This is a genomic window from Kitasatospora sp. NPDC001660 (assembly GCF_053596725.1).
The window spans coordinates 1-57671 of record NZ_JBSFGU010000020.1 but is presented as its reverse complement, the minus strand read 5'-3'; the positions used below and the strand labels follow the sequence as shown (position 1 = coordinate 57671).

The 57671-nt window shown below is 73.0% G+C and carries 47 protein-coding genes, 1 rRNA gene, 2 pseudogenes and 2 riboswitches (1 of these 52 running past the window's edge); of the genes and pseudogenes, 20 read left to right on the top strand and 30 right to left on the bottom strand.

Annotated features, from left to right (window positions below; all coding sequences use genetic code 11):
- A protein-coding gene (locus ACWCXH_RS22030) for a helix-turn-helix domain-containing protein (protein ID WP_449803132.1) crosses the window boundary here: on the bottom strand, positions 1–531 show its 5' portion. Its footprint begins 90 nt before the window's first position; the window shows 531 of its 621 coding nt (coding positions 1–531); it begins with the start codon at positions 529–531; its stop codon lies beyond the left edge, outside the window.
- Between the two features lie 101 nt (positions 532–632).
- Positions 633–1388: a hypothetical protein gene (locus ACWCXH_RS22025; protein WP_449803131.1), complete on the bottom strand. Its 756-nt coding sequence runs from the start codon at positions 1386–1388 to the stop codon at positions 633–635.
- A gap of 230 nt (positions 1389–1618) precedes the next feature.
- On the opposite strand from ACWCXH_RS22025, the gene polX reads away from it, so the two are divergent.
- A complete protein-coding gene (polX, locus tag ACWCXH_RS22020; protein ID WP_449803130.1) occupies positions 1619–3391 on the top strand; it encodes a DNA polymerase/3'-5' exonuclease PolX in 1773 nt (590 codons plus the stop codon).
- Positions 3392–3629: 238 nt separating this feature from the next.
- On the opposite strand, the gene ACWCXH_RS22015 is transcribed toward polX, so the two are convergent.
- Positions 3630–4502: a carbohydrate kinase family protein gene (locus tag ACWCXH_RS22015; protein WP_449803129.1), complete on the bottom strand. Its 873-nt coding sequence runs from the start codon at positions 4500–4502 to the stop codon at positions 3630–3632.
- A 3-nt stretch (positions 4503–4505) separates the two neighbouring features.
- Positions 4506–5450, bottom strand: coding sequence for a pseudouridine-5'-phosphate glycosidase (locus ACWCXH_RS22010; RefSeq protein ID WP_449803128.1), 945 nt, complete (start codon positions 5448–5450; stop codon positions 4506–4508).
- 113 nt (positions 5451–5563) lie between these two features.
- Here ACWCXH_RS22010 and ACWCXH_RS22005 point away from each other — a divergent pair, with 113 nt between their 5' ends.
- Both ACWCXH_RS22005 and ACWCXH_RS22000 read left to right on the top strand, forming a co-directional pair.
- Entirely contained in the window at positions 5564–6466 is a 903-nt protein-coding gene (locus ACWCXH_RS22005) for a LysR family transcriptional regulator (RefSeq protein WP_449803127.1), read from the top strand.
- 171 nt (positions 6467–6637) lie between these two features.
- Positions 6638–8305: a peptide-N4-asparagine amidase gene (locus ACWCXH_RS22000; protein WP_449803126.1), complete on the top strand. Its 1668-nt coding sequence runs from the start codon at positions 6638–6640 to the stop codon at positions 8303–8305.
- Positions 8306–8745: 440 nt separating this feature from the next.
- Here the strand turns inward: ACWCXH_RS22000 and ACWCXH_RS21995 are convergent, their stop codons facing one another.
- Positions 8746–10017 (bottom strand): MFS transporter, encoded by a 1272-nt coding sequence (locus ACWCXH_RS21995; RefSeq protein ID WP_449803125.1) that lies wholly within the window; start codon positions 10015–10017, stop codon positions 8746–8748.
- 11 nt (positions 10018–10028) lie between these two features.
- Entirely contained in the window at positions 10029–11300 is a 1272-nt protein-coding gene (locus tag ACWCXH_RS21990; RefSeq protein ID WP_449803124.1) for an aminotransferase class V-fold PLP-dependent enzyme, read from the bottom strand.
- On the opposite strand from ACWCXH_RS21990, the gene ACWCXH_RS21985 reads away from it, so the two are divergent.
- From ACWCXH_RS21985 to ACWCXH_RS21975, 3 genes are all read left to right on the top strand, one after another.
- Positions 11299–12729, top strand: a complete 1431-nt coding sequence (locus tag ACWCXH_RS21985) for an aminotransferase-like domain-containing protein (RefSeq protein WP_449803123.1) — start codon at positions 11299–11301, stop codon at positions 12727–12729. The two genes, ACWCXH_RS21990 and ACWCXH_RS21985, sit on opposite strands and share 2 nt — an antisense overlap.
- A 322-nt stretch (positions 12730–13051) precedes the next feature.
- Positions 13052–13597, top strand: coding sequence for a hypothetical protein (locus ACWCXH_RS21980; RefSeq protein ID WP_449803122.1), 546 nt, complete (start codon positions 13052–13054; stop codon positions 13595–13597).
- Positions 13598–13746: 149 nt separating this feature from the next.
- Complete coding sequence (locus ACWCXH_RS21975; RefSeq protein ID WP_449803121.1) at positions 13747–14487, top strand: (2Fe-2S)-binding protein; 741 nt, start codon at positions 13747–13749, stop codon at positions 14485–14487.
- A gap of 50 nt (positions 14488–14537) precedes the next feature.
- On the opposite strand, the gene ACWCXH_RS21970 is transcribed toward ACWCXH_RS21975, so the two are convergent.
- Both ACWCXH_RS21970 and ACWCXH_RS21965 read right to left on the bottom strand, forming a co-directional pair.
- Positions 14538–15602 (bottom strand): hypothetical protein, encoded by a 1065-nt coding sequence (locus ACWCXH_RS21970; RefSeq protein ID WP_449803120.1) that lies wholly within the window; start codon positions 15600–15602, stop codon positions 14538–14540.
- Between the two features lie 140 nt (positions 15603–15742).
- Positions 15743–17326, bottom strand: a complete 1584-nt coding sequence (locus ACWCXH_RS21965; RefSeq protein WP_449803119.1) for an alpha-amylase family glycosyl hydrolase — start codon at positions 17324–17326, stop codon at positions 15743–15745.
- Positions 17327–17721: 395 nt separating this feature from the next.
- Here ACWCXH_RS21965 and ACWCXH_RS21960 point away from each other — a divergent pair, with 395 nt between their 5' ends.
- Complete coding sequence (locus ACWCXH_RS21960; RefSeq protein WP_449803118.1) at positions 17722–19173, top strand: sensor histidine kinase; 1452 nt, start codon at positions 17722–17724, stop codon at positions 19171–19173.
- 214 nt (positions 19174–19387) lie between these two features.
- Here the strand turns inward: ACWCXH_RS21960 and ACWCXH_RS21955 are convergent, their stop codons facing one another.
- Positions 19388–19996 (bottom strand): M23 family metallopeptidase, encoded by a 609-nt coding sequence (locus tag ACWCXH_RS21955; RefSeq protein WP_449803117.1) that lies wholly within the window; start codon positions 19994–19996, stop codon positions 19388–19390.
- A gap of 2 nt (positions 19997–19998) precedes the next feature.
- Positions 19999–20135, bottom strand: a riboswitch (cyclic di-AMP (ydaO/yuaA leader).
- Between the two features lie 354 nt (positions 20136–20489).
- Between ACWCXH_RS21955 and ACWCXH_RS21950 the strand changes: the two genes are divergently transcribed.
- A complete protein-coding gene (locus tag ACWCXH_RS21950) occupies positions 20490–22001 on the top strand; it encodes an MFS transporter (protein ID WP_449803116.1) in 1512 nt (503 codons plus the stop codon).
- Between the two features lie 46 nt (positions 22002–22047).
- Here the strand turns inward: ACWCXH_RS21950 and purB are convergent, their stop codons facing one another.
- Positions 22048–23487, bottom strand: a complete 1440-nt coding sequence (purB, locus tag ACWCXH_RS21945) for an adenylosuccinate lyase (RefSeq protein ID WP_449803115.1) — start codon at positions 23485–23487, stop codon at positions 22048–22050.
- 109 nt (positions 23488–23596) lie between these two features.
- Between purB and ACWCXH_RS21940 the strand changes: the two genes are divergently transcribed.
- Entirely contained in the window at positions 23597–25804 is a 2208-nt protein-coding gene (locus tag ACWCXH_RS21940) for a HelD family protein (RefSeq protein WP_449803114.1), read from the top strand.
- Between the two features lie 20 nt (positions 25805–25824).
- Here the strand turns inward: ACWCXH_RS21940 and ACWCXH_RS21935 are convergent, their stop codons facing one another.
- The 3 genes from ACWCXH_RS21935 to ACWCXH_RS21925 all read right to left on the bottom strand — a co-directional run bounded on the left by ACWCXH_RS21935 (position 25825) and on the right by ACWCXH_RS21925 (position 27562).
- Entirely contained in the window at positions 25825–26280 is a 456-nt protein-coding gene (locus ACWCXH_RS21935) for a MarR family winged helix-turn-helix transcriptional regulator (protein ID WP_449803113.1), read from the bottom strand.
- A gap of 113 nt (positions 26281–26393) precedes the next feature.
- A complete protein-coding gene (locus ACWCXH_RS21930) occupies positions 26394–26810 on the bottom strand; it encodes a DUF3037 domain-containing protein (protein WP_449803112.1) in 417 nt (138 codons plus the stop codon).
- Complete coding sequence (locus ACWCXH_RS21925; protein WP_449803111.1) at positions 26807–27562, bottom strand: HipA family kinase; 756 nt, start codon at positions 27560–27562, stop codon at positions 26807–26809. Before ACWCXH_RS21925 ends, ACWCXH_RS21930 begins: the two co-directional genes overlap by 4 nt.
- A gap of 228 nt (positions 27563–27790) precedes the next feature.
- Here ACWCXH_RS21925 and ACWCXH_RS21920 point away from each other — a divergent pair, with 228 nt between their 5' ends.
- Positions 27791–29149, top strand: a complete 1359-nt coding sequence (locus ACWCXH_RS21920) for an NAD(P)/FAD-dependent oxidoreductase (protein WP_449803110.1) — start codon at positions 27791–27793, stop codon at positions 29147–29149.
- A gap of 55 nt (positions 29150–29204) precedes the next feature.
- Here ACWCXH_RS21920 and ACWCXH_RS21915 read toward each other — a convergent pair whose 3' ends face one another.
- Both ACWCXH_RS21915 and ACWCXH_RS21910 read right to left on the bottom strand, forming a co-directional pair.
- Entirely contained in the window at positions 29205–29339 is a 135-nt protein-coding gene (locus tag ACWCXH_RS21915) for a hypothetical protein (RefSeq protein ID WP_449803109.1), read from the bottom strand.
- 326 nt (positions 29340–29665) lie between these two features.
- A complete protein-coding gene (locus ACWCXH_RS21910) occupies positions 29666–31003 on the bottom strand; it encodes an aminotransferase class I/II-fold pyridoxal phosphate-dependent enzyme (protein ID WP_449803108.1) in 1338 nt (445 codons plus the stop codon).
- Positions 31004–31038: 35 nt separating this feature from the next.
- Here ACWCXH_RS21910 and ACWCXH_RS21905 point away from each other — a divergent pair, with 35 nt between their 5' ends.
- The 5 genes and pseudogenes from ACWCXH_RS21905 to ACWCXH_RS21885 all read left to right on the top strand — a co-directional run.
- Positions 31039–31725 (top strand): pyridoxamine 5'-phosphate oxidase family protein, encoded by a 687-nt coding sequence (locus ACWCXH_RS21905; protein ID WP_449803107.1) that lies wholly within the window; start codon positions 31039–31041, stop codon positions 31723–31725.
- Positions 31726–31741: 16 nt separating this feature from the next.
- Complete coding sequence (locus tag ACWCXH_RS21900) at positions 31742–32365, top strand: FMN-binding negative transcriptional regulator (RefSeq protein ID WP_449803106.1); 624 nt, start codon at positions 31742–31744, stop codon at positions 32363–32365.
- 203 nt (positions 32366–32568) lie between these two features.
- Complete coding sequence (locus ACWCXH_RS21895; RefSeq protein WP_449803105.1) at positions 32569–33981, top strand: sugar porter family MFS transporter; 1413 nt, start codon at positions 32569–32571, stop codon at positions 33979–33981.
- Between the two features lie 84 nt (positions 33982–34065).
- Positions 34066–34767, top strand: a complete 702-nt coding sequence (locus ACWCXH_RS21890; RefSeq protein WP_449803104.1) for a dienelactone hydrolase family protein — start codon at positions 34066–34068, stop codon at positions 34765–34767.
- Between the two features lie 24 nt (positions 34768–34791).
- Positions 34792–35334 (top strand): annotated as a pseudogene (locus ACWCXH_RS21885) (HAD domain-containing protein); the annotation flags it as partial.
- 67 nt (positions 35335–35401) lie between these two features.
- On the opposite strand, the gene ACWCXH_RS21880 reads toward ACWCXH_RS21885, so the two are convergent.
- Positions 35402–36190 (bottom strand): CPBP family intramembrane glutamic endopeptidase, encoded by a 789-nt coding sequence (locus tag ACWCXH_RS21880; RefSeq protein ID WP_449803103.1) that lies wholly within the window; start codon positions 36188–36190, stop codon positions 35402–35404.
- A gap of 110 nt (positions 36191–36300) precedes the next feature.
- Positions 36301–37806, bottom strand: coding sequence for a glutamate--cysteine ligase (locus ACWCXH_RS21875; RefSeq protein WP_449803102.1), 1506 nt, complete (start codon positions 37804–37806; stop codon positions 36301–36303).
- A gap of 367 nt (positions 37807–38173) precedes the next feature.
- Between ACWCXH_RS21875 and ACWCXH_RS21870 the strand changes: the two genes are divergently transcribed.
- Together ACWCXH_RS21870 and ACWCXH_RS21865 are read left to right on the top strand one after the other, a co-directional pair.
- Positions 38174–38746, top strand: coding sequence for a hypothetical protein (locus tag ACWCXH_RS21870; protein WP_449803101.1), 573 nt, complete (start codon positions 38174–38176; stop codon positions 38744–38746).
- A gap of 349 nt (positions 38747–39095) precedes the next feature.
- Positions 39096–39287 (top strand): DUF5999 family protein, encoded by a 192-nt coding sequence (locus ACWCXH_RS21865; RefSeq protein ID WP_449803100.1) that lies wholly within the window; start codon positions 39096–39098, stop codon positions 39285–39287.
- Positions 39288–39478: 191 nt separating this feature from the next.
- Here the strand turns inward: ACWCXH_RS21865 and gcvP are convergent, their stop codons facing one another.
- Entirely contained in the window at positions 39479–42379 is a 2901-nt protein-coding gene (gcvP, locus tag ACWCXH_RS21860) for an aminomethyl-transferring glycine dehydrogenase (RefSeq protein WP_449803099.1), read from the bottom strand.
- A 240-nt stretch (positions 42380–42619) separates the two neighbouring features.
- Positions 42620–42723: riboswitch (glycine riboswitch) on the bottom strand.
- 221 nt (positions 42724–42944) lie between these two features.
- Here gcvP and ACWCXH_RS21855 point away from each other — a divergent pair.
- The 3 genes and pseudogenes from ACWCXH_RS21855 to ACWCXH_RS21845 form a co-directional block, all read left to right on the top strand.
- Positions 42945–43316 (top strand): annotated as a pseudogene (locus ACWCXH_RS21855) (PRC-barrel domain-containing protein); the annotation flags it as partial.
- A gap of 24 nt (positions 43317–43340) precedes the next feature.
- Positions 43341–44042 carry a YsnF/AvaK domain-containing protein gene (locus tag ACWCXH_RS21850; protein ID WP_449803214.1) on the top strand — a complete coding sequence of 234 codons (702 nt, stop codon included), beginning with the start codon at positions 43341–43343 and terminating at the stop codon, positions 44040–44042.
- A gap of 177 nt (positions 44043–44219) precedes the next feature.
- Positions 44220–45716, top strand: coding sequence for an MFS transporter (locus ACWCXH_RS21845; RefSeq protein ID WP_449803098.1), 1497 nt, complete (start codon positions 44220–44222; stop codon positions 45714–45716).
- Between the two features lie 151 nt (positions 45717–45867).
- On the opposite strand, the gene ACWCXH_RS21840 is transcribed toward ACWCXH_RS21845, so the two are convergent.
- The 12 genes from ACWCXH_RS21840 to rrf form a co-directional block, all read right to left on the bottom strand.
- Entirely contained in the window at positions 45868–47280 is a 1413-nt protein-coding gene (locus ACWCXH_RS21840; RefSeq protein WP_449803097.1) for a DNA polymerase IV, read from the bottom strand.
- A gap of 87 nt (positions 47281–47367) precedes the next feature.
- Positions 47368–48084, bottom strand: coding sequence for a SanA/YdcF family protein (locus ACWCXH_RS21835; RefSeq protein WP_449803213.1), 717 nt, complete (start codon positions 48082–48084; stop codon positions 47368–47370).
- Between the two features lie 99 nt (positions 48085–48183).
- The gene (locus ACWCXH_RS21830; RefSeq protein ID WP_449803096.1) at positions 48184–48828 is read right to left on the bottom strand and encodes a MerR family transcriptional regulator; all 645 of its coding nucleotides are present in this window, start codon (positions 48826–48828) and stop codon (positions 48184–48186) included.
- Between the two features lie 224 nt (positions 48829–49052).
- Positions 49053–49529 (bottom strand): bifunctional nuclease family protein, encoded by a 477-nt coding sequence (locus ACWCXH_RS21825; RefSeq protein ID WP_449803095.1) that lies wholly within the window; start codon positions 49527–49529, stop codon positions 49053–49055.
- Positions 49530–49602: 73 nt separating this feature from the next.
- A complete protein-coding gene (ftsR, locus tag ACWCXH_RS21820; RefSeq protein ID WP_449803212.1) occupies positions 49603–50301 on the bottom strand; it encodes a transcriptional regulator FtsR in 699 nt (232 codons plus the stop codon).
- A gap of 173 nt (positions 50302–50474) precedes the next feature.
- Complete coding sequence (locus ACWCXH_RS21815; RefSeq protein WP_449803094.1) at positions 50475–51017, bottom strand: FHA domain-containing protein; 543 nt, start codon at positions 51015–51017, stop codon at positions 50475–50477.
- A gap of 559 nt (positions 51018–51576) precedes the next feature.
- Entirely contained in the window at positions 51577–52662 is a 1086-nt protein-coding gene (locus tag ACWCXH_RS21810) for a DUF881 domain-containing protein (protein WP_449803093.1), read from the bottom strand.
- 31 nt (positions 52663–52693) lie between these two features.
- Complete coding sequence (locus tag ACWCXH_RS21805) at positions 52694–53026, bottom strand: small basic family protein (protein ID WP_266273207.1); 333 nt, start codon at positions 53024–53026, stop codon at positions 52694–52696.
- Positions 53023–54081, bottom strand: a complete 1059-nt coding sequence (locus tag ACWCXH_RS21800) for a DUF881 domain-containing protein (protein ID WP_449803092.1) — start codon at positions 54079–54081, stop codon at positions 53023–53025. Before ACWCXH_RS21800 ends, ACWCXH_RS21805 begins: the two co-directional genes overlap by 4 nt.
- Positions 54082–54247: 166 nt before the next feature.
- Positions 54248–56743, bottom strand: coding sequence for a sugar phosphate nucleotidyltransferase (locus ACWCXH_RS21795; RefSeq protein ID WP_449803091.1), 2496 nt, complete (start codon positions 56741–56743; stop codon positions 54248–54250).
- A 124-nt stretch (positions 56744–56867) separates the two neighbouring features.
- Complete coding sequence (locus tag ACWCXH_RS21790; RefSeq protein ID WP_449803090.1) at positions 56868–57488, bottom strand: CDP-alcohol phosphatidyltransferase family protein; 621 nt, start codon at positions 57486–57488, stop codon at positions 56868–56870.
- 96 nt (positions 57489–57584) lie between these two features.
- Positions 57585–57671 (bottom strand): 5S ribosomal RNA (gene rrf, locus ACWCXH_RS21785); the annotation flags it as partial.

Here is a 57671-nt window from a genome sequence, read left to right as displayed (position 1 = left end):
GGGCCCCTCGGCGTCCAGCCGCCGGTAGCGCGTGACCACGGCGGCCAGGTCGTCGGCCAGTTGCTCGGCCTCCGCCGGCGTGAGCCTCAGCACCATGTCGCTGAGGTCGGCCGCCTTGCGCCACTCGCGCGGCATCGTCTCGAAGGCGTTGAGCGCGCGTTGGGCGGTCAGCGTGTGGGCGGCGAGGACGGAGCGCAGGTACGACACGACCGTCTCCGGCTCCTCGTCGGCCTGGTCGTCCCCCGTCCAGACCGTGAGCGTGTGCACCGAACGCCACCACCGCTCGCGGGCGTTGCCGCGCTCCGGATCCTCCTCGACGAAGCCCGCGGCGGCGAGCTGGCGCAGGTGGTAGCTCGTGGCCCCCGAGTTCAGCCCCAGCTGTGCGGCGAGCCTGGTCGCCGTGGACGGGCCCTGCTTGCGCAGCAGCCCGACCAGCTGCATGCGCACGGGGTGGGCCATCGCGCGCATGCCCTTGGCGGTGAGTACGGCGTGCGGGTCGTCACTGTGCATCCAGCCACGGTCATCGGTCATGACTGGAGCGTAGGACCGCAAATACTTCTTTGCAAAGAGTTTTTTGCGAAGGAGTCTTTGCGGTTGGCTCGAAGCGCGAAGCCCGGCCGCGGCCGACCGTGTCAGTCGCGGGCCACCGCCAGGATCAGCACCACCGTCAGCCCGCCCCCGGGCGTCGCCTCCACCGCCACCCGTCCACCCGACGAGAGCACCAGGTCCTGCAACGCGGGGCCGACCGGCCCGTCGGCCCGGACGCCCGCGAGCAGCCACTCGCGCGCCTGCGGGAGCTCGTACGCCCCGCGGTCCGCCACCCGGATCTCCACCCGCCCACGCGGCCGCCCGTGCCCACCGGCGCCCGCGCCGACCCCCGCCGCCAGTCCCCCGAGCCCCGGCATCGCCGGGGCGCCCACCACGTCAGCCCGCACCAGCACCCGCGCGCCCAACGGGCTGCGCCGGATCGCGTGGTCGACCAGCCCGCCGAGCACCGCCTCCAGACGCCGGGCGTCCCCGGCCACCACCGGCAGGCCGAGCGGGAGTCGGACCGTCAAGGCCTCCGCCCGGCCACCGCCGTGAACCACCCGGCGCACCACCTCGGCGACCTGGACGTGTCGCGCCCGCGGCTCGCACCCGGCCTGCCGGTCCGTCCAGCGCAGGCGCGCCAGCTCCGGCCGCGACAGCATCCGCGGCGCGGCCATCGCCTCCGGGCGGGACGTTCCGGCGGTGCCGTCGCCGCCCCCGGCGCCCCGCCCCGAGCCGGCCCGCCCAGGTCCGCCCGGCCGCCCGAAGCCGGCCGAACGCCCGGAACCGTCCGCGCCGCCGAAGGCACCGAGCACCCGGGCCCCCGACGCGACGTAGCCCCAGAGCTTCCCGCGTGTCATCGCCCTGCCCCTCGCACATCACCGGCGGCCGTCGTCAACACCGCGGCCGGCCGGAGCGGGCCGCTTCCCGGGCCCTGCCGCCCAGCCTGCGCCTCCTCCACCCGGGTGACAATCCGGCCAGGGGGCGCGAATAGGGCGCATTCCCCCGCCGAGTGGCCGGTCGCGCACCCCCCGACCGGCGGGGATGCCGCAGAACGGCAGCGCCGGGGCACCCGCCCTAGACTGGCCCCATGCCCCGGCTCAACGACCAGGTGCAGGAGCTGCTCCAGGAGTACGCCGACCTGATCAACATCACCGGCGGGGACGCCTTCCGGGCCCGCGCCTACGAGAAGGCGGCGCGCGCGGTGGGCGGTCACCCCGAGGACGTCGCCGGGCTGGACGCCAAGGGCCTCCAGCAGATCCCCGGCGTCGGCAAGTCCACCGCCGAGAAGGTCGCCGAGTACCTCGCCACCGGGCGGATCGGCGCACTCGAAACCCTGCGCGCCAAAATCCCGTCCGGCGTACGGGAGATGATGGCTGTGCCCAGCGTCGGGCCGAAGCGCGCCCTCGCCCTCCACCGCGACCTCGGGATCGCCTCCGTCGACGAGCTCGCCGAGGCGATCCGCGGCGACAAGCTCAGCGGGGTGGCGGGCTTCGGCGAGCGCAGCGGCGAGAAGATCCTGCACGGCATCGAGCTGATGCGGCAGTCCGGCGGCCGCACCCTGCTCGACACCGCGACCGAGCTCGCCGAGCAGATCGTGGCCGCGATCTCCGCCGTACCCGGCTGCACCCGGTGCGCGTACGCGGGTTCGCTGCGCCGGATGCGCGAGACGGTCGGCGACATCGACGTCCTCGCGGCCGCCTCCGACTCCGCGCCCCTGATGGCCGCGCTCACCGAACTCCCCTACGTGGCCGAGGTGATGGTGAGCGGACCGACCAAGACGTCGGTGCTCACCACCGGGGGCGTGCAGGTGGACCTGCGGGTCGTCCCGGAGGAGGACTGGGGTGCCGCGCTCGTCTACTTCACCGGATCGAAGGCGCACAACATCAAGCTGCGCACGATGGCCGTCCGGGCCGGCCTGAAGCTCTCCGAGTACGGCCTGTTCGAGGTGGAGGACACCAAGGCGGACGGCGCCGAAGCAGAGGGCACCAAAGCGGACGGCGGCGCCAAGGTGGTCTCGGCGACCGAGGAGGAGGTGTACGCGGCGCTCGGCCTGCCCTGGATCGCGCCGCCGCTGCGCGAGGACCGGGGCGAGATCGAGGCGGCGCTGCGCGGCGAACTCCCGGACCTGGTCCAGGAGTCGGACCTGCGCGGCGACCTCCACTCGCACACCGACCTGACCGACGGCCTGGCCACGCTGGAGGAGATGATCGACACCGCCGCCGCCCGCGGCTACTCCTACTACGCCGTCACCGACCACGCGCCCGACCTCGTCATGCAGCGGATGACCGACGAGAAGATGCTCGCCCAGCGCGAGCAGCTGCACCGACTCGCCGACCGTCACAAGAAGCTGCGCCTGCTGCACGGCACCGAGCTGAACATCGGCCCGGACGGTGGCGTCGACTGGCCGCCCGAGTTCCTGGCCGGCTTCGACGTCTGCGTGGCCTCGGTGCACTCGCACTTCACCCTCGACCGCGCCGCCCAGACCCGCCGTCTGATCCGCGCCTGCGAGAACCCGTACGTGCACGTCATCGGCCATCTCACCACCCGCCGGATCGGGCGGCGCGGCCCGATCGAGGTCGACCTCGACGCGGTGTTCGAGGCCGCTGCGCGCACCGGCACCGCGATCGAGATCAACAGCTCCCCGCAGCGTCTCGACCTGCGCGACGAGGACGTCCTGCGGGCGAAGAAGCACGGCGTCCGCTTCAGCATCGACAGCGACGCCCACGCCACCCCGCACCTGGCCTACCCGCGGTTCGGCGTCGGCACGGCGCAGCGCGCGTGGCTCACCGCCGAGGACGTCGTCAACACCTGGACGTGGCAACGCCTGAAGCGCTTCCTCCGCAAGGACGCGCTGCGCTGAGAACTGTTCCTGATCAGTGGGCAGGAGGGGGCCTCGGACCCACCTCCCGGCACTGCGCGCATCCCGAACGGTTGTGGGTGCGCCGGTCGCCCACGCTCTCGCGGTCCCCGTTCGGGCGCGCAGCTCGTGGCTACGGTCCGTGACGGGACGGCAGGTTTCCTCACGCCCCCGGTCGCCCGTTCCAGCCTGGACGGTCCGGCCCCGGGCGGCCCTGCCGCAGCAGGGCCGCCCAAGGACGTCAGCCGAACGACGCCCCCGGCGAGGCGAGGACGCGCGCCGCGCTGCTGTGCCCCAGCCCGGCCGCCAGGTGCAGGTCGCCCGTGTCCAGGAACCCGGCGAGGAACCCCGCCGCGAAGGCGTCCCCCGCACCGGTCAGGTCGCGCACGTCGGCCACCGGCGGCACCGGCACCGTCAGCAGCGACTCGCCCGGCACGTCGACGGTGGTCGCCTCGGCGCCCGACTTGGTGACGACCGTGGTGACGGCGAGGCGGGCCCGCTCCGGCCCGGGCCTCCCGTCCACCAGCAGCCCGAGGAACTCGGACTCGGAGCGGTTGGCGAACACGAAGGTCGGCGCCAACTCGGCCACCAGGCCCAGGAACCGCTTGCGTCCGAACTGCTCCAACATCCCCGTCGACGAGGCGTCCACCGAGGTTGTGCCGCCCGCCTGCCGCACCCGGACGAGCGCGTCGACGGCGCTGCGGCCGACCGGCTCGCCGTCGAAGGAGTAGGCGGGCACGTGCAGGTGGGTCAGGCCGGCCAGCCACTCGTCCGGTACGCGGTCCAGCAGCTTGGCGGCGCCCCGGTCGGGCAGCATGGTGCGCTCGCCGTCCCGGTCGATGAGCACCACGATGCTGCCGGTCCGGCTGCGCCGCTCGATCCGGACGTCCACGCCGTGGCCGGTCAGTTCGGCGACGACGCCGTCGCCGACCGGATCGTCCCCGACGCAGCCGATGAAGCGGGCCGGGACCTGCCCGGCCGCGAAGCACGCGACGTTGGCCGCGCTGCCGCCGCGCCGGCGGAACACCCGGGCGGCGGAGTCGGTGCCGTGGCGCAGCGGGCCGTCGACCCAGACGACGATGTCCTCGACGAGGTCGCCGAGCACCCCCAGCACGGTCTACTCCCCCTTGGACGCGGCGGCGAGCGCGGTCGCGATCTCGCCCCCGAGGCGGACGTTGCCGCGGTAGACCTCGACGTTGACCTCCAGACTGCGGCCCCGGGTGTCGCGCTGGATGAAGTCGAGCAGGAACGGCGTCGAGGCGTTGCCGGTGACGCCCTGCCGGTCGGCCTCGGCCCAGGCGCGGGCGAGGATGCCGTCCAGTTCCTCCGGCGGGAGCTGCTTGGCGGGGTCGACCGGGTTGGCGATCAGGACGGCCTGGGGGAGGCCGAGGCCGTCGCGGGCGTCGATGACGCGGGCGGCCTCCTCGGGCGAGTCGACGCGGAAGGCGATCTCGTGGCCGGAGTCGGTGACGTAGAAGCCGGGGTACCTGGTGGTGCGGTAGCCGATGACCGGGATGTTGAGGGTCTCGAAGCGCTCCAGGGTGGCCCGGATGTCGAGGATCGACTTCACGCCGGCGCTGACGACGGTGACCGGGGTGGCGGCCAGCGTCGTCATGTCGGCCGACTCGTCGAAGCTCTCGCAGGCGCCGAAGTGCACGCCGCCGAGGCCGCCGGTGGAGAACACCCGGACGCCCGCGCGGTGGGCGAGGAAGGCGGTGGCGGCGACGGTGGTGCCGCCGTGCCGGCCGAGCGCGGCGACCACCGGCAGGTCGCGCAGGCTGACCTTGTCGATGCCGTCGGTGGCGGACAGTTCGGTGATCTGCCCGGCGCTCAGGCCCACCGTCGGGACGCCCGCGTACACGCCGGTGGTCGCCGGGACGACGCCCGCCTCCCGCAGCCGTTCCTCCGCCTCCAGCGCCACGGCCAGGTTGCGCGGGCGCGGCAGGCCGTGGGTGAAGATGGTCGACTCGAGGGCGACGACGGGCCTGCCCTCGGCGACCGCCCGGGCGACCTCGTCGGAGACCCGGACGGCCTCGGGGCTGGGGGTGGTGAGTCCGGTCATGGTGCGCACTCCCTGTGACATGCCACTGCGGCGGGGCAACGTGATCATCAGCCTAGGAACGGTCCACATCGGGATCCAGAATGAGTAATGCCCCTTCCCATAGGCTCTGAACTATGGGTTTCACCTTGCGTCAACTCGAGGTCTTCCTCGCCGTCGCCGACACGCTCCACTTCGGCCGCGCCGCCGAGCGGCTGCACGTCTCCCAGCCGACGGTCAGCCAGGAGGTCGCCCGGCTGGAGCGGACGGTCGGCGTCGAGCTGTTCGACCGCAGCCGCCGGTCGGTCACCCTGACCGAGGCCGGCGAGGTGATGGCCGCCGAGAGCGCCCGGCTGCTCGCACAGGCGCAGTCGCTGCTGACCCGGGTGCGGCTGCACGAGGAGTCCCGCCTGGGCACGGCCCGGATCGTCGTCTCCCCGAGCGTGGTGAACCGCCTCCTGCCGGCCGTGATCAGCCGGGCCGAGCAGGAGCTGCCCGCACTGGAGACCGCCGAACTCGCCGTCGACACCGGGCAGGTGTCCACGACCGTGGCCGCCGAGCTCGCCGACATCGGCCTCGGCCGCTTCCTCGACGAGGTGCCCGGCTACCGGCTGGAGCGGATCGCCGACGAGCCGGTCCGCGTGGCGCTCGGCCGCGAGCACCCGCTCGCCGCCCGGCACAGCGTCCGGCTCGCCGAACTGCGCGACCTGCCCCTGCTGTTGTGGCCGCGCGAGCAGCACCCGCGCTACTACGACCACGTCCTCGGCCTGTGCGCCGACCGCGGCGTCGACCCGCCGGTGCTGGTCAGCCCGCCGCGCATCGTCGGCTCCCGGCTCTACCTGCTCGCCCGCAACCGCGCGTTCTCGCTCGTGCCCGGCTCGATGACCGGCCACCTCACCGGCGACGTCGCCACCGTCCGCCTGGAGGGCCGGGCCACCCTGCCGCTGGAGATGCAGTGGCGCCTCGACGACCGCCGGCCCCGGCTCGCCACGCTGCGCGACCTGATCCGACAGGAGGCGGCGGCGCTGGAGGTCGACTGAGACCGAAGTCGCCCTGCCGAAAGGGCCGTTGACTTTGCCGAAGGGCTCTTGACGGTCACATGCCACCGCCGGAAGGATGCGCGGGTCGTCCCACCCGGTCCGCAGCACCATCCGGATCGTCCCGCCCGGTCCGCGGCACCGCCCGCGCACCGCCCGACCCGAGGACAACCGTTGGCCGTCCGCCCGCTGCTCCGCCGCGCCGCCCGACTGCTCGGCGCCGCCGTCCTGACCCTCACCGCGGCCGTCACCGCCGCCGGCCCCGCGCACGCCGACTTCGGCTCCGGCTACCACGACCCGTACACCGCCGAGAAGCCGCTCACCCGCCCCGACACCCGCTCGTGCACCGTCGACGTCATGCACGAGCGCGAGTTCCGCAACGGCTACGGCAACCCGCCGGACACGCCGTACACCGCCGCCCTCACCCCGCCCGCCGACTGCGCCGGGCCGTGGTCCGCGGTCGTGCTGGACCTCCACGGCCAGGTCGCCGGGCGGCAGTTCGACCGGATCTTCAGCGTGCGCATCGGCGGCGTCCAGGTGCTGCTGTCGTCCACCCCGGAGCCGTCCAAGGACGGGATCCGGTGGAACGTCGAGCACGACGTCACCCGCTACGGGCCGCTGTTCGCGGGCGGCCCGCAGCCGTTCTCCTTCGACCTCGCCAACGTCACCGACGCGACCTACACCGGCGTCTACACGATCTCGGCGAGCCTCACCTTCTACACCACCTCCGACCGCTGGCCGGCGGCCCGCACCGCGGACCGGCTCCTCACCACCGGACCGTTCTCGCTCACCCAGGCCGCCCCCACCGCCACCCGGGACCTCACCTTCCCGCAGAACCTCGAACGCCTCACCGCCGAGGTCCACACCCGCGGCGGCGGCGCCTGCGAGGAGTTCGCGTACGCCTCCGCGCCCGACGCCTTCGTCAGCGCCAACCCGAGCCTCGGCGCCTGCGGCAAGGGCCCGTTCCGCGAGCTGCGGCTCACCGTGGACGGCCGGGTCGCCGGCGCCGTCTGGCCCTACCCGGTGATCTACACCGGCGGCTGGGACCCGCTGCTGTGGCGGCCCGTGCCGAGCGTCTTCGCCTTCGACCTGCCCGCCTACCGGCTCGACCTCACCCCGTACGTCGGCCTGCTCCTCGACGGCCGCCCGCACAGCGTCGGCATCGCCGTCAACGCCACCGAGGCGCAGAGCAACGACGTCTGGACCGGCCAGGTCAACCTCTTCGCCGACACCGACCACGGCACCGACCGCACCACCGGGCAGCTCACCGAGTACCGCGTCGCCCCCGAGGCCGCCGTCACCACCCAGCTCGCCGACCACGGCGGCGGCAGCGGCGACTGGACGGTGACGGCCGGACGGCACGACCTCGCGCGCGGCTGGGTGCAGACCTCGCACGGGCGCGTCACCACCGAGGTCCGCGACGACCTCGTCTTCCGCTCCGCCCAGCAACTGCGCGACGGCGGGAACGACGTGACCCTGCACAACGGCACCGACCTCACCCGCTCGACCTCGACCTGGGGCGGCGGGGCGCACCGCACCACCACGGTCCACGAGGCCGAACCGCTCGACGTCACCTACCGCCTCACCCACGACACGGCCGGCAACACCGACCAGGTGACCGCCATGGACCTCGGCTACCACCGCATGACCACCGGCGCCACCGGCGGCCACGTCACCGAGCGCTCCACCGTCGACCACACGCTGCGCCCGACCGCCCACCGCCACGACGGGGACCGCACCGTCCGCAGCGGCGCCAGCACCGAGGACTACCGCAGCACCGGGCCCGACGGGCCGTACCACCGCACGATCAGCACGGTGGACGGCTGGCCGGTGTCCCAGTAGCACCTCGATCGCGAAAATTGCCCGGATTCGGATGGAAAAGCCCTGGTGTACATCGCGCGGGAGGCGCATCATTAGAAATGGACCTGCGAGGTAGAAGAGGCAGTTCGACCGCAGGAGGCAGTGGCGACAGATCGAGACGGATCAGGGTCTGCCGCTGTGTACTACCTCGGTCGACGATCGAACTACCAAGGCCGGAGGACACATGTCCGGAGGCCACCTCCGCCTCGCAGGTTCCGCGCGCGTCCACGGAGCAGCCCCTCGGCTCCGTGGACCGCTCTCCGTCCAGGGCCTTCAGTACCCAGGGCCTTCAGCGCCCCGGCTTCACCCTCACCCGTCCGCGCGGTGCCCGCGGCGGCGGCCGCGAACTCTGACGCGCCGGCGCACCGCGGCGCGGGTCTCCCCCGCGCCGCGGTCCCGTCCACAGCCTTCCTCGGCCCGCCTCAGCCCGCCTTCGGGCCCGTCGGCAGGGCCCGGAGGCGGCGGACCGGCGAGAGCACCAGGCCGACGACGACCGCCGCCGAACCGGCCGCGGCCACCGTGAGCGCCCCACGCGCGCCGAGCTGGCCGGTGAGCAGGCCCGCCGACAGGCCGCCCAGCGAGCCGCCACCGAACAGCAGCGTGCGGAACGCCGCGGTCATCCGTCCCATCATCGGCTGCGGCGTCACGGCCTGGCGCAGACTGACGATGATCACCCCGGCCACGCCGAGGCCCAGGTAGGTCGCGAAGAACGACAGCACGAACATCCCGACCATCACCGGCCGCGGCCCGGCTGCCGCCGGGATCAGCGCCGGGCCGAGCAGGAGCGCCGACTGGGCCACCAGGTAGACGCGGCCGAGCGGGAACCGCGCGATGACCCGCCGCGACACCAGCGCCCCGATCAGCCCGCCCACGGAGGCGACCGCCAGGACCGCGCCGAGCGTGGTCGAGCCGAGCCGCAGGTCGTGCGTGCCGTAGAGCAGGAACATCGTCCACACGGTGACCATCGAGAAGTTGCAGCAGAAGCCGATCAGCGCGAGCGCCCGCAGCACCCTGTCCCGCAGGACCCAGCCGAGGCCGTCCGCGAGCTCGCGCACCAGGTGCCGCCGGGCGGCCGGCTCGGGGTGCGGCTCCCGCGTGCGGATCAGCAGGAGCGAGACGACCGACACCGCGTAGGAGCACACGTCCGCGAGCAGGGCCACCGGCGCGCCCACCGCCGACACCAGGACCCCGGCCAGCCCGGGCCCGGCCACGTCCGCGGCGGACGAGCTGGCGCCCATCCGGGAACTGGCCTCCACGTACCGCTCGGGGCCGCGCACCAGCACCGGCACGTACGACATCCAGCTCACGTCGAACACCACCGACGCGATGCCGACCGCGCACGCGATCACCATCAGCACGGGCAGGTTGAGCGCGTGCCACCAGTAGAGCAGCGGCACCAGGCCCAACAGGACCAGCCTGACCAGGTTGGCGCCCAGCATCACCGGCCGCCGCCGGTGGCGGTCCGACCAGACGCCGATCAACAGGGCGAGCCCGAGGTAGGGCACGAGCTGCAGGAAGCGCAGCAGCCCGACCTGCTCGTCGGTCGCACCGAAGGCGCCGATGGCGGTCAACGGGAGCGCGAGGTTGGTCACCTGGGTACCGAGCAGGGAGACCGTCTCGCCCAGCCAGAACCTGAGGAAGTCGCCGTTTCGCCACAGGCTCGGCGAGCTCGTCGGGACCGGTGTGTCCACCATGGCCGATGAGCTCACCGTGCACCGGCCGCGAGTTCGGCGACGGCACCGGCCACCGCGTCGACCTCGTCCTCGGTGTTGTAGTAGTGCGGCGACAGCCGCAGGCACCACTCGACCTCCTTGTCCGCGAAGTCGAACTGCGCGAACTCCCGGTAGCTGAGCGCCGAGTTGATGCCGCGCGCATCCATCTCCGCCTTGAACGGTCCGGCTTCCCACCCGTCGATCGCGAAGGTCACCAAAGCGGCCGGGGCCGGTCCGCCGTCCAGCGTCCGGACGCCGGGGATGCCGGCCAGCCGCTCGCGCAGGCGCCCGGCCAGGGCCGGCGTGCGCCGTGCGACCGGCGCCACCCCGACCCGCAGGGCGTAGCGGACGGCGGCCGCGCAGCCGAGCACGGTCGCGTACGGGAACTCCCACTCCTCGAAGCGGGCGGCCGTGGCGACCGGCCGGTAGTGGCCGGGGGCGACCCAGCGCGCGCCGTGCATGTCGATGTACAGCGGCTCGTATCCGGCCGCGAGCGCCCGGTCGGAGACGAACAGGAAGCCCGAACCGCGCGGCCCGCGGAGGAACTTGCGGCAGGTGGCGGTGAGGAGGTCGCAGCCGATCTCCTCGACGTCGATCGGGTACTGGCCGACCGACTGGCACGCGTCGACCAGGTAGAGCAGGTCGAGCTCCCGGCAGTGCCGACCGATCTCGGCCACCGGCTGGACCAGCCCGGAGTTGGTGGGGACGTGGGTGGCGGCCACCAGGCGGGGGCGATGGGCGCGCATCAGGCGGGCCATCGCGTCGACGTCGACCCCGCTGCCGTCCGGGCGGTCGGGCGCGTGGACGATCCGGACGCCGTGGCGCCTGCGCAGGGCGAGGAAGGCGATCTGGTTGGAGATGAAGTCGTTGCGGGTGGTGAGGATCGTGTCACCGGGCCGGAAGTCGATCGCGGAGAGGGCCTTGGTGTAGGCGTGGGTGGCGCTTCCGGCGAAGGCGACGTTGCCCGGGCGGGCGCCCACGAGTTCGGCGATCGAGGCGTGGAAGTCGGCGACCTCGGCGGCCCGGGCCGCCGAGGCCTCGTAGCCGCCGATGGCCGCTTCCAGACGCAGGTGGTCGAGCATCGCCCCGAGTACCGGAGTGGGCATCAGCCCGCTGCCGGCGTTGTTGAAGTGGATCACCGCCTCGCAGCCGGGGGTGTCGGCCCGCAGGGCGGCGAGGTCCAGGTCGGCGCCCGGGGCGGGGTCCACGGTGGGGCCCGGGAGCGGTTCCGCACTTCCGCTGAAAGCGCTATCATGATTCTTCATGTCTGACGGTAGCAGTATCGAGACCCTGGTGGCGATCCTCCGGACCGAGATCGCCCGGCTCGCCCCGGGCGACCGCCTGCCCAGCAGCCGCGACCTGATCGCCCGTCACGGCGTCGGCCCGGTCACCGTCTCCCGCGCGATCGCCCTGCTGGCCGCCGAGGGCGCGGTCGTCACCCGCCCCGGCAGCGGCACCTACGTCGCCGCCCGCCGGACGCGGCCCGCCGACGCCGAGCCGGACACCTCCTGGCAGGCCGTCGCCCTGGCCGGCGGACACGTCCCGCCGGAGCAGCCCGACGACCGGCCGGCCGGGGTGCCGCCCGGTGCCATCGCGCTGTCCGGCGGCTACCTCCACGAGAACCTCCAGCCCACCCGCCTGCTCGGCGGGGCCCTCGCCCGCGCGGCCCGTCGCCCGGACGCCTGGCACCGCGCTCCGGCGGCCGGGCTGGCGACGCTGCGCACGCTCTTCGCCCGCCAGGCGGGCGGCGACGTCGGCCCCGAGGACGTCCTGGTCACCGGGGGCGGGCAGGGCGCGCTGTCGATGCTGTTCCGCGCCGTCGCCGCGCCGGGCCACCCGGTCCTGGTCGAGTCGCCGACCTACCCCGGCGCGCTCGCCGCGGCGCGCTCCGCCGGGCTCAACCCGGTGCCCGTGCCGATGGACGACCACGGCCTGCGCCCCGACCTCCTCGCCGACGCCTTCGCCATGACCGGGGCCCGCCTGCTCTACTGCCAGCCGACCTTCCACAACCCCACGGGCATCGTCCTCTCCCCCGAACGGCGCCGCCAGGTCGTCGACGTGGCGCGCGCCGCAGGGGCCTTCCTCGTCGAGGACGACTTCGCCCGCCACCTCGGCCACGGCCGACCGGCACCACGCCCGTTGGTGGCGGACGACCGCGACGGCACCGTCATCCACCTCACCTCCCTGACCAAGCCCGCCTCGCCCAGCCTTCGGATCGGCGCCGTCGTCGCCCGCGGCCCCGTCATGCGCCGGCTGCTCGGGATGCGGAGGGTCGACGACTTCTTCATCGCGCGTCCCCTCCAGGAGGCCGCGGTCGAACTGCTCAGCACACCCGCGTGGGACCGCCATCTGCGCACGCTGGCAGGCGCATTGCGGTACCGCTGCGCCGTCCTCGCCGACGCCCTCGCCCGCGAACTGCCGCACTGGTCGCTCCACCGCGTGCCGGAGGGCGGCCTGCACCTGTGGCTCCGGCTGCCGCCCGGCCTCACGGAGACGGCCGTCGCGGACGCCGCCCTGGCCCACGGGGTGACCGTCAACCTCGGCCACCACCACTTCCCCGCCGAACCACCTGCCGCCCACCTGCGCCTCGGCTTCGCCGCCGCGGCCGAGCCCGCCGACCTCACCGAGGCGGCGGCCCGACTCGCCGCGGCCACCCGGGCGGGGGCGGGGGATCGGGCGACAGATGACAGATGACATATTTCAAAATCTGAAATCTGTCACCTGTTACCTGTTGCCTGATCCCGCGCCCGGCCCCCAGTTCCCCGGGAGGCTGCACACAATGCGCCAGCCGCCCGCGCCGCGAGCGCGGCCGGTTCAACCGGCCCCCCGCCGGGCGGAAGATCAGTACGCACACACCCGGGCCTACGGGCAGGTCTCCCGGGGGAGGCCACCTCCTCCTCGCGGTGGAGCCAACTCCACTCCCCAGCGGGAGGTTTGGCGCCGCCGCAGCGAGCACAGTGGTTCCCGACACATCCGGCCGGCCCGGACCTACCCACCACCCGAGGGAGGACGAACCGTGAACCGCCGCCTCGCCACCGCCGCAGCCGCCTTCTGCATCCTGGCCGCGACCGTCACGGCCGCCGCGCCCGCGAGCGCCACCGTCGACAAACCCTCTGGCAGCTTCGGACCGGTCAGCGTCCACGGCGCCGCGGGAACCGTCCTGACCACCACCTTCGCGGGCTTCCCGGGCGACCGCGTCCGGATCGAGCTGAACGCCCGCGCCGACGTCAACACCGACCCCCGCACCACCCGCGGGCACTTCCACGTCACCCACGTCCACACCGACGGCCGACTGGTCGCCGACTTCGCGGGCGACATCACCTGCCTGGGCGTGGGCGGCCGGGAGGCGATCGCGACCGGGGTCGTGACCAGCGGCGAGGCTCCGTGGTTCCCGGGCCGGACGCCGGTGGGCGCGAAGGTGACGCTCACCGTGCAGAAGCACGGGCGACACGCGGGCCGGGTGGGCTGGGTGTGGGGCATGTTCGGCGCGCCGGTCTCGGACTGCCAGGGCACGATAGCGTTCCTCCCCACCACCAGCGGCGGCTTCACCGTCCGGGGATGACCCCGCCGGGCCGCCCGACCGACCTCGGAGGCCCGCCCGATGACCGCCCGCACCACCCGGCCCAGCACCACCCGGCCCCACAGCACCCAGCCCGACTCCGAACTCCCCGACCAGAGCGCGGGGTTCACCGGCCACACAGGGGATGCCCGGTGAGCCCCGCGCCCGCGCCCGCGCCCGACCTCCGCCGACTCGCGGCCGTCGGCCCGTACTTCGCCCTCGACGCCGCCGCCTCCGCCGGCGACGCCCCGCCCCCGGGCTACCGGCCGCTGCACGAGCTGCACGACGGCGGGCCGGACGGGCCGCTGGCCGCGCGGGTGCACGTCGTGGCACAGCGGCTCGGCACCGCCGAACTCCGGGTCGCCGCGTCGATCCTGCACCTGGGCCTGGTCGCGCGCTTCTGGTCGGTGGGCGTGGGCGCGGCCGTCCTTCTCGGGGCGGTGCCGCCGCTGGAGCGGGCGTGGATGCGGATCCCCGATCAGGGGCCGATCGACCTGTGGACGCCGCAAAGCCCACCCGCCACCGGACCGCTCGCGGAGCAGCTCCACGAGGTCGTCCTCACGGGACAGTTGGAGCCCCTGGCCGAAGCCGTTCGGTCGATCGTCCCGCTCTCCGGGCGCCTGCTCCTCGGCAACTCCGCATCCGCTCTCGCCGGCACCCTGCGCGTGCTGGACGGGCACGCCCCGACCGCCGCCCGCACGCTGGTGGCCGAGTTGCTGGACCGCCCGCCCTTCGCCGGCACGGGCACGCTCCGCACCGGCCCGCACGGCACGGCGTTCCGGCGCCGCAGCTGCTGCCTGTACTACCGCGTGGGGCCGGGCGCCGGTGTGTGCGGCGACTGCTGCTTCACCCGCCCGCCGTCGCACACGCAGTCCCGGGGCCTTCGGACCTGAAGGTCATCACGCCTCCTCCGGCAGGCCAGTCGCACCCGCACCAGATGGTGTCAGACCGCGACCGCTTCCTCCATCTCCTCCTCGGCCTCCGCCTCCGCCCGCGGGGCCTCGACCGGACGGTGCCCACGCCGCTCGTGCATCGCCGCGGCCACCATCGCCGCCCCGCCGAGCAGCAGCCACACCACGAGGGTCACGACGTGCCCGCCGAGGCCCGCCCCGCCGTCGAAGTAGAGGATGCTGCGCGCGCCCTCCAGGAAGCCCGCACCGGTCCAGAAGCCGTGCAGGGCGCCGAAGAAGCCGTTCTGCAGCTCGGGGCGGTAAATGCCGCCGGAGGTCGTGAAGTTGAGCATCACGAACAGGACCATCATCGTCAGCGTGGTCCACTTCTTCAGGAAGGTGTGCAGACCGATCCCGACGAAGATCACGCCGGCCGAGTAGAGCCAGCCCAGCGCCCACACCGCCGCCGTGTCGTGGTCGACCACGTGGAAGAGCGGACCGGCGGTGACGATCCCGATCACGCTCACCACCAGCGAGACGGCGAGGCCGACGAGCGCCCGGATCCGCGCGCTCAGCGCCGCACCCGCCGCGCCGATCACGGCGACGCTCGCGTACGAGCCGATGCTCAGCGCCACGAGCAGGAAGAACAGGCCCTGCCCGGTCGGGTCGCCCTTGGCGGGCGTCGTGAGGTCGGTGACGTGCAGCGGCACGCCCTGCCGGTCGGTGACGTCGGTGAACACGGCGGTGGCGGCGACGACCGAGGTGTCCGAGTTGCCCTTGGCGACGATCAGCTCGGGGCTCCTGGCGTCCGGGACGAACGCGCCGACCAGGTCGCGCTCCTTCAGCTGCTGCTCGGCGGCGGCGCGGTCGGGCAGCGTGCGGACGTCGAGGGCGTCCCCGGCCTTGGCCTGGATCGTCTGCGCGAGGCCCTGCGCCTGCGGGCCGGCGCCGACGACGGCGACCTCGAGGTGGTGCGGCTCGGGCTGGTGGAAGGCGCCCTGGTAAGCGAGTGCCATGCCGAGGCACATCAGCAGCGGGGTGATCAGGTGGACGGCGAGGTGTTTGAGCGAGTGCCCCATGGTGGGCGCTGCGGCGGGGTTCCGGGGTGTGGTGCTCATGGCGTTCGTACCGTCCTCCGATGACGCTGTGCTACGTGCGTGGCAAATACAACCAATGAAGGTGGTAAATGCAACCATCTATGGATGTACCTTACAACCATCCAGCACGGATCGGAAGCCGACCCGCCCCCCCCGAGGGCTCACACCAGCTCGAACACCCCGTACCCGAATCCGTCCGCCCGCAGCTCCCCGTCCGACACGCGCACGCCCTGCACCTCCAGCGGCCGCACCGCCACACCGTCCCCCAGCGGCACCGCGCCCGGCTCGCGCCGCGGGTTGACGGCCACCAGGTACCGCCCCGCCCGCGTGTACACCAGCGGGTACCCGGCGTTCCGCACCTCCACCCCGCCCGACGCGCCCAGCCCCGGGTGCGCCCGGCGCAGCGCGATCAGGCGCCGGACGGTGTGCAACAGCGAGGTCGGGTCGGCGCGCTGGGTGAGCACGTCCGGCCGGTGCGGGTCCGGGTCGACCGGCAGGTAGAGGCGCTCGGGCGCAGCGCTGGAGAAGCCGGCGGTCGGGCCCGGGCTCCACTGCATCGGGGTGCGTGAGCCGGCCCGGTTGTAGCGCGGGCCGAGCGTGCTGCCCTCGGTGTCGGGCAGGCCGGGCACGTAGCGCATGCCGATCTCGTCGCCGTAGTAGACGGCGGGCAGGGTGGGCCAGGTGAGCAGGAACGCGAAGGCGGCCGGGAGTTGCTCAGCGGTGCGCGGGCCGGCGGCGAGACGGGAGAAGTCGTGGTTGGCGGTGGGCAGCACGACGTGGCCGCTGCCCTCGGTGAGCTCGACCGCGGAGCGCCACGCGTCGAGGAACACGCTCGGGGTGCCGCGGCCCTCGGCCGCGAAGTAGCACGCGTCCTGATTCCAGAACTCCTCGACCGTACCGCCGTTGTTGTTCCACAGGGAGCGCAGCGGCAGGCCACGGTCCGCGCCGCCGAAGTGGAGGAAGAAGTCGGCGTGGAAGCCCGCCGAGACGGCGGCGGCCGGGTCGCCCCACTCGGCGAACAGGGCGGCCTGCGGGTGGGCGCGGTCGAGCCAGTCGCGCAGCCCGGTCCAGAGCTTCCTGGTCTCGGTCCGGTCCGGGTCGTCCTTGACCAGCGAGTAGGCCATGTCGACCCGGAAGCCGGCCACGCCGAGGCCGAGCCAGTGGGACATGATGTCGCGCAGCGCCGCACGGTTGGCGCGCGGCCCGTCGGCGTCCACCGGCTGACGCCAGGGCTCGCCGGAACTCGGGCGCGCGTAGCCGAAGTTGAGGGCGGGCTGACAGTCGAAGAAGTTCGGGCGGTAGAAGCCCGGACGGCTGCCGGGCGAGGGGACGAAACCGTCCACCTGCCGGTCGGACCAGATGTAGCGGTGGTCGGCCGGGTCCTCGGCGGCGGCCAGGAACCACGGGTGGCGGTCGGAGGTGTGGCCGGCGACCAGGTCGAACAGGATCCGGATGCCCTTGCGACGGGCGGCCTCGACCAGGGCCACGAGGTCCTCGGTGCTGCCGTAGCGCGGGGCGGGGGCGAGGTAGTCGGTGATGTCGTAGCCGGCGTCGCGGAACGGCGAGGCGAAGCAGGGGTTGAGCCAGACCGTGTCGACGCCGAGCCAGGAGAGGTGGTCGAGGTGCTCGGCGATGCCGGCGAAGTCGCCGATGCCGTCGCCGTCGGAGTCGGCGAAGGTCTGCGGGTAGATCTGGTAGAGGACGGCGTCGGCCAGCCAGTCGGGGCCGGAGCGGGTCGAGGTCATGGGCTGGGTCCTCCTGCCGGGTCCGGGGGCCGGGTTCCCCCGATTCTCGCCGAATCCCGGCCGTCCCGACAGCCCGCCGCACCTGCGGCCATCGCGGCCGTCGACCTCCTGGTGACTGGCACGCGGACCGGGCCTCCCGGCAGTGGAAGGTCACCGACGCCGGCAACGGCCGCTGGTCCGTCGCGGTTCCGGGGACGGACAACGTCCTGGACGTCAACGAACGATTCCGCCGGGAATGTGCGAACGCCTCTCTTGATCTCCGCGTCAGGTGGTTCTCATCGGGGTCTCACGGTCGCGGTGGATCGTGGCCCGACGATGGACACGCACCGGGGGGAAATGGAGCCATGACGGCAAAGGGCGAAGAAAGACCGGACAGGCCACGGTGGTTCGGCCGGATGACACTCCGCGGCCGGCTCGCGCTGTTCACCGCGGCCGCCGTCTCGCTGGCGGTCGTGGCCTGCGCCGTGGCCGGCTGGTTCGTCGCACGCAATGAAATGGTCAACCAGGTCGATCGGACCCTGGCCCGCTCGTGGATGCCGGGCGACCGGCCCCCGAACGGCCAGCAGATCAAGGCCTTGACCGAGTTGTGCCACGGCACGGCCGGGCAGCCGTGGATGCCCAAGGGAGGCATCCTCCCCACGGTGATCGTCGCCGACGGCACCTCCTGCCCGCAGAACGACCCCCGCGCCGTGGCCGTCGCCCCGGAGGACCTCCAGATCGCGGGGAGCGGGAGCACCGGAGCGCACGCCGCCTCGCTGTTCCGCGACGGCCAGACCGCCGACGGCACCCCGGTGCGCGTCTACGTGGTCAGCATCGGCCCCGCGGGGTTCGGCGAGGCCGTACCCACCGCCGCCGTGGCGATCGCCCAGCCGCTCGAACCGGTGCAGGACGCGCTCACCGAACTCGCCCTGATCACCGCCGGCGCCGCGGCCGTCGTCATCGCGCTCGCCGCCGCGGGCGCCTTGTGGATCGCCCGCACCGCCCTGCGCCCGGTCGACCGCCTCACCCGCGCGGCCCAGCACATCGCCCGCACCCAGGAGCCGGGCATGACGATCGAGGTGTCCGGCCACGACGAGATCGCCCGGTTCGGCGAGGCCTTCAACGCGATGAGCACCGCCCTCGTCGGCTCGCTGGACAGCCAGGCCCGGCTCATCGCCGACGCCGGCCACGAACTGCGCACCCCACTGGCCTCCGTGCGCACCAACGTCGACCTGCTGATCCGCAGCGAGGAGTCCGGCCGCCCGCTGCCCGAGGCGACCCGCACCCGGATCCTCGGCAACATGAAGGCGCAGATGACGGAACTCTCCACCCTCATCGGCGACCTGCTCGAACTCTCCCGCCCGGCCGACGCCCGCGGCGCGAAGCCGCTGCCCCTCGTCGCCCTGCACGACGTCGCCGCCCGCGCCGTCGAACGGGCCGAACTGCGCGGCCCCGGGCTCGCCTTCACCGTCGACCTGGACCCCTGGTACGTCCGCGCCGACCCGCACGCACTGGAGCGCGCCGTGATCAACCTGCTCGACAACGCGGTGAAGTTCAGCCCGCCGGGGGGACGGATCGACGTCTCGCTGACGAACGGCGCGCTCGCCGTCCGCGACCGGGGCCCCGGCATCGCCGCCGAGGACCTCCCGCACGTCTTCGACCGCTTCTGGCGCTCCCCGTCCGCCCGCCAACTGCCCGGATCCGGCCTGGGACTGGCGATCGTCGCCCGCACCGTCCGTGCCACCGGCGGCGAGGTGACGCTCGCGCCCGACGGTGCCGCCGGCGGCACCGTCGCGACGGTCCGGCTGCCGGGCGCTCCGACACCTCCGCCGAAGACGCCCCCGCGGCACGGGTCCGGTCAGGGCTGACCCGGGGGCCGGGAGAGCCCGGAACGGCAGCGGCCGGCCCGGCTCGCGAGGAAGGTCTCGCGAGCCGGGCCGGCCTGGGCGTGTCCCGCGCCCATGTCCGCCGGTGCGGCGATCACCGGTCGAGCGGTCACCCGACATGACCATCCCGGTTGATCGTTTCGCCCCGCACCCGCGGTGGTCCGTCGCCCCGTCAGGGGCATCACCCCGTCAAGGGTCAGAGCGCGACGCCGTGCGCCCGGAGGTAGGTGACCGGGTTGATGTCCGAGCCGTACTCCGGCCCGGTGCGGATCTCGAAGTGCAGGTGCGGGCCGGTGACGTTGCCGGTCGCACCGGAGAGGCCGAGCTGCTGGCCGACGGTCACGGCCCGACCGACCGACACGCCGATCGAGGAGAGGTGCGCGTACTGCGCGTACTTGCCGTCGGCGAGCCGGATCTCGACCTCGTTGCCGTAGGCGCCGCCGTTGCCGGCCTTCACCACGACACCGCCGGCGACGGCGCGCACCGGGGTACCGGTGGAGCAGATGAAGTCCTGGCCGGTGTGGTGGCCGGAGGCCCACATCGTGCCGGCCACGCCGTACGCCTCGCCCAGCACCGGCTTGGCGAGCGGGGCGACGTAACCGGAGGTGACCGCGGCGGCCGGAGCGGCGGCGACCGCCTTGGCGGGCTGGACCACGGCGGCGGACACGACAGTGGGGGCGGCGGTGTGGGCCTGGGCGCTCATCGTGGTCACGAGGGGGAGGACGAAGGAGACCCCGGTCACGGCGGTGGCGATGCCGATGCGGGCGGCGCGGGGCAGGGTGATACGACGAGCCAGTGCAGGCATGGAAGATTCCTCTCCGACGCCTGCGAGGTGAGCTGTCGGGTTCGGGCTGGAGTTGCCCGGCCGCACGCGCGGCTTCACCCCAAGCCGGTCCTGGACTGCCGCGCCCAAAGCGCGGATTCCGGTCCGGCGTCTTACCTGTGGGTCCCCCGCTCCTGCCGTACAGAGCTCAGTTCGAGCCACCGGGCAGCGGCAGGACTCGGCGTTCCACCCGGTGGATCCGTCCGGGCTGGCCGGTCGGTCGCTGAACTAAAACTCATCCGTCCGGGTGAAGCAATGTCGATCTCTCGAACCCACGACAACCCCGCCCTCCGCGATGACGCTCCGAATGATCCGCAATACAGTACGTGCACAATCCATTCACTCCTGGCAGTCGTTCCGCCACTGTGCGCCGATGCGACCACCCCTCCGCGACCACCCGATCACCCGCCGCCATCCCCGAACGCGCCGCCGGTGACCCTTGTCACGTCCACCCCACCGGGCGGAGGATCGGGCCGTGACCACAACCAAGGCCGGCACCCTGCGCCTGGGCACCACGCAGGGACGCTGGGTCCTCCTGGCGACGGTGCTCGGCTCCAGCATGGCGTTGCTCGACAGCACCGTGGTGAACGTCGCCCTGCCCCGCATCGGGGCCGATCTCGGCGCCACCCTCGCGTCCCTGCAGTGGACGCTGAACGCCTATCTGCTGACGCTCGCCGGGCTCATCCTGCTCGGCGGCGCACTCGGCGACCGCTACGGACGGCGCCGGGTGTTCCTGCTCGGCGTGGTCTGGTTCGCCGCCGCCTCCGCGGCCTGCGCCGCCGCGCCGAACATCCAGGTGCTGATCGCCGCGCGCGCCGTCCAGGGCATCGGCGGCGCGCTGCTGACGCCCGGTTCGCTCGCCATGCTCCAGGCGGTCTTCCACCCGGACGACCGCTCGGCCGCGGTCGGACTGTGGTCCGGCCTCGGCGGCGTGTCGGCGGCCGTCGGCCCGTTCGTCGGCGGCTGGCTGGTGGACGGCCCCGGCTGGCGGTGGATCTTCCTGCTCAACCTGCCGCTCGCCGCCGCCGTCATCGCGGTCGCCTCCCGCTACGTCCCCGAGAGCCGGGACGAGAGCGCCTCCGGCCGCTTCGACGTGCTCGGCTCGCTGCTCGCCGCCCTCGCGCTCGGCACCTTCACCTACGCGCTGACGGCGGCCGGCGAGGGCCTCTCCCCCGCCGTCTGGGTCACCGGCGTGCTCGGGCTCGCCCTCGGCGCGGCCTTCCTCGCCGTCGAGCGCCGCGCCCCCGAACCGATGCTGCCGCTCGGCCTGTTCTCCTCACGGCTCTTCACGGCCGTGAACCTGGTGACCCTCTGCGTGTACGCGGCGTTCAGCGGCGTGTTCTTCCTGCTGGTCGTGCAGCTGCAGATCGTCGCCGGCTTCTCGCCGCTGGTCTCCGGTCTGGCCCTGCTCCCGATCACCGTGCTGATGCTGGCGCTGTCCTCGCGCGCCGCACGGCTCGGCAAGCGGATCGGCCCACGGATCCCGCTCACCGTCGGCCCCCTGCTGTGCGCCGCCGGGGTGCTGCTGATGCTGCGCGCCGGCGCCGGATCCTCCTACTGGGCGGACGTCCTGCCCGCCGTCACCGTGATGGGCTGCGGCATGACGCTGCTCGTCGCCCCGCTGACGGCGACCGTCCTCGCGGCCGTCGAGGTGCGGCACGCGGGCATCGCGAGCGGCGTCAACAACGCCGCCGCCCGCGCGGCCGGCCTGCTCGCGGTCGCCGCCCTCCCGGCCCTGGCGGGCCTGAGCGGCGACGCCTACCGGGTGCCGTCCGCCGTCGACGGCGCCTTCCACACCGCGATGCTGATCTGCGCCGGGCTCCTGACGGCGGGCGCGCTCACCGCCTTCGCCACCGTCCGCGGCAACGTGCTGGCCCCCGAGGACCATCCGGTCGCCGAGCCGGACACCGAGTGGTGCTGCGGTACCACCCCGCCCCTCGACCCCGGCCACGTCCACACGCACGAGGGCCCCGCCACCGGTCCTTGAGTGGCAGAGCCCTCGGCAACCTGACACTGCGTCAGGGAATGCTGCGTCAGAGAATGTCGCCCGGCGCGTACTTGGCCGCCTCCGGGTAGGCCGCGGCGACGGCCTCGACCTGGCGGACGACCTCGGCCACCTGCGCCCCGGCCGCGCCGGTGAAGGACAGCCTGTCGGCCAGCAACGCGTCCAGCGCGGCCCGGTCCAGCGGGATCCGCTCGTCGGCGGCCAGACGGTCCAGCAGCTCGTTCTCCCGGGCGCCCGCACGCATCGCGAGGGCGGAGGCGACGGCGTGCTCCTTGATGACCTCGTGGCCGGTCTCCCGGCCGACGCCCGCGCGCACCGCGCCCATCAGCACCTTGGTGGTGGCGAGGAACGGCAGGTAGCGGTCCAGCTCGGCCTCGATGACGGCCGGGAAGGCGCCGAACTCGTCGAGGACGGTCAGGAAGGTCTCCAGCAGGCCGTCGAAGGCGAAGAACGCGTCCGGCAGCGCGACCCGGCGCACCACCGAGCAGGAGACGTCGCCCTCGTTCCACTGGTCGCCGGCCAGCTCGCCGGTCATCGACGCGTAGCCGCGCAGGATGACGGCCAGGCCGTTGACGCGCTCGCAGGAGCGGGTGTTCATCTTGTGCGGCATCGCGGAGGAGCCGACCTGACCCTCCTTGAAGCCCTCCGTCACCAGCTCGTGGCCGGCCATCAGGCGGATGGTCTTGGCCAGGCTGGACGGCGCGGCGGCCAGCTGGACGAGGGCGGTGAGCACCTCGAAGTCCAGCGAGCGCGGGTAGACCTGGCCGACGCTGGTGAGCACGTTCTCGAAGCCGAGGTGCCCGGCGACCCGGCGCTCCAGCTCGGCCAGCTTCCCGGTGTCGCCCCCCAGCAGGTCCAGCATGTCCTGGGCGGTGCCGACCGGGCCCTTGATCCCGCGCAGCGGGTAGCGGGCGATCAGCTCCTCCAGTCGGCGGAAGGCGACCAGCAGCTCGTCGGCGATCGACGCGAAGCGCTTGCCCAGCGTGGTGGCCTGCGCGGCGACGTTGTGCGAGCGGCCGGCCATGACCAGCTCGGAGTGGAGCGCGGCCAGCCGGGCCAGGCGCACCAGCACGGCCACCGTGCGGTCGCGCACGTGCTCGAGCGACTGGCGGATCTGCAGCTGCTCGACGTTCTCGGTCAGATCCCGCGAGGTCATGCCCTTGTGGATCTGCTCGTGGCCGGCGAGCTCGCTGAACTCCTCGATCCGGGCCTTGACGTCGTGCCGGGTGACCCGCTCGCGGGCGGCGATCGAGCCGAGGTCGACCTGGTCGATCACCCGCTCGTAGTCGGCGACGGCGTTCGACGGCACCTCGACACCGAGGTCCTGCTGGGCCTTCAGGACGGCGAGCCACAGGTGGCGCTCGAGGACCACCTTGTGCTCGGGGGACCAGAGCTGGGCCAGGGTCGCAGAGGCGTACCGGGAGGCCAGGACATTGGGGATCTGGGGCTTCGCGCTCACGCTTCGCAAGCCTAACAGCCGAGGTCACGCCGGACGTCGGCGGATGGGGTAGGTTGGGCCAGTTGAGCGCCTTTTATATGAAGCGCTACAACCTTCTCACCGCAAGGATACCACACCGATGCATGGAACTCCAGCGGAACCGCCCCTCACCGAAGCCCCGGCCCCCGAAGACCCGGACCCGGAAACCACCCTCGCCGAGGCCCTGCGCACCGAACAGGCCCGCCTCACCCGGCTCTACGCCCGCCTGGACACCGTCCGCGAGCGGGCCCGCCGCACCCGCGACCACGCCCACGACGGGGTCGGCGCGGGCGGCACCCACCAAGCGCGGCTCGAACGCGAGGCACGCGCCCGCGAGGCCGCGCGCCGGGCCGCGCAGCTGGAGGCCGTCGAGCGCGGCCTCTGCTTCGGCCGGCTGGACGAACGCGACGGCACCGTCCACTACATCGGCCGCACCGGCCTGGCCGACGACGCCTACGAACCCCTCCTCCTCGACTGGCGCACCCCCGCCGCCCGGCCCTTCTACACCGCCACCCCCGCCGACCCCGGCGAGGTCGTCCGCCGCCGCCACCTGCACACCCGCGGCCGCGTCCTCACCGGCCTCGACGACGAGGCGCTCGACCTGGCCCGCCTGGCCGGCTCCGGGCCGGACGCGCCGCACCAGCGACCCGTCCTCGTCGGCGAGGCCGCCCTGCTCGCCGCCCTCGCCCGCGAGCGCACCGGCAAGATGGCCGGCGCCGTCGCCACCATCCAGGCCGAGCAGGACCGCGTCATCCGCGCCCCACTGCCCGGCGCGCTGGTCGTCCAGGGCGGCCCCGGCACCGGCAAGACCCTCACCGCCCTGCACCGCGCCGCCTACCTGCTGTTCACCCACCGCGCCGCGCTCGAACGCCGGGGCGTCCTCGTCATCGGCCCGGGCGCGGGCTTCCTGCGCTACATCGACGAGGTGCTGCCGGCCCTCGGCGAGGCCGAGGTCGTGCTGCGCACCGTCGGCGAGCTCCACCCCGGCGTCACCGCCAACACCGCCGACCGGGCCGCCACCGCCGTCGCCAAGGGCGGCCCGTGGATGCCCGGGCTCCTCCGCCGCGCCGTCGCCGCCCACCAGTGCGCCCCCGCCGACGGCCTGGACCTGGGCGACGGCCTGCGCCTGTCCGCCCGCGCCTGCGCCGAGGCCCGGGACGCCGCCCGCGCCCTGCGTCTCCCGCACAACCGGGCCCGCACGTTCTACCTGCGCACCCTGCTCGACGCCCTCGCCGTCTCCCAGGCGCTCGCCCTCGGCCGCCCGTACGACGACGAGGAGGCCCACTACGCCTCGCGTGAGCTGTGGGACCGCCCGGACGTCCGGGCCGCGCTCGACCCACTGTGGCCGCTGCTCACCCCGGACGTGCTCGTCGACCGGCTCCTCACCGACCCCGCCCTGATCGCCGACCCCGCCGTTCTCGCCGACGTCGACCCCGACCACGCCGCCGCCCTGCTGCGCCCGCCCGGCCGCCCGTGGACGGTCGACGACGTCCCTCTGCTCGACGAGGCCGTCGAACTCCTCGGCGAGCCCGCCCTCACTGCCCGCACCGAGGACGACCCGGACGACGAAATCGCCTACGCCGAAGGCGTGTTGACCATCACCGACCAGACCGACGACGTCCTCCTGGACGCCATCGTGCTGGCCGGCCGCTTCCACGACGACGGCCCGTACCGCTCCACCGCCGAACGCGCCGCCGCGGACCGCACCTGGGCCTACGGCCACGTCATCGTCGACGAGGCCCAGGAACTCTCCGCGATGGCCTGGCGCGCCGTGCTGCGCCGCGTCCCGGCCGCCTCGCTCACCATCGTCGGCGACCTCGACCAGACCGGATCCCCTGCGGGCGCCCGCAGTTGGGCCGAGATGCTCGACCCGCACCTGCCCGGCCGCTGGCGCGAGGAGCGGCTCACGGTCAACTACCGCACGCCCGCACCGATCATGGCCGTCGCCGAAGCCGTCCTGCGCAGCACCGACCCCGACCGGCGACCACCCGAGTCCGTCCGCCCCGGCAGCGAACGCCCGCGCGCCGCCCACGTCCCGGACGCCGACTGGGCCGCCGCCCTGGCCCGCCTGCCCGCCACCGCGGGCACGGTCGGCGTGATCGCCCCGGACGACCTGGCCGACGAGCTCGGCGTCCTGACGGTCGCCGCGTCCAAGGGGCTGGAGTTCGACACCGTCGTGGTGATCGAACCCGCCGCGATCCTCGCCCGGTCCGGCCGGGATCTCTACGTGGCGCTCACCCGCGCGACCCGCGGCCTGACCCTGCTCCACCACGCCCCGCTACCGGAGGCGATCGCCCCGCTCCTGTGACCCGGCGAGGACGGGCGGTGCTACTGCGCGCCGCCCGTCCGGCCGGCCAGCACCGGCAGCACCTGCGCGCAGATCGAGTGCAGGGAGACGCGCTGCTCGTCCGTCATCGCCTCGAACGCCTGGTGGGTGCGCGCCATCTCGCCGCGGATGCGGGTCAGGATGTCCCGGCCCTGGTCCGTGATCACGACGATCTTCACCCGCCGGTCGCCCGCCGCCGCCTCGCGGTGGGCGAGCCCGAGCGACTCCAGCCGGTCGACGATCCCGGTGACGTTGGAGGCGTCACAGCCCAGCCGCCCGGCCAGCGCCCGCATCGGCACCGGCTCCTGCACCGCGCCGAGCGCCTTGGCCTGCGAGGAGGAGAGCCCGTGCCGGGCCGCGGCCGCCGCGAAGTCCTGGAAATACGCGGCGCCGACGGCGGCCAACGCCTCCATCAGCTCGGCGTTGGTCGGTACGGTCGTCGTCGCTGTCGAACCCATGGAACCAGGGTACGGCCGAGTGCTTCAGCAACTCAAGCTTTGACCACGGCAACCGTCGTGGAATCAACCGCTCGGCGAATCGACGGCGCGCACACGGACCGCTCCGAGCGCCGTCAGAGCACCAGCTGGTCGAACAGCCGCCGCAGCTCCGCCTCCGGGTCCGCGGTCAGCCCGGTGTGCACCGGCCCCGGCTGGACGACCGCGCTGCGCGGTGCCGTCAGCCAGCGGAACCGCTGACCCGGGCTGTCCGAAGCCGCCGGACCGGCCTGCGGACCGCCCGCGCACACCGCCTCGATCCCGTGCAGCGCCCGCCGCACCCCGTGCACGTCCGCCACCGGGTCCAGGGCCAGCAGCCGGGCCTGGTCCAGGTGCGTCCGGGCGGCCAGCTGCGCGCTCTGCCGGCAGTACAGCAGCACGCCGACGTTGACGCACTCTCCGCGCTCGACCCGCGGCACGGCACGGATCACGGCGTACTCGTAGTCGTGCAGCTCGACGGTGGCCGGCAGGGCGGGCGGCATCGACGCGGTCATGCGGGAACCTCCGGCAGCCAGTCACGCGGACCGGCCAGTCGCGCGGTCAGCTGGGTGCGGTACGCGGCGCGCACCGCGTCCGGCGAGTCGAAGCCCGGCTCGTCCTCGAGCCAGACGTCCGGGATCCGCGCCACGGCCTGCGCGATCGCCGCCTCGGCGAGCGGCGCGAGGTCCTTGTCCGCCGCCGCGAGGTCCGGTCCGAAGCGCAGCAGCGCATGGTCGGAGGCGTCGTACGGACGGCGGATCCACGCGGCGGCGCCCGCCCAGTTGTGGTGGAAGATCAGGCTCGCGCCGTGGTCGATCAGCCGCAGCCCGCCGGTGGCCACCAGCAGGTTGGGATTCCGCCAGGACCGGTCGACGTTCCCGATCAGCGCGTCGAACCAGAGCACCCGCCCGGCCAGGCCCGCATCGACCTCGAAACACAGCGGATCGAAGTTCAGCGCCCCGCTGACGAACGCCATGCCGAGGTTGGTCCCGCCGCTGGCCCGCATCTGGTCCTGGATCTGCGGATCCGGCTCGCTGCGCGCGAGCACCGGGTCCAGGTCGACCGTCACCAGCTCCGGCACCGGCAGCCCGAGCCGCCGGCCCAGCTCGCCGGCCAGCACCTCCGCGACCAGCGCCTTGCGCCCCTGCGCGGCACCGACCCACTTCAGCGCGTACAGCCGCCGGTCGTCGGCCTCGACCAGGCCGGGCATCGAACCGCCTTCTCGCAGTGGCGTCACGTACCGGACCGCCGTCACCTCGGGTAGCACACCAACACCCTATCGGTGCCCCGCCAAAACCCCACCCGCCACCCACGCCCGCCCCCGACCGCCTCACCCGCCGATGGCAACCAGCCCTGCCCCCAACCCCCGAGCCCCGAGCCCCGTGCAGCGGCCCCATCCGCCCCGCCCCGGTGGCAGCCGCCGCTGCTCCGTGCGAGTGTGGCGAAGAGCAATGAGCACCCTCCCGGTACGACCTGCACGGTAAAGGGATGAGCGATGGAACGACCCCGGATCCTGATCGTGGGCGGTGGCTTCGCCGGCCTGGAGTGCGCCCGCCGCCTCGAACACAAACTGGCGCCCTCCGAGGCCGAGATATCGCTGGTCACGCCGTTCAGCTACCAGCTCTACCTGCCGCTGCTGCCGCACGTCGCCGCCGGCGTCCTGACCCCGCAGTCCGTGGCGGTCTCGCTGCGCCGCAGCCTGCGCCGGACCCACATCGTCCCCGGCGGTGCCATCGGTGTGGACCCGGTGTCCAAGGTCTGCGTCGTCCGGAAGATCACCGACGAGGTGATCGCGCTGAAGTACGACATCCTCGTGCTCGCCCCCGGCAGCGTCACCCGCACGTTCGACATCCCGGGCCTCACCGACTACGCCCGCGGCATGAAGACGCTCGCCGAGGCCGTCTACGTCCGCGACCACGTGATCGCCCAACTCGACCTCGCCTCCACCACCCTGGACCAGAACGAGCGCGAGTCCCGCCTGCAGTTCGTCGTGGTCGGCGGCGGCTACGCGGGCACCGAGACGGCCGCCTGCCTGCAGCGCCTCACCACCGCCGCGGCCCGCCGCTACCCGCGCCTGGACTCCCGCCAGATCAAGTGGCACCTGATCGACATCGCCCCGAAGCTCATGCCCGAGCTCGGCGACGTCCTCGGCACGGCCGCCCTGGAGGTGCTGCGGGGGCGCGGCATCGAGGTGTCGCTGGGCGTCTCGGTGGCCGAAGTCGGCGCCGAGTCGGTCAAGTTCACCGACGGCCGGGTGCTCCCCTGCCGGACGCTGATCTGGACGGCGGGCGTCACCGCGAGCCCGCTGATCGGCACGCTGGACGCGGAGACGGTCCGGGGCCGGGTCGCGGTGACGGCGGAGATGCGGGTGCCCCAGTTCGAGGGCGTGTTCGCGCTGGGCGACGCCGCGGCCGTCCCGGACCTCGCCAAGGGCGACGGCGCGGTGTGCCCGCCCACCGCCCAGCACTCCGCCCGGCAGGGCCGCGCGGTGGCGAACAACGTGATCGCCTTGCTCCACCACCAGCCGCTGGAGCCTTACTACCACAAGGACTTGGGCCTGGTGGTGGACCTGGGCGGCAAGGACGCGGTGTCCAAGCCGGTCGGCGTCGACCTGCGCGGGGTGCCGGCCCAACTGGTGGCCCGCGGCTACCACCTGATGGCGATGCGCACCAACGCGGCGAAGTTCCGGGTGGGCGCCAACTGGCTGCTGAACGCGACCGCCGGCGACGACTTCGTGCGCACCGGCTTCCTCGCCCGCCAGCCCGCCCGAATGCACGACTTCGAGTACACCGACGCCTACTTGACGAAGGATCAGGTCCGCGCTCACGCCCAGGCCCTGCTCGCCAAGGGCTGACACAGCCGAAGGCCCCTCGCCCCCGTTCACGCGGGAGGCGAGGGGCCGCGTCACGTCACTCGGCGGTCAGGTGCATCCCGCTCGCGTCCTGCCCCGCCGTGTTGCGGCACGCGTAGTTCCCGGTGGTCCGCGCCCACAGCTGGGCCAGGCAACTCCCCAGCGCCTGCTGCCGGTAGTAGTTCGGGTGCATCGACTCCTGCAGCGCGCCCTGGGTGGTGTTGAGCCCGCCGTCGAGGAAGCGCGCCGGCGCCGCTGGACGCGCGGAAGACGTTGTCGGTGACGGCCCCCGAGCAGGCCAGGTTGATCTGCTTGTCGGCCACCGCGGACGCGCCGATCACCTCGGCGACGTCCGAGCGGTCGCAGCCGCTCGCGGCGGTGGCGCCGTAGACGGTGCTCGGGTCGTACGAACTCCCCGTCCAAGCAAGGTCGGTGCCGGTCCGGCTGCGCGGGCCGCTACCGCCCACGCCCCGCTCGCACGAGCCGCGAGCCACAACCCGCGATCCGCCCACGCCCCGCTCACACGAGCCGCGACCCGCCCCCGCCCCCGCCCGCGCCGAGCACAGCGGCGAGGTCCTCGGCCAACTGCGGCGCCTCGGCCGGCCGGAGGTCGGCCGTGGTGATCCGGATCCCGGGCGGCGACTGGAGCCGGTACCGCGCGCCGGGCGCCGCGACCCACCCGCGCTGCACCAGCGCGGTGAGCACGGAGGTCTCGTCCGGCACCGGCACCCAGACGTTCAGCCCGCTCTCGCCGTGCGCCGCGATCCCGCGCACCGCCAGCTCGCCGAGCAGCGCGTCCCGGCGGGCCCGGTAGGCGGCGGCCACGCTGGCGACGGGCGCCGCATCGGTGCGCCAGAGCTCGGCGACGGTCCGCTGGAGCAGGTGGCTGACCCAGCCCGCGCCGAGCCGCAGCCGCCCGGAGACCCGCCCGATGGTGTCCTCGTCGCCGACCGCGACCGACAGTCGCAGGTCGGGTCCGTACGCCTTGGCAGCCGAACGCACGACCGCCCAGTGCCGCGAACCGGCGCCGGCCAGCGGGTGGTAGGGCTGGTCGACCATGCCGTGCCCGTGGTCGTCCTCGATCAGCAGCACGCCGGCGTGTCCGGCCAGCACCCCCCGCAACGCCTCGGCCCGGGCGGCGGTGAGCGCCGCCCCGGTCGGGTTCTGCGCCCGGCTAGTGACGATGACGGCGCGCGCGCCCTCGTCGAGCGCCGCGGCGAGCGACTCGGGCAGCGGGCCCTCGTCGTCCAACCGGACGGGTGCGGGCCGCAGGCCCATCGCCGGCAGCAGGTCGAGCAGGCTGCCCCAGCCCGGATCCTCGACGGCCACCGCGTCGCCGGGGCGCAGCCAGGTGCCGAGGATGCGCTCGACGGCGTCGAGGGAGCCGGAGGCGACGGCGATCGGGCCGCCGGGCAGCCCGTCGGCCTCGAAGGAGGCGCGGGCGAGGGCGAGCAGCCCGGGGTCGATGGCGGGGTGCCCGTAGAGGACGGGTTCGGGGCCCGCCGCCGCGGCCAGGAGCGCCGGGGCGAGGTCGGGCAGGAGGGCCGGGTCGGGGTTGCCGGCGGACAGGTCGCGGGCGTGCGGGGGCACGGGCACGCGGATCTGGTCGCGGGGGGTGAGGGCGGGCCGGGGAAGGATGCGGCTGCCCTTGCGGCCGGCGGTCTCGATCACGCCGCGGTCGCGGAGCAGCCGGTAGGCGGCGGCGACGGTGTTGGGGTTGACGCCGAGCTCGGCGGCGAGGTCGCGCAGCGGGGGGAGCGCGGTTCCGGGCGCGAGCTGCCCGCCGCTGACGCCCCGTTCGATGTGGGCCGCGATTTCGCTGGCGCGTCGCCCTTCCAGCGGATAGTCTCCTAGCACAAAGCAAATTATGCACTAATACATAGGGGTCTGTCATGTCGGTCGCCGCAGAGAATGTCACAGCCGAGACTCCCGAGAGCTACGCCCGCACCCCGCGCACCACCCCCACCCGCTACAAGGACCGCGCCACCTGGGAGCGGGACGCCATCCACGCGATCCTCGACAGCACCTACCTCTGCCACCTCGGCTTCGTCGCCGACGGCGCGCCGGTCGTCCTGCCCACCGTCTACGCCCGCGTCGGCGACCGCCTCTACATCCACGGCTCCACCGGCAGCCGCCCGATGCGCCGCGCCGGCGACGACGGGGGCCTTCGGGTCTGCGTCACCGTCACGCTGGTCGACGCGCTCGTGCTCACCAAGTCCGCGTTCAACCACTCGGTCAACTTCCGCTCGGTGGTCGCCCACGGCACCGCCCACCAGGTCACCGACCCGGAAGAGCTGAACGTCGCGCTGGACGCGCTGGTCGACCAGACCGTCCCGGGCCGCTCCGCCGAGGTCCGCCCGGCCAACGCCAAGGAGCTCGCCGCCACCGCCGTGATCCGCCTCGACCTGGACGAGGTCTCCGCGAAGACCCGCGACGACGGCGCCACCGACGACCCCGACGACGTCGACCTGCCCCACTGGGCCGGTGTCATACCCGTCACCAGCGGCTTCGGCACGCCCGCCCCGACCGCCTCCACCACCGTCGCGATGCCCGCGCACATCCGCGACCTGACCCGCTGACGAAGGCGAACCGGCCATGCTGATCCGCTCATGGGACCGCGGCGACGAGACCGAATGGCGCGCCTGGCTCGCCGAGGGCCGGGACTTCGGCCTGCTCGCCGCGAACGGCGGGCAGGCCGAGGGCCCGGTCCTGGTCCCGACGCACTTCCTCCTCGACGCCGACCGCGGCGAGATCCTGCTCCACCTCGCCGCGCCCAACCCGCTGCTGGCCGCCGTCCGGGCCGACCCGCACGTCACCCTCGCGGTCACCGACGGCTACGCCTTCGCGCCCGGCCACTGGCGCGGCGCACCCGGCACGCCCACCAGCTACTACGCGTCCGTCCACTTCCACTGCACCGCGGAGATCGTGGAGTCGGCCGCGGGCAAGGCGGAGATCCTCAACCGCCAGCTGGCCCACTTCCAGCCCGAGACCCCCGACACCCGGGTCGTCCCGGGCGAGGGCGAGTTCGCCAGGCTGCTCCCGGGCCTGCGCGGGCTGCGCCTGACGGTCCTCCAGGTGCGCGCCAAGTTCAAGTACGACGACAAGAAGCCGGCCGACGCGCAGTACGCGATCGCCGAACGCCTCGCCGAACGCGGCGGCGGCCAGGACGCCCTGGCCCGCACCCAGCTGCTGCGCCGCCACCAGCGACGCACCGTCTGACCATCCAGCACCCTGACACCGGGCCACCACCGCCCGACCGGGACGACCGCGGTCTGACACCGCATCACCCGATCGGCCCGCGAAACCGGGCCTTCGGCCCCCGCCGCTGGTCGAATGTGAGACGAACCCTGCCCGCTCGACGGAACCGGCGCTCCGCGCACCGCCACCCCCGCCGGCCGGGTCCGTCCACTCGGGGAGCGCGCGTGTCCACACTCAACACCCGGTCCGCCCCCGGAGATGCCCACCTCGGACACGTCGTGTTCATCTCCGCGGCCGCGGCGATGGGCGGCTTCCTGTTCGGCTACGACAGCGCCGTGATCAACGGCGCGGTCACCGGCATCCAGAAGCACTTCGGGGTGGGCAACGGCGAGACGGCCTTCGTCGTGGCCATCGCGCTGCTCGGCTCGGCCGCCGGCGCGGTGGCCGCCGGCCGGCTCGCCGACCACCTCGGCCGGGTGCGGACGATGCTGCTGGCCGCGACCCTCTTCGCGATCAGCGGCGTCGGCTCGATGTTCCCGCCGACCATCCAGCTGCTCGCCGCCTGGCGCGTGGTCGGCGGTGTCGCGATCGGCATCGCCTCCGTCATCGCCCCCGCCTACATCGCCGAGGTCGCCCCCACCGCCTACCGCGGCCGGCTCGCGTCGTTCCAGCAGATGGCGATCGTGCTCGGCATCACCGTCTCCCAGCTCGCCAACTGGGCGCTCAACCAGGCCGCCGGCGGCGAGTCCACCGGCCACCTCGGCGGCGTCCAGGCCTGGCAGTGGATGCTCGGCGTGGAGGCCGTCCCGGCGCTGGTGTACGGGCTGATGGCGCTCGCCATCCCGGAGTCGCCGCGCTACCTGATCGCCGACCACCGCGAGGCGCAGGCCCGCAAGGTGCTGCAGGAGGTCGAGGGCGAGGGGGTCGACCTGGACGCCCGGGTCGCGGAGATCCGCGCGGTGCTGGAGTCGACGCGCAAGCCGCGCGCGGAGGACCTGCTCGGCGGCCGCTTCGGCCTGCTGCCGATCGTGTGGGTGGGCATCGGCGCCTCGGTGTTCCAGCAGTTCGTCGGCATCAACGTGATCTTCTACTACTCGTCCTTCCTGTGGCAGTCGGTCGGCATCAACGAGTCCAACTCGCTGCTGATCAGCCTCTCCACCTCGATCATCAACGTGATCGGCACGGTCATCGCGATGGTGCTGGTGGACCGGATCGGCCGCAGGCCGCTCGCTCTCGCCGGCTCGGCCGGCATGGCGCTCGCGCTCGCCGCCGCCGCCTGGGCGTTCTCCTACCGGCACGGCACCGGCGACACCGCGACCCTCGACAACGCCCACGCCACCGTCGCCCTGGTCGCCGCGCACGTCTTCGTGCTCTGCTTCGCGTTCTCCTGGGGCGTCGTGGTCTGGGTGCTGCTCGGCGAGATGTTCCCCAACCGGATCCGCGCCCTCGCCCTGTCCGTCGCCGCCTCGGCCCAGTGGATCGCCAACTGGGCCATCACCGTGAGCTTCCCCGACCTCGCCGACTGGAACCTCTCGGCGACGTACGCCATCTACGCGGCCTTCGCCCTGCTCTCCATCCCGTTCGTGGCCTTCTGCATCAAGGAGACCAAGGGCCGCGCCCTGGAGGAGATGGGCTGACGCACCCTCCGGCCCGACGTCCCCCTCCCGATGCCCCCGTCCCAACGACCGCCGCGCGCGGCCCCGACCCACTGAGAGGAAGCCATGCCTGACCAGGGCGGCTCCCGGCAGAACGTCACCTTCCCGAGCAACGGCCGCACCGCGCACGGCTACCTGGCCCGCCCGCCCCAGGGCGTCGGCCCGGGCCTGGTGGTGGTGCAGGAGTGGTGGGGCCTCACCTCCCACATCGCCACGATGGCCGACCGCTTCGCCGCCGAGGGGTTCACCGTCCTCGCGCCCGACCTGTTCGGCGGCGCCACGACCCACGACAGCGCCGAAGCCGCCCGCCTCAAGCGCGAACTGCCCGTCGAGCGCGCCGTGGCGGACCTCTCGGGCGCCGTCGACCACCTGCTCTCGCTGGACGGCGTCATCGGCGACGCGGTCGGCGTGGTCGGCTTCTGCATGGGCGGCGGCTTCGCGCTGCTCCTGGCCGCCCGCGCGGGCGACAAGGTGGCCGCCGCCGTCCCCTTCTACGGGCTCCCGCCCGACCCGGACTTCGACTACCGCGGCCTCACCGCCCACGTCCTCGGCCACTTCGGCGAACACGACCGCTCCATCCCGATGACCGCCGTCGACGAGGCCGCGACCCGCATCGGCGAGGCCACCGACATCCGCCCCGAGATCCACTTCTACCCCGCCGGACACGCCTTCATGAACGACGAGAACCCGCTCGGCACCTACGACCCCCTCCAGGCCCGCACCGCCTGGCGCCGCACCCTCACCTTCCTCCGGGGCCACCTCGGGTAGGGCTCGACCTCGAATGAGCGCCCCATGCGCCCCGCGTGCGCCCGCCGGTACGCAACCACCGGTGTGCGCGGTTCGTCCGACGAGTCGAGTCGATCACCGCCACCTGGGGGGCCACTGGTGCCGAAGCCGCTGCTGTTCCTGGACGTCGACGGCGTCCTCAACCCGGTCTGCCCCCACCCGGACGCCGGGTTCGACGCCCACACCCTGGTCGGCTACTCCGTCCTGCTCTCCGCCCGCCACGGCGACTGGCTGCGCGAACTCGCCGACACGTACGAGCTGGTGTGGGCCACCACCTGGGAGGAGCACGCCAACACCCACATCGCCCCCGCGATCGGCCTGCCCGAGCTCCCGTTCGTCCGCTTCACCGGCTACGTCCCGCAGGCCGGCGACCCGCGCGTCCCCCTCATGGAGCTGTTCTCCGCCCGCAAGTGGGCCCCACTGCTGCGGTACGCCGGAGGCCGCCCGTTCGCCTGGGTGGACGATGTCATCCCCCGGCGCCTGGTCCGCAGTTCCTTCTGGCGCCGCGACCGCCTCCTCATGCCGGTCGACCCCGGCCAGGGCCTGGAACGCCACCACGTCGACCGCCTCCTCACCCGCCCGCCCCGCACCCAGGTCAGGCTCCCCCTCAACCCCGTCAAGGGGTCGGCAGCCAACCGACCCGCCCGGCCAGCAGCGCGTACCCGACGAAGGCCACCGTGTCGATCAGCGCGTGCGCCACCACCAGCGGCATCACCCGCCCCCACCGCCGGTACGCCAGGCAGAACACCGCGCCCATGACCATGTTGCCGACCAGCCCGCCCACCCCCTGGTACAGGTGGTACGTGCCGCGCAGCACCGAACTCGCCACCACCGCCGCCGGCCACGACCACCCCAACTGCCCGAGCCGGCGCAGCAGGTAGCCGAGGACGACGACCTCCTCCAGGATCGCGTTCTGCCACGCGGACAGGACGAGCACCGGCACCCGCCACCACACGTCCGGCAGCCCCGACGGCGCCACCTTCAGGTTGAACCCGGCCGCCTGCGAGGCCAGGTACAGCAGCAGCCCGGACCCGCCGATCGCGGCGGCGACGGCCGCGCCCCGCCCGAGGTCGCGCAGCTTCTGCCGCAGGTCGAAGCCCAGTATCCGCAGCGCGGCGCCCTCGCGCACCAGCAGGTGGCCGACCAGCACGACCGGCATCAGCCCGCGCCCGATGTAGTACAGCTGCCACACCAGGTCGAGCCACGGCCGCCCGGGCGCCCGCGAACCGTTCAGCGTCGCGACCTGTCGGCCGAGCGCGAGCGGCGCCGTGAGCGAGCCCGCGAAGTCGATCACCGCGCTGATGCCGCTGGCCCCGAGCGACAGCCCGAGGACGATCAGCAGCTCGGCGCCGAGCAGGCGGCGCGTGGGCAGCACGGTCTGCGGTTCGGTCGGGACGGTGGTCACGGGCGAGCTCCAGCCCAGCGGTCGGCGCTCCGGTGGTCGGCCGACCACCGGAGCGCTCATCCTGACACAGCCACCACGTCACCCGACCAGGGCCGGCCCTGCGGGCGGACTCACCCCACCGGCCACGTGTGCACCGGCTCGCCGCCCCGCATGTGCTCGATGTACCGCCGGGTCATCGCCGCGAGCGCCGCCGACCGGTCCATCCCGTACTGCTCCCGCAACCGGTGGAAGGTCGCGCTCTGCCAGGCCGCGCCGTTGGTCCGCCGCAGACACCGCTGCTCGATGATCCCCAGGTAGCGGTCCCGATCGGCCGGCTCCACGCCCCACTCGTCCAGCCCCTGGTACGCCATCGGCAGCAGCTCGCCCAGCACCAGGTCGACGGCGGAGACCGTGGTCAGCCCGCCGCCGCGCCCGGCCCGGCCCGACCGCGGCCACTGGAGGACGGCGTCGATGCCGTACCGCGCCGCCTGCCGGAAGTTCTCGTCCGCCCGCTCGAACGGCAGCCTGTTCCACACCGGCCGCGGCTGCTCGGCCAGCACCCGGACGAGCCCGTAGTAGAAGGCCGCGTTCGCCAGCGTGTCGGCCACCGTCGGCCCGGCCGGCAGCGCCCGGTTCTCCACCCGCAGGTGCGGCACACCGCCGCTCACGTCGTACACCGGCCGGTTCCACCGGTAGATCGTCCCGTTGTGCAGCCGCATCTCCGCCAGCCGCGGCGCGCCGCCGGAGGCCAGCACCTTCAGCGGGTCCTCGTCGTCGCAGATCGGCAGCAGTGCCGGGAAGTACCGCAGGTTCTCCTCGAACAGGTCGTACGCCGAGTCCACCCACCGCTCGCCGAACCACGTGATCGGCCGTACGCCCTGCGCCTTGAGCTCCGCCGAACGGGTGTCGCAGGCCTGCTGGAACAACACCGGCCGGGTCTCGCGCCACAGCTCCCGCCCGAACAGGAACGGCGAGTTCGCGCCTAGCGCGAGCTGCGGCCCGCAGATCGCCTGGGCCGCGTTCCACACGGAGGAGAACCGCTGCGGCGTCACCTGGAGGTGCAGCTGCAGCGAGGTCGCCGCCGCCTCCGCCACCATGGTGATCGAGTCCAGCTGGAGGCGCTCGACACCCTCGATGTCCAGCGAGATGTCCTCACCGCGGGCGGCCAGGATCTGGTCGCTCAGCAGGCTGTACCGCTGGTTGTGGGACATCGCGTCCAGCCCGGTGTGGTCGTGCTCCAGGGTCGGCAGGATGCCCACCATGACGATCCGCGCGCCCGCCTCGGCCGCCCGCCGGTCGGCGTAGCGCAGCCCGGTGTCGATCTCCTCGCGCAGTTCCTCGAAGACGTGCCCGCACAAGCGGTGCGGTGCGATGTTCACCTCGATGTTGAACCGGCCCAGCTCGGTCTGGAAGTCGCTGGAGCCGATCGAGCTCAGCACCTGCGCGTTGCGCATCACCGGCAGGCCCTGCTCGTCGGCCAGGTTGAGCTCGATCTCCACGCCCATCACCGCGCGCGGCCGGTCGAAGCGGTCCTCGCGCAGCATCCGCCCCAGCGCGTCGAGGCAGGCCTGGAGCTTTCGTCGGTACAGCTGCCGGTCCGCCAGATCCGCGCGCGTCGCCACGACCTTCTCGCCCATGGTCCCCTCCTCCTGAGCCACCGGCCGACCGACCGTGCCAGACATCATGCCCACCCGGAAGATCGATACCCGAAGGCGTGTACGGGCTTGCAATGCAAGGAAACTGACGACTATTCATCGCATCTGCCGACTTGCCCGGCGCCACCGCCTGTGATAAACAGGTCACCCTGCGCACCTGTTCGATAGAATTCGCACTGCGCTCCGGCCGGTCCGCTCCCCGCCCCGAGGCCCCGTCCAGGGCGGCGACCGCGCCGGCACCGCGATCCTGCACAACCGGACACGGCCAGGTCCCGTCACCGATGACACACCGCGCCACGCCGGTATGCCGCACTCGCACGCCGATCTCGCACGGAGAGGCGACCTCGCCATGACTCTGCAGACCCCGCAACCCCCACCCAGCGCCCTGCGCGCGGTCCTCGCCGCACTCGACTCGGAGACCGCGCTGCGCCAGCCCGCCGCCGCAGCGCTGCGCCACCCGGCCGGCCCCCTGCTGCCCGCGCACCCGCTCGCCGTCCACGTCCTGGACGGCCCGCGCCCCGAGCTCACCGCCGCCCGGCGGACGGGCTGGCGCTTCCTGATCAAGGACGGCGCCGACGTGGCCGCCGCGGCCGAGGTGGTGCTGGACATCGAGGGCCACACGTTCTCCCACTTCACCGCCGGCCCCTACCTGGACTCCACCGTCCGGGCGCTGCGCCAGGCCTGGCAGCTGGCGCAGGGCTCCCGGGTCCGCCACCAGCCCAGACTGCTGACCTTCCCGGGCCAGTACGCGACGGCGCTCTGGCTGCACAGCGCCGACGCCGGCCCGAGCGCCGACCTGCTGATCCCGCTCGCCCCGGCCCCCCTCGGCGTCACCGCGCACCGCGCGTACCCGGCCGCCGAGCTCCTCCCCCTGCTCGCCCGCGCCCCGCTCGTCAAGCCGCTGCTCCTCGGCACCCCCTGATCCGCGATCCCGCCCCCGCGGCCCCTCACTCACCCGAACAGGTCACCGTCCATGGCCCTGACGGGTCACCTTGCGCCTGACCCGCCTGTGCGCGATTCCCGGCCAGGCCCACCTGAACGGGTGATCTCTGCCCGGGAGTTGTGGCGCATGTCACGAAATTGCTGCGCGCACGTCCGCGGATGCCGACACTGGGAACCAGCGTGGAAGGACCACCTGTCCTACCCACTTGAGCGCCGCTCAACACCTGGTCGGCGCGCGGACAGGATCCGACTCACGCCGCGGTTCCCGACGGTTCGCCGTCGGCGACCGCACCACGGGGAGGATCGCAGAGCGAAGCGAGGGTACGCGTATGTGCCAGCACCGTCCTGAGTGCCCGTCGGCCGAGTCCGAGGACCGCGAGGCGGCCGTGCCGGTGGCCTGCCACCCGGAGCAGGGCTGGAGCCTGCTCTGCAACGGCGTCGTCCTGTTCGAGGACACCGGAGAGCTGCTGCCCGACGGCCGGGTGATCGCCCCGCGCCGCCCGGTCGCCCGCGCGGCCTGACCTCGCGGTCCGACCGCACCAACGAGGCCGCACCAACGCGGCCGCACCAACGCGGCCGCACCAGCGCGGCAGTTCCGGCGGGGCAGCCGCCACCGAACGAAACGGGCAGGGCCCCGGCCGAACTCCCCCGGCCTTCGGCCGGGAGGTTCCCCATCGCCGGGGCCCTGCCACACACACCTACCGCGAACGGCTCAGACGCCGTACTCGTCCAGCGGCGGGCACGAGCAGACAAGGTTGCGGTCGCCGTACGCGCCGTCGATCCGGCTGACCGGCGGCCAGTACTTGTCCGCCGGGTTCACGCCCGCCGGGAACGCGGCCTCCTGCCGCGAGTAGCCGTGCGCCCAGTCGCCGGCCAGCGTGCCGGCGGTGTGCGGGGCGTTGCACAGCGGGTTGTCGTCGGCCGCCCACTCGCCCGAACCGACCTTGTCGATCTCGGCGCGGATGGCGATCATCGCGTCGCAGAACCGGTCGATCTCGTGCAGGTCCTCGGACTCGGTCGGCTCGATCATCAGCGTGCCGGCCACCGGGAACGACATCGTCGGCGCGTGGAAGCCGTAGTCGATCAGGCGCTTGGCGATGTCGTCCACCGTCACGCCCGTCTCCTTGGTGAGCGGACGCAGGTCGATGATGCACTCGTGCGCGACCAGCCCGCCCGGGCCGGTGTAGAGCACCGGGAAGTGCGGGGCCAGGCGCTTGGCGATGTAGTTGGCGTTCAGCACCGCGACCTGGGTCGCGTGCTTGAGGCCCTCGCCGCCCATCAGCCGGACGTACGCCCAGGAGATCGGCAGGATCGCGGCCGAGCCCCAGGGCGCGGCCGAGATCGGGCCGACGCCGGTGGCCGGACCGGCCTGCGCCTGCAGCGGGTGGTTCGGCAGGTACGGCGCCAGGTGGGCGCGCACCGCGACCGGGCCGACGCCCGGACCGCCACCGCCGTGCGGGATGCAGAAGGTCTTGTGCAGGTTCAGGTGCGAGACGTCCGCGCCGAACTTGCCCGGCTTCGCGAGGCCGACCAGGGCGTTCAGGTTGGCGCCGTCCACGTACACCTGGCCGCCGGCCTCGTGCACCAGGCGGCAGATCTCGGTGATCTCGGTCTCGTACACGCCGTGGGTGGACGGGTAGGTGACCATCAGCACCGACAGGCTGTCGCGGTGCTGCTCGATCTTGGCCTTCAGGTCCTCGACGTCCACGTCGCCGTCGACGAGGGTCTTCACCACGACGACCCGCATGCCGGCCATCACGGCGGAGGCCGCGTTGGTGCCGTGCGCGGAGGACGGGATCAGGCAGACGTCGCGCTGGGTGTCGCCGTTGGCGTGGTGGTAGGCGCGGACGGCCAGCAGGCCGGCCAGCTCGCCCTGCGAGCCGGCGTTCGGCTGGATCGAGACGGCGTCGTAGCCGGTCACCTCGACCAGCTGCCGCTCCAGCTGGCGGATCAGGGTGAGGAAGCCCTGGGCCTGGTCGATCGGCGCGAACGGGTGCAGCTGGCCGAACTCCGGCCAGGTCACCGGCTCCATCTCGGTGGTCGCGTTGAGCTTCATGGTGCAGGAGCCCAGCGGGATCATGCCGCGGTCCAGCGCGTAGTCCCGGTCCGACAGACGGCGCAGGTAGCGCAGCATGGCGGTCTCCGAGCGGTGGCTGTGGAAGACCGGGTGGGTGAGGTACTCGTCCTCGCGCAGCAGCGCGGCGGGCAGCGCCTCGGCGGTCTCGGCAACCTCGACGGCGGGCACGCCGAACGCGGCCCAGACGCCGGCCAGGTGCTCGCGGGTGGTGGTCTCGTCGGTGGAGACCGAGATCCGGTCCTCGCCGTCCTGGTACACGTTGATGCCGTTGGCGCGGGCGGCGGCGGCGATCTCGGCGGCGCGGCCCGGGACGACGGCGGTGACGGTGTCGAAGAACTCGCCGTGCAGCAGCTCGACGTCGCCGGCCCGCAGGCCCTCGGCGAGGGCGGCGGCGTAGCGGTGGGTGCGGCGGGCGATGTCGGCCAGGCCGTCCGGGCCGTGGTAGACGGCGTACATCGAGGCCATGACGGCCAGCAGCACCTGGGCGGTGCAGATGTTGCTGGTGGCCTTCTCACGGCGGATGTGCTGCTCGCGGGTCTGCAGCGCCAGGCGGTAGGCGCGGTTGCCGTCCGCGTCGACGGAGACACCGACCAGGCGGCCGGGCAGCGAGCGGGCGTACTCGGCGCGCACCGACAGGTAGCCGGCGTGCGGGCCGCCGAAGCCCATCGGCACGCCGAAGCGCTGCGAGGTGCCGCAGGCGATGTCGGCGCCGAGCGAGCCCGGCGACTTGAGCAGGGTCAGCGCCAGCAGGTCGGCGGCGACCGCGACGATCGCGCCGAGGCCGTGGGCCTGCTCGATGACGGGGACGAGGTCGCGCACGACACCGGTGGCGCCCGGGTACTGGAGCAGCACGCCGAAGACGCCGCGCTCGGCGATCTCGGCCGGGATGCCCTCGGACAGGTCGGCGACGACGACCTCGACACCGGTCGGCACGGCCCGGGTGTTGATCACCGCGACGGTCTGCGGCAGGGTCTCGGCGTCGACCAGGAAGACGCCGCCCTTGACCTTGGTCACGCGGCGGGCCAGCGCCATCGCCTCGGCGGCGGCGGTGCCCTCGTCGAGCAGCGAGGAGCCCGAGGTGGGCAGGCCGGTCAGGTCGGAGACCAGGGTCTGGAAGTTGAGCAGCGCCTCCAGGCGGCCCTGCGAGATCTCCGGCTGGTACGGGGTGTACGCGGTGTACCAGGCCGGGTTCTCCAGGACGTTGCGCAGGATCACCGGCGGGGTGAAGGTGCCGTAGTAGCCCAGGCCGATCATCGGCTGGAGCACCTGGTTGCGGCCGGCCAGCTCGCGCAGCTCGGCGAGGACCTGGGCCTCGCTGCGGCCGGCGGGCAGGTCCAGGCCCGTGATGGAACGGATCGCCTCGGGCACGGCGGTGGTGGCGAGCTCGTCCAGCGAGCCGTAGCCGACCTGGGCCAGCATCTTCTCCTGCGCGGCGGCATCGGGGCCGATGTGGCGGCTCTCGAAGGGGCTGGCCTGCTCGAGCTCGGTGAGGGTGACGGCGCCGCTCGGGCGTCCCGCGTTCGACTGGGCGTTCATGGTGGTCGAGGCCTCCTGGTCACGGACCGGCGGGGGTACGCGCGCCGGCCGGCCGTCGCCGCTGCGGACAGCGGATGAGCCTGCGGCGGGCGGACCCGACAGGCCTCCCCCTCTGTCATCGGGACCTGAGAGCTTCGCCCGCGCGGTGCGCCGTGGGGCGCCCCGCCGGCTTGCACCGTCGGTGAGGGTGGTGGCCGTCGGCTCCCTCGCCGGCGGTCCTGCCCTGCTTTCCAGAGTGACCTACCCCACACGGTACGGATGCCTGAGAGATTCCGGGGAGGAGTTGCTCCTTCGGCGCCCCGACCAGCGGCTTTCGCCTTCGGGGACTCTCCCGAGCGGGCTCGGCGGTCGCCGCCCAGGGTACCAGCGGGAGCCCGTTCGATCACGGGTGTGTCTGGTCACGCGAGGTCTACGCGCGTCCCCCTGACGGCCCACCGCACAGCCCGTCCGGACGCGCCCCGCTCGCGCCCGTCCGGTTGATGGCTTTTGGTGTGAAGTGGCGGACGGCACGGGTGCTCCGGCCGTCCTGCGGGAGTTCCGCAGGCGCAGCGCACTGGAGGAAAGAGTGCAAACCGATATCGACCCCCAGGACCTCATCGGCCACAAGGCGGTCGACCGCAACGGAGACAAGATCGGCACGGTCGACGAGGTGTACCTGGACGACGCCACCGGCCTGCCCGAGTGGGCCGCCGTCCGCACCGGCATCTTCGGCCGGGACGCCTTCGTCCCGCTCACCACGAGCGAGTTCTCCGGCGACGAGCTCCGCGTGCCGTACGACAAGTCGCTGGTCAAGGACTCGCCGGACTTCGGCGTCGGCCAGCACCTGTCGCCGGCCCAGGAGCTGCAGCTCTACCGCTACTACGGCCTCGACGCCCCCGCGAACGGCCGTCCGGTGGGCGACGAGGCCGGATCCCGGAAGCCTGACCTCGACTTCGGCACCACCACGGCGGCCACCACCCCCATGACCACGCCCCCTTTCACCGCCGCTCCCACCTCGACTGCCCCGGAGGCCAACGTGCGGACCCTCGGCACCCCCGCGCCCGCCGCCGCCCCGACGGCGGCCACGAGCATGACCACGAGCACCCCCGCCCCGATGGTCGAGCCGAAGCCCCAGACCCCTCCGGCCCCCACCGCCGGCCCGGCCACCCCACCCCCCGCCCCGATGGTCGAGCCGAAGCCCCAGACCCCTCCGGCCCCCACCGCCGGCCCGGCCACCCCACCCCCCGCCGCCCCGGTCGAGATCACCTGCCGCGAGGAGCGAGTGGACATCACCACCGAGTGGCACGCCGTGGGCACGGCGAGGCTGCGCAAGTACGTGACGAGCGAGCAGGTCGAGCGCCGCGTCACGGTCGTCCGTGAGCGCGTCCGGGTGGAGCGGATGCCGGTCAGCGATGCCGAGCGCGCCTCACTCACCGCGAAGGACATCGCCGAGTCGGTCGAGTCGGTCACTCTCCGCGAGGAGCGCCCGGTGGTCCGCAAGTACCTTGCCCCGATCGAGCGCGTCCGCCTGGTCGTCGAGCGCTACACCGCCGAAGAGGTCATCAAGGACGAACTCCGCCGCGAACACGTCGAGGTCCACGACAACACCCCCACCGGCAACGGCACCAACGGCGCCAACGGCACCCCCACCCCCAACGGCACCCCCTTCCGCCCCCTCTCCTGAGCACCCCGCCCCGAAGGCTCCCGGCCCCACCGGGAGCCTTCGCCATGCCCGATCCCCACCCCCCAGCCCGCCACAGGCACCCCTTTGCCAAACCTTAACCACTCGATATTTGACACTCTGAAGTATCTCCCTGCATGGTTATTTCAGTTCATTCACTATGTACGGGAGGAAGCAACCGTGAGTGAGGCACCACAGCCCACCACCGCGGCCGAGAAGCAGAGCAGCGCCCGGGTCCTGCCGGCCCTCATCCTGGCGATGCTGTCGTTCAGCGTGGTGCAGACCGCGGTCGTCCCGATCCTGCCCTCGCTGGCCAAGGAACTGGACGTCTCCGGGTCCAACATCACCTGGCTGATGACGGCCAACCTGCTCTCCGCCGCCGTGCTGACTCCCCTCCTGGGCCGCTTCGGCGACCTCCGGGGCCGCAAGCCGATGCTGCTGATCTCGCTGGCCGGCCTGGTCGCCGGTTCGGCCCTGGCCGTCAGCACCCACTCGTTCAGCCTGCTGGTCGTCGCCCGCGTCCTCCAGGGCGCCGGCGGTGGCGTGATGCCGCTGGCGATCAGCATCGTCCGCGACGAGCTGCCCAAGCAGAAGGTGACCGGCGGCGTCGCCGCCATCAGCGCCTCGATGGGCGTCGGCTCCGGCCTCGGCCTGGTCGCCACCGGTCTCCTGCTGGAGCACTGGAACTACAAGTCGATCTTCTGGATGGGCCTGGTCTTCGGTCTGATCGCGGTCGCCCTGGTCGCCATCCGCGTCCCGTCCGACCCGGTCATCGACAAGGAGGGCGGCGCCGACCCGCTCGGCGCGCTCACCCTGGCCGGCTGGCTGTCCGCCCTGCTGGTCGCGGTCAGCCAGGGCAACCACTGGGGCTGGACCTCCACGAAGACCCTCGGCCTGTTCGCCGTCGCCGCCGTGGTCGCCCTGATCTGGGGCGTCATCGAGGTCAAGGTCGCGCACCCGCTGGTGGACCTGACCATGATGTCCCGCCCGGCCGTGGCCTTCACCAACCTGGCCGGCCTGCTGATCGGCTTCGGCATGTACGGCTCGTTCATGGTGATCAGCAACTTCGCCCAGACCCCGGAGAAGCTGGCCCACTACGGCTTCACCGCCACCGTGCTGCACGCCGGTGTCATGCTGCTGCCGTCCGCCATCGGCTCGATGGTGGCCGCCCCGCTCGGCGCCCTGCTGATCGCCCGCCGCGGCCCCCGTCTGCCGCTGGTCCTCGGCGGGGTCCTCGGTGCCGTCGCGATGGCCTACCTGGCCCTGCGCCACAGCCACGAGGGCGACATCTACACCGCCTCCGCCATCTTCGGCCTCGGCATCGGCCTCGCCTTCGCCGCGATGCCGGCCTACATCAACGGCGCCGTCCCGGTCGAGCAGAGCGGCATCGCCAACGGCATGAACTCCGTGCTGCGCACCGTCGGTGGCGCGATCGGCACCGCCGTCATGACCGCCATCCTCACCGGCGACACCATGAAGCTCCCGATCAAGATCCCGGTGCTGCTGCCCACCCTGGACGCCTACAAGCACGCCTTCTGGACCACGGCCGTGGTCTGCATCATCGCCGGTGTCGTCCCGTTCCTGATCCGCACCGCCAGGCCGGCCGCCGCGGTCACCGTCTCCGGTGCCCGGGCCGAGCAGAACCCCAGCGACAAGCTGGTCAAGACCGACGCCTGACGAGGCGTCCGCCCCCGCGCTCAGGGACAGGGCGCGGGAGCCCGGACCTCACGCGGTCGGGAGGGCATCGCGACCGCCCGAGGCCCGGCAACGGAACGCGGCCCCACCTGGTACTCCCCTTCCCGGTGGGGCCGCAACGCGTCCAGCCCCTTCAGTCGGCTTCCTCCCCGCCCACCTCGCCGTCGTCCCCGCCGCCCCAGTCCGCACCCTCGACCAGCGGCAGCGGCCGGGCCGGCGCCAGTCGAGGATCGTCCACCGAGAAGGTCCGCACCCGCCCCGGCTCGCTCCACGGCGTCTCGAACCGCACGGTCACCCGCCCGACCCCGCTCCCCTGCACCCACCCGGGCCCGTACTCCGCGTGGTGGACGTCCTGCCCGGGCAGCCAGCGCCGCAGGACGGGCGCCTCCGGCTCGTCTCCGGCCCCCGCGCCCTCGTCCCCGGCGTGCTCAAGCGCGGCCTCCTCCCGGACGGCCTGGGCGAACAGGTCCTCCTGCGTGTAGTCGGCCAGCTGCGAGACTCCGACGCCGAGCAGCCGCACCCCACCGGTGATGTCCACCTGGGAGGCCAGCCGGCGCGCCGTCTCGGTGATCACCGTCTCGTCGTCCGTCGGCCCGCGCAGCGTCTCCGAACGGGTCAGCGTCGAGAAGTCGAAGCGGCGGACCTTGAGCACCACCGTCCGTCCCGAGCGCCCGGCCGCCCGCAGCCGCCGCACGCACCGGGCGGCCAGCATCTCGACCTCGCGCAGCACGCGGTCCCGGTCAGCGAGGTCCACCTCGAAGGTGTCCTCCACCGACACCGACTTCGCGTCCTGGTCGGCCACCACGGGCCGGTCGTCCAGCCCTATCGACATGGCGTGGATGCCGGCGCCGTGCGCCTTCCCCAGCAGCTGGACGAGTTCCGCCTCCCCCGCGTCCGCGAGGTCGGCCACCGTGTTCAGCCCGGCCCGCCGCAGCACCTGCTCGGTGGCCGGCCCGATCCCGGGCAGCGCCCGCACCGGCATCGGGCCGAGCACGGCCCGCTCCTGCCCGGGCTCGATCAGCACCAGCCCGTCCGGCTTGGCCCGCTCGGAGGCGATCTTCGCCATCAGCTTGGACCCGGCCGCCCCGACCGACCCGGTCACCCCGGTGCGCCGACGGATGTCGGCCCGCAGGTCCTCCGCCAGCGCGAGCACCAGCCGTTCCCCGGTCCCGTGGTCCGCTCCGGCCAGCGCCGGTCCGTACGGGCCGGCCTCCAGGTCGACGAACGCCTCGTCCAGGCTCAGCGGCTGCACCAGCGGCGACAGCTCCCGCAGCAGGCCCATGACAATGTCGCTCACCTGCCGGTAGGCCTCGAACCGCCCGGTCAGGAAGGCCGCGTTCGGGCAGAGCCGACGGGCCTGCGCCATCGGCATCGCCGAGTGCACCCCGAACTTCCGTGCCTCGTACGAGGCGGTGGAGACCACCCCGCGCCCGCCGAGCCCGCCCACGATCACCGGCTTGCCGCGCAGGCTCGGCTTGGCCGCCTGCTCCACCGCCGCGAAGAAGGCGTCCATGTCGAGGTGGATGATGCTCGGCAGTGATCGCACGCGCCCGATCATGCCGCACGGGTCCGACAGTGCGTACGAACCGGGCCGCGCCCCGCCGCCACCGCAGGACGGACCCGCGCCCCGCCGCTACCGCCTGGCGGCCTGCGCCAGCGCCTTCGGGATGCCGTCCTCCTTGGGCCCGAGGAACACCGGGTCGGGCCGCAGCCAGGCGCTCAGCGCCGCCTTGCCCGCCCCCGGGACCTCCCGCAGGCCGCCGTACAGCCACGTCACGTCGTGCAGCTCCGGCACCCCGACGGCGTACGACCGGATCCCGGCCGCCTCGCACAGCGCCAGCGCCCGCCGGACGTGGAAGTCCTGGCTCACCAGCACCGCGCGGTCCACCCCGAAGATCCGGTGCGCCCGGGCGCAGGAGTCCCACGTGGTGAAGCCCGCGTAGTCCCGGACCACCCGACCCTCCGGGACCCCGTGTTCGACCAGGTAACGGAACATCGCGTCGGGCTCGCTGTACTCCACCCGCCCGTTGTCGCCGGTCACCAGGATCGCCTGGACCTTGCCCTCCCGGTACAGGTCCAGCGCCCCGACCAGCCGGTGCTCCAGGTAGGGCGTCGGCTTGCCCTGGTCCAGCCCGGCCCCGAAGACGATCGCCACCGGCGCCGACGGCGCGGACTCCACCGTGCCCACCCGGTCCCCCGCCGACAGCCACAGCCAGGAGATCGGCGCCAGCGCCACCGCGCAGCAGAGGACGGCCAGCTGGTAGATCCTGCGCTGCGTCCGCCGCTGCCGCAGCCGTACGCCCCACTGCCCGGCCCGGCGCCGCAGCAGGCCCGCTATCCCGGAGCCGATCCTCACGTGCCCTCCCTAGATCGTTTCACCAGGCACCACGACGAGGCCGCGGGCCCGGACGGTTCCCCGTCCGGGCCCGCGGCCTCGTCAGTCCGGTTGTCAGACCGCCCGATTGCGGCGCTGGGCGAGTTCGTCCGCCGGGTCGTGCCCGAGCAGCGTCTCACCGGTGTCCGTCCGCTCGGCGTGCAGGCGCCCGAGGGTGAGCTCCAGCTCCTGGCAGACCGCCCCCACCGCGATGCCGAACACACCCTGACCGCCCTTCAGCAGGTCGACGACCTGCTGCGGCGTGGTGCACTCGTAGACCGTCGCACCGTCGCACATGAGTGTCAGCCCGGCGAGGTCGCCCTGGTCGGCCGACTGCAGGTGCGCGACGGCCACCCGGATGTTCTGCAGCGAGACGCCCACGTCGAGCAGCCGCTTGACGATCTTGAGCAGCAGGATGTCGCGGAAGCTGTAGAGCCGCTGACTGGTCGCCGGGTACGCCGAACGGACGCTGGGCTCCAGCAGCCCCGTCCGGGCCCAGTAGTCCAGCTGGCGGTACGTGATGCCGGCCGCCGCACAGGCCGTCGGGCCCCGGTAGCCGATGAGTTCGGAGGTCGGCGCCAGCCGCTCGATGGCCGGCTGGCCGGGCTGCACGGCCGGGAACCGGCCCACCCGGGGCAGGTCCGTCACGCTGCGAGCGGTGCGCGGCATGTGCACGGCGCACAGGCCTCCCACGGCCGCGTCATCGCCGGTGCTGCTCATGCCTACCTCCGTCCACTCGTGTTGCGGGCAACCCAGACTGCGGGCTTCGGGCACCCGGGCAGCCACTCCTGACGGTAGGCAGTCCTCTATGGCCCGTCAACGATCGCCACGCCGGGCCGGGCAAACCACGTCACTCAGGAGAGTGGTTTTTCGTGCCCCTAGTGTGGGTAGGTGGACGGTTTTTGGCAAAACGACAGCACGGCCAGTAGGCCGGCCCGTCCGCGCTACTGCGGACCACTGCCCCCGAAGTCCTCGGGCGACACCTGGTCGAGGAACTCGCGGAACTTCTCGACCTCGTCCTCCTGCTCGTCCGGGATCGCGATGCCCGCCTCCGCGAGCACCTCCTCGCTCCCGAAGATCGGCGTGCCGGTGCGCAGCGCGAGCGCTATCGCATCGGACGGCCGGGCGCTCACCTCGACCCCGCCGTCGAAGACCAGCTCGGCGTAGAACACGCCCTCCCGCAGGTCGGTGATCCGCACCTCGGTCAGCTGCTGGCCGAGCGCCTCCAGGACGTCCTTGAAGAGGTCGTGCGTCAGTGGGCGCACCGGGGTCATGCCCTGCTGCGCGAAGGCGATCGCGGTCGCCTCGCCGGGACCGATCCAGATCGGCAGGTACCTATCGCCCCCGACCTCCCGCAGCAGCACGATCGGCTGGTTGGAAGGCATCTCCACCCGGACACCCACGACGTCGAGCTCATTCACACAGCAACCCTATGGCTCTGGACCCGGATATGAAAGCGCAGACCCGACACCGCTGGTCAGCGGGGTGGGGTCGTCACGGGCGGGCCCGCAGACCGGCCTGGACCATGGCCGCGTGCAGCCGAACGGCCAGCGTGGCGAGCTCCCGGGCGGTGGCCTCGGCATGGGCTCTGGTCTGCGGGTTCCGGTGCCGGCGCAGCGGCGCCACCACCTGCTCGACGAGGGAGACCTCCCGGTCGGCGGCGGCCTTCATGGCCCGCAGGTGCCGCGGTTCCAGCCCGTACCGGCCGAGCTCCGCGACCAGCCGGGCCACCTGCAGCGCCTCGCCGTCGTACCCGCCGTCCGGCCCGGGCGCGACCAGCCCGTAGGCCTCCCACTCGGCCAGGTCGCCCTCGCCCGCCCCGGCGGCGGCCAGCAGCTCGGCCCGGCCCAGCCGGACACCGGACGACGCCTCGGCGGCGGCCACCAACTCCCGGTCCGCCTCCTCCAGCGGCCCGGGCCGGGCGTCGGCCGAGGGCGGCAGCGCGGGCGGTGCCTCCCCGCGCTCCATCGCGTCCAGGTGCTCGCGGATCACCCGCAGCGGCAGGTAGTGGTCACGCTGCATCCGCAGCACGTAGGCCAGCCGCTCGACGTCGGCCGGGCTGAACTTGCGGTACCCCGAGGGCGTGCGCTGCGGCTCGACCAGGCCCTCCGCCTCCAGGAACCTGATCTTGGAGATGGTGACCTCGGGGAACTCGTCGCGCAGGTGGGCCAGCACCGAGCCGATGCTGAGCAGTTCGTCGCCGCGGCGCCGTCCGCCCGGCCGCTCCGGCCGGACCGGCTGCCTGGGGCCCGCGACCACCCCGCGCCCGTCCCGGTCCGTCTGCGGACCGAAGGACGCGGGCCTGGCCGCCCCGAGAGATGAATCGGAGGTATTCGTACTCACTCGGGCTCCTGCCGACGTTGGGTTCAGTACCCCCGGTTGTGACCGGCGAAGAAGACCAGCCGGTACTTCCCGATCTGCACCTCGTCGCCGTTGTTCAGCGACACCTCGTCGATCCGCTCCCGGTTGACGTAGGTGCCGTTGAGGCTGCCCACGTCCGCGACGCTGAAGCCGGCCGGCGTGCGGCGGAACTCCACGTGCCGCCGCGAGACCGTCACGTCGTCCAGGAAGATGTCGCCCTGCGGGTGGCGGCCCGCGGTGGTGACGTCGGCGTCCAGCAGGAACCGGCTGCCCGAGTTCGGGCCGCGCTGCACGATCAGCAGCGCCGAGCCCGGCGGCAGCGCGTCGATCGCCGCCAGCACCTCGGCCGACAGGGCCGGCGTGGTGCCGGTGCCAGTCGTGGTGTTCGGGTCGTACGACTCCAGGCCGGAGATGGAGATGGTCGACGTGGTCTCCGCCGCGCCCTCCGGCAGTGCGCCACCGCGCAGTGCCGTACCGCAGTTGGAACAGAAGCGGGCCGCGGCCGGGTTCTGGTTACCGCACCGCGGGCACGGAGTGGGGCCAGCCATGTTCACAGCCTCCTGGCGCGGCACACCCGACGGGTTGTGCCCGGCGTACGGGTCCGGGGCAAACCCTCCACCAAAGGTTGAGGGTCCTGACTGGAAACCTATGCGCGGGTCGTCGGAAGGGTCAACCGACGCGCCGTAGCCCGTCGGATTCCCCGCGTACTGGGCGCCGCCGTCCCGGTACAGCTGCCGTTCCGCGTACTCCGCCGTCTCGGGGGCGGGGCGCATGCCGGGCACGGCGGGCTCGTCGTCAGACCGGCGATGGCGCGCGGTCGGCGCCTCGACGGCCGCGTCGTGGCCCTTGTTACGACCGAACAACTTCGAGAAGAAACTCACGGGCGAATCCCCTTGCGTGTGACAGACCCGCCCGCGGGGCAGGGTGAGAACCTCGGACAGGCTGCGGGCCCGGTCGTGGATCGGGCCGGCTGGAGTGGTACTCCGACGGTTGGTGCGGCGGTTCTTGCTCCGATGCGTGCTGGTACGACCCAGTCTCGCCCACGCCACGACGGCGCCCCGCACCGGGTGCCGCCCGCACGTGACGGGCCGTTCGCCAGGTGCCCCGTCACTTCGAAGCCGGCTTGGCGTACTGCGGCGTCTTGAGATCGACGATCGCGTCGACGACGACCTTCTGCGGGGTGGTGATCGTCGCCCGGGCCTGATGGCTCTCCAGCGTGCGGACGACACCTCCCGGAATGTTCAGCGCGGGCGTCAGGTCCTGCGGGTTCCCCACGACCGTGAAGCGGTACGGCTGCGACACCTTCTTGCCGTCGATCTGCACACCGCCGCCCGTCACGTCCGTGAAGTTGGTGTTGACCACCACGCGAACATCGTTGATCTGAATCGCCTCCGCCCCCGCTGCTCGGAGTTCCTGCAGGGTGTCCAGCAGCATATCTGCCTTCACCTGCCCTTGGGGATCATCGACAGTGAGTACGATGCCCGGACCTGTGGCTTTGACGGTCCCGGCGAGCACGCCGAGCTCCGTCTCCTTCTTCCTGGTCTGCTCCTGGGCCTCCTTGGCCTGGTTGGAGCTGTTCTCCAACTTGGCCAGGGACTGTTCCAGCTCCGCCTTCTCCTGCTGGAGACGCTGCTGACGGCTGTCCAGTTCGTCGAGGATCCGGACCAGGTCCTCCTGACGGGCGCCGCGCAGCTGGTTGTGGTGGTCGTTGGTCGAGCGCACCTGGATCGCCAGCGCCAGGCCGAGCGAGAAGAGCAGCAGCGCCACCACGAGCTGCCCGCGCGACAGCCGCGGCGGCCAGAGCGCGGCTTTCAGCCGCCGCCGCCCGGCGCTCCGGTCCGCCACCACGGGAGCGGGAGCGGGCTCGGACTCCGGCGCGGCGACGGGCTCCTCGGCCGGCTCTTCGTCGGGCTCAGGCGCGTGCTCCCGCCCCTCCTTCACCGCGGGCGCCGGCACCGGTTCCGGCTTGGCCTCGGGCTCCGGCGCGGACTCCTCGACGGGCGCCGCCTCGGACTCGCCCTCAAGCTCGGAATTCGCCGGCCGCTCCTCATCAGCGGACGGCTTCTCAGCACGCTCCGCGGCCTTCCCCTCGTCGACGGCCTTCTCGACAGCCTTCTCGACGGCCTCGGCGGCAGCTTCCTCGGAAACCTTCCAGGCTGGCTTCTCCTGCCCCGCCTTCGCCGCGCCGTCCATGTTCTCCTCCGCCGCCGTCCCGCGGCCCGGCTCAGGCACGGAAGACATGGCGCCGGATCGCCGCCGCGTTGGAGAAGATGCGGATGCCGAGGACGACGACCACACCCGTGGACAGCTGCGAACCGACGCCCAACTGGTCACCGAGGAACACGATCAGCGCCGCGACCACCACGTTCGACAGGAACGACACGATGAACACCTTGTCGTCGAAGATCCCGTCCAGCATCGCCCGGACACCGCCGAACACCGCGTCGAGCGCCGCCACCACCGCGATCGGCAGGTACGGCACGACGGCGTCCGGCACCTCGGGCTGGACGAAGAGACCGACGACCACCCCGATCACGAGACCCAGTACGGCAATCACGGTCTAGCTGCTCCTGTCGCTGTCGTGGTCCTGGTGGTGCTCCCGCCCGGCGGGCGCCGTTTCGCGTTCGCACCAGTCGCGGACGGTGAAACGGACGCGCTGGGGCTCTCCGAGGTTCCGGCCGTGGCCGACGGATTCGGGGTCGGGGTTGGTACGGCCGACGGCGTCGCCGTCGGCGAGGGCTCGGGAGTCACCGGCTGCGCCGTCCGCAGCGTCACACCCACCGCCGCGGGCAGCGTCAGGTTCTTCTGCGCCGACAGCGTCGACTTGATGCCGTACTTCTCCTGGAGCAGCCGCAGGTACTCCCCCGCCATGTCCTTCTCGAAGGCGTTGAGGAGCTTCGGCCCGTCCCCGATCGCCTGGATGGTGTACGGCGGCACCAGCGGCCGGTTGTCCACCAGCACGGCCTCACCCGCGGCCCGGATCGCCGACAGCGCCGTCAGCCGCTGCCCGTTGATCGAGACGGCCTCCGCGCCGTTCCCCCAGAGCCCGTTCACCACGAGCTGGAGGTCGCGGTCCCGCAGCCGGCCGCTGTTGGAGAAGCCCTGCCCGGCCCGCGGGTCGACGTTCCCCCCGCCGCCCGTCCCGGTGGCGTCCTCCAGGACGAGCTTCACACCCGGCCCGGTGACCTCTCCCAGGCCCACCAGGCCGGTCAGCCCGTCCGCGCCGGCGTCACCCGCGGGGAGCGCCTGGCGCTGCGCGCTGTCGACCCTCTGCCGGAGGTCCTGGACCTGCTGCTGGAGTTGGTCGGCCGCGGTGTTGCTGTCGTTGACCCGGTGGATCAGCGCGTCCCGCTCCTTGGCGAGCGTCGGCTCCGCCTTGTGCGCGTTCACCGCGCCGACCGTCAGCACGGTCCCCACCAGCGCCAGCCCCGCGCCCAGTGTGACCAGCCCCCGGAGCGTCACGGGTATCCGGCTGTCGCGCTCACCACCCCGCGCCGCGGCCGCTTCCGCGTAGCCCTCGTCCAGGCTGTGGTCCATCACGTTGGTCAGCAGGGACATCGAGGCGTCCGGACGGTTGTACCGTCCGTTGGTGGCACTCGGCGTCGCTGGCATGCGGACCATCGTCCCATGTCGGCGAAGGCCCTCATGCACAGCCCCTGACCGGCGCACACGACAGAAGGCGGCGGATCGCATCGAATGGTGTGAAAAGGGACAGCGGGGGCGTGCGAACCACTCCGCACACCCCCACCGTCACGCTACGGCGCCATCCGCCGCCCGGCTACCGCCCGGCGCCGTCGACCACCGCCGCCCACTCGTCCAGCAGCGCCTCGGTCGCCTCGTCGTCCGGACCCTCCGCCCACAGGTGGGTGATCGCCTCCGCCGGGTCCGGCAGCACCAGCGTCCAGCGCCCGTCCGCCTCGACGACGCGCACACCGTCCGTGGTGTCCAGCCGCCGGCTGCCCGCCGCCTCCACGACCGAGCGCATCACCATGCCCTTGGCCGCCCAGGGGGTCGCGATGTCCCGCCGCCGGATGTGCGCCTGCGGGATGCGTGCGTCGATCTGGCTCAGGGTGAGCTGCGTCCGCGCCACCAGCCCGACCAGCCGGACGAAGGCCGCGGCCCCGTCCAGCACCCCGCTGAACTCCGGCACGACGAACCCGCCGCGCCCGTCCCCGCCGAACACCGTGCCCTCGGCCGACGCCGCCTTCGCGAGGTCGTCCGGCGTCGTCGTGGTCCAGATGACCTGGGTGCCGTGGTACGCGGCGACCTGCTCGGCGATCCGGGTCGTCGTCACCGGCAGCGCCACCTGCCCGCTGCGCCGCTCGGCGGCCACCAGGTCCAGCAGTACCAGCAGCGCCCGGTCGTCGTCGATCACGCGCCCCAACTCGTCGACGAACGCGACGCGCTCACCGACCGGGTCGAAGCGGACCCCGAACGCCGCCCGGGACGACGCCACCAGCTCGCCGAGCCTGGCCAGCCCGGCCCGCCGCTCCTCCGCGTCCTCCGTCGGCCGCGCCTCGTCGAGCCCGCTGGAGACGGTGAGGGCCTCCACGCCGAGCCGACCGAGGATGCTCGGCAGAACGAGCCCCGCGCTGCCGTGCGCGGTGTCGACGACCACCTTCAGACCGGCCTCGCGGACCCCCGTGGTGTCGACGGTCCGCAGCAGGTTGCCCGCGTAGGAGTCGAAGACGCTGGACGGGAAGGTCAGGTCCCCGATCTCACCGGGGAAGGCCCGCCGGTACTCCTGGCGCGCGTACACACGGTCCAACTTGCGCTGCCCGGCCTGGGACAGGTCCGCCCCGCGCTCGTCGAAGAAAAGGATGTCCAGCGAGTCCGGCACCCCCGGCGTTGTCCGCAGGAAGATCCCGCCCGCACTCCCGCGCGCCGTGTGCTGCCGGGCGACCGGCATGGGCACGTTCTCCAGGTCGCGGACGTCGATCGCGGACGTCTGGAGCGCCGAGATCATCGCCCGTTTGAGCGCACGCGCACCACGCGAGTGGTCACGCGCAATGGTGACGGTCGCCCCCTTCTTCAGAGTCGTGGCGTACGCTCCGGCCAATCGAACGGCGAGCTCCGGGGTGATCTCGACGTTGAGGATTCCCGACACGCCCCGCACGCCGAACAGGTGCTCCTGCCCACGGGACTCCCAGATCACCGAAGTGTTGACGACGGCTCCGGCCTCGATCGTCTTGAACGGATAGACCCGGACGTTCGCCGCGATGATCGACTCCTCGCCGATCAGGCACTCGTCCCCGATCACCGCGCCGTCCTCGATCCGCGCGGCCCGCATCACGTCGGTGTTCTTGCCGACCACACAGCCGCGGAGGTTGCTCTGCGGCCCGACGTAGACGTTGTCGTGGACAACAGCACGGTGGAGGAAGGCACCGCGCTTGACGACCACGTTGCTGCCGAGCACGGTGTGCTCGCGGATCTCGACGCCGGCCTCGACCTTGGCGTAGTCCCCGATGTACAGCGGCCCGCGCAGCACCGCCTCGGGGTCCACCTCGGCGCCCTCGGCCACCCAGACACCCGGCGAGATCTCGAACCCGTCGATCTCGACGTCGACCTTGCCCTCCAGAACGTCCGCCTGGGCCTTGCCATAGCTCTCGTGGGTGCCCACGTCCTCCCAGTAGCCCTCGGCGACGTACCCGTAAACCCGCTTGCCCTCCTTCAGCAGCTGCGGGAAGACGTCACTCGACCAGTCCACCGACTCCCCCGCCGCGACGTAGTCGAAGACCTCGGGCTCCATCACGTAGATACCGGTGTTCACCGTGTCGGAGAAGACCTGCCCCCAGGTCGGCTTCTCCAGGAACCGCTCGACCCGCCCGTCGTCGTCGGTGATCGTGATACCGAACTCCAGGGGATTCGGCACCCTGGTGAGACAGACGGTGACCAGCGCGTTCTTGCTCCGGTGAAAGTCGATCAATTCGGAGAGGTTGAAGTCGGTCAGCGCGTCACCGGAGATCACCAGAAAGGAATCGTCCTTCAACGCGTCCTCGGCGTTCTTGACACTTCCCGCAGTGCCGAGTGGCGTCTCCTCGTGGGCATAGGTGAGGTGCATGCCCAGTTCCTCGCCGTCACCGAAGTAGTTCTTGACCAGTGACGCCAGGAACTGGACGGTGACGACGGTGTCGGAGAGGCCGTGCCGCTTCAGCAGCCGAAGCACGTGCTCCATGATCGGCCTATTGGCCACCGGAAGCAGCGGCTTCGGCATGCTGGAGGTCATCGGGCGGAGTCGGGTGCCTTCGCCCCCTGCCATTACAACGGCTTTCATTACGGGTGCGTCCTCCTTCGCGGTGCTGGACCTGCAGGCCCATCAAACCGTTCCAGAGGGTTCTCTACCCGGAAGGTATCGTCCGACGCACCGAGGCGCCGTGGCACTTCTCTCAGATCACGTCTCAGACCGTGGACGCGGAGCCCTTCGAGCTCGCCCGGACGATCCGTCGCGCCTGAACCGCGTAGAGAATAGCGGCCCACCAGTACAGCGTGGTCCCCCACCAGATGAAGGCCCAGCTCACCACCTCGGCCGGCCGCGCGATCCAGTTGTCGCCGCTGCCGAGGAGGAGAAGCGGAAACGCGTACATCAGATTGAAGGTCGCGGCCTTCCCCAGGAAACTCACCTGGAGCGGCCCGTATCCGTGCCGGTTGAGAATGGGCAGCAGCGCGGCGATGAAGAGCTCACGGGCGAGCAGAATGCCCGTCACCCACAACGGCAGAATCCCACGCCACGTCAAACCGAGCAGGGTGGACAGCACATAGAGCCGGTCGGCCAGCGGATCGAGCAGCTGCCCCACCCGGCTGATCTGTCCCCATCGCCGAGCGAGCTTTCCGTCCAGGTAGTCACTGACCCCGCTCAGCGCCAGGATGAGCAACGCCCAAAGGTCGTTGTTCGGCCCGCCGAACTTCGGCCAGAGAATGAGCCAGAGGAAGAGCGGAACGCCCACCAGCCGGCCCATGCTCAGCAAGTTGGGGATGGTGAGGACGCGATCGGTCTGGACCCGCGTCTCCTGGACCTCCACCCGGGGGCCTCCTGTCCCGTGCGATGACAATGCACATTGACCTTACAACAGAGAAGCCCCCGACCGGTCACCGGCGGGGGCTTCTCTCGAATGATTGTTCGGCGGCGTCCTACTCTCCCACAGGGTCCCCCCTGCAGTACCATCGGCGCTGTGAGGCTTAGCTTCCGGGTTCGGAATGTAACC

Bases quoted from the DNA above. Each gene is read 5' to 3' on its own strand.
- ACWCXH_RS21920 (WP_449803110.1), top strand. From the start codon at position 27,791: ATGGAACGACCCCGGATCCTGATCGTGGGCGGTGGCTTCGCCGGCCTG.
- ACWCXH_RS22010 (WP_449803128.1), bottom strand. From the start codon at position 5,450: ATGACCGGACTCACCACCCCCAGCCCCGAGGCCGTCCGGGTCTCCGAC.
- ACWCXH_RS21870 (WP_449803101.1), top strand. From the start codon at position 38,174: ATGACTCTGCAGACCCCGCAACCCCCACCCAGCGCCCTGCGCGCGGTC.
- ACWCXH_RS21930 (WP_449803112.1), bottom strand. From the start codon at position 26,810: ATGACCGCGTCGATGCCGCCCGCCCTGCCGGCCACCGTCGAGCTGCAC.
- ACWCXH_RS21905 (WP_449803107.1), top strand. From the start codon at position 31,039: ATGTCGGTCGCCGCAGAGAATGTCACAGCCGAGACTCCCGAGAGCTAC.
- ACWCXH_RS21990 (WP_449803124.1), bottom strand. From the start codon at position 11,300: ATGAAGAATCATGATAGCGCTTTCAGCGGAAGTGCGGAACCGCTCCCG.
- gcvP (WP_449803099.1), bottom strand. From the start codon at position 42,379: ATGAACGCCCAGTCGAACGCGGGACGCCCGAGCGGCGCCGTCACCCTC.
- ACWCXH_RS21965 (WP_449803119.1), bottom strand. From the start codon at position 17,326: ATGACCTCGACCCGCTCCGGCCCCGACTGGCTGGCCGACGCCGTCCTC.
- ACWCXH_RS21935 (WP_449803113.1), bottom strand. From the start codon at position 26,280: ATGGGTTCGACAGCGACGACGACCGTACCGACCAACGCCGAGCTGATG.
- ACWCXH_RS21985 (WP_449803123.1), top strand. From the start codon at position 11,299: ATGTCTGACGGTAGCAGTATCGAGACCCTGGTGGCGATCCTCCGGACC.
- ACWCXH_RS21875 (WP_449803102.1), bottom strand. From the start codon at position 37,806: ATGGGCGAGAAGGTCGTGGCGACGCGCGCGGATCTGGCGGACCGGCAG.
- ACWCXH_RS21970 (WP_449803120.1), bottom strand. From the start codon at position 15,602: ATGAGCACCACACCCCGGAACCCCGCCGCAGCGCCCACCATGGGGCAC.
- ACWCXH_RS21850 (WP_449803214.1), top strand. From the start codon at position 43,341: ATGACCACGCCCCCTTTCACCGCCGCTCCCACCTCGACTGCCCCGGAG.
- ACWCXH_RS21865 (WP_449803100.1), top strand. From the start codon at position 39,096: ATGTGCCAGCACCGTCCTGAGTGCCCGTCGGCCGAGTCCGAGGACCGC.
- ACWCXH_RS21830 (WP_449803096.1), bottom strand. From the start codon at position 48,828: ATGAGCAGCACCGGCGATGACGCGGCCGTGGGAGGCCTGTGCGCCGTG.
- ACWCXH_RS21795 (WP_449803091.1), bottom strand. From the start codon at position 56,743: ATGAAAGCCGTTGTAATGGCAGGGGGCGAAGGCACCCGACTCCGCCCG.
- ACWCXH_RS21915 (WP_449803109.1), bottom strand. From the start codon at position 29,339: ATGCACCCGAACTACTACCGGCAGCAGGCGCTGGGGAGTTGCCTGGCC.
- ACWCXH_RS21960 (WP_449803118.1), top strand. From the start codon at position 17,722: ATGACACTCCGCGGCCGGCTCGCGCTGTTCACCGCGGCCGCCGTCTCG.
- ACWCXH_RS21800 (WP_449803092.1), bottom strand. From the start codon at position 54,081: ATGCCAGCGACGCCGAGTGCCACCAACGGACGGTACAACCGTCCGGAC.
- polX (WP_449803130.1), top strand. From the start codon at position 1,619: ATGCCCCGGCTCAACGACCAGGTGCAGGAGCTGCTCCAGGAGTACGCC.
- ACWCXH_RS21890 (WP_449803104.1), top strand. From the start codon at position 34,066: ATGCCTGACCAGGGCGGCTCCCGGCAGAACGTCACCTTCCCGAGCAAC.
- ACWCXH_RS22025 (WP_449803131.1), bottom strand. From the start codon at position 1,388: ATGACACGCGGGAAGCTCTGGGGCTACGTCGCGTCGGGGGCCCGGGTG.
- ACWCXH_RS21955 (WP_449803117.1), bottom strand. From the start codon at position 19,996: ATGCCTGCACTGGCTCGTCGTATCACCCTGCCCCGCGCCGCCCGCATC.
- ACWCXH_RS21810 (WP_449803093.1), bottom strand. From the start codon at position 52,662: ATGGACGGCGCGGCGAAGGCGGGGCAGGAGAAGCCAGCCTGGAAGGTT.
- ACWCXH_RS21900 (WP_449803106.1), top strand. From the start codon at position 31,742: ATGCTGATCCGCTCATGGGACCGCGGCGACGAGACCGAATGGCGCGCC.
- ACWCXH_RS22005 (WP_449803127.1), top strand. From the start codon at position 5,564: ATGGGTTTCACCTTGCGTCAACTCGAGGTCTTCCTCGCCGTCGCCGAC.
- ACWCXH_RS21995 (WP_449803125.1), bottom strand. From the start codon at position 10,017: ATGGTGGACACACCGGTCCCGACGAGCTCGCCGAGCCTGTGGCGAAAC.
- ACWCXH_RS21815 (WP_449803094.1), bottom strand. From the start codon at position 51,017: ATGGCTGGCCCCACTCCGTGCCCGCGGTGCGGTAACCAGAACCCGGCC.
- ACWCXH_RS21940 (WP_449803114.1), top strand. From the start codon at position 23,597: ATGCATGGAACTCCAGCGGAACCGCCCCTCACCGAAGCCCCGGCCCCC.